Annotated in this window: 53 protein-coding genes (2 of these 53 cut by a window edge); 36 read left to right on the top strand and 17 right to left on the bottom strand. The window is 67.2% G+C overall.

Features of this window, described 5'->3' with window-relative positions; translation table 11 throughout:
• The 5 genes from NU688_RS15050 to NU688_RS15030 all read right to left on the bottom strand — a co-directional run.
• Positions 1–69: the beginning of an L-threonylcarbamoyladenylate synthase gene (locus tag NU688_RS15050; protein WP_257861488.1), read on the bottom strand. The gene continues 567 nt to the left of window position 1, outside the view; only the first 69 of its 636 coding nucleotides appear in the window; it begins with the start codon at positions 67–69; its stop codon lies off the left edge, out of view.
• A 15-nt stretch (positions 70–84) separates the two neighbouring features.
• Positions 85–1,062, bottom strand: coding sequence for a DMT family transporter (locus NU688_RS15045; RefSeq protein ID WP_257861486.1), 978 nt, complete (start codon positions 1,060–1,062; stop codon positions 85–87).
• Positions 1,059–1,916, bottom strand: a complete 858-nt coding sequence (locus NU688_RS15040; protein WP_257861485.1) for a 3',5'-nucleoside bisphosphate phosphatase — start codon at positions 1,914–1,916, stop codon at positions 1,059–1,061. Before NU688_RS15040 ends, NU688_RS15045 begins: the two co-directional genes overlap by 4 nt.
• 97 nt (positions 1,917–2,013) lie before the next feature.
• Positions 2,014–3,051 (bottom strand): transporter, encoded by a 1,038-nt coding sequence (locus NU688_RS15035; RefSeq protein WP_257861484.1) that lies wholly within the window; start codon positions 3,049–3,051, stop codon positions 2,014–2,016.
• A 9-nt stretch (positions 3,052–3,060) separates the two neighbouring features.
• A complete protein-coding gene (locus NU688_RS15030) occupies positions 3,061–4,695 on the bottom strand; it encodes an inorganic phosphate transporter (protein ID WP_374684652.1) in 1,635 nt (544 codons plus the stop codon).
• Positions 4,696–4,842: 147 nt separating this feature from the next.
• On the opposite strand from NU688_RS15030, the gene ppk2 reads away from it, so the two are divergent.
• The 17 genes from ppk2 (at position 4,843) to NU688_RS14945 (ending at position 26,329) form a co-directional block, all read left to right on the top strand.
• The gene (gene ppk2, locus NU688_RS15025) at positions 4,843–5,769 is read left to right on the top strand and encodes a polyphosphate kinase 2 (RefSeq protein WP_257861483.1); all 927 of its coding nucleotides are present in this window, start codon (positions 4,843–4,845) and stop codon (positions 5,767–5,769) included.
• Between the two features lie 52 nt (positions 5,770–5,821).
• Positions 5,822–6,874: a PHB depolymerase family esterase gene (locus NU688_RS15020; protein ID WP_257861482.1), complete on the top strand. Its 1,053-nt coding sequence runs from the start codon at positions 5,822–5,824 to the stop codon at positions 6,872–6,874.
• Positions 6,875–6,990: 116 nt separating this feature from the next.
• Entirely contained in the window at positions 6,991–7,320 is a 330-nt protein-coding gene (locus tag NU688_RS15015) for a nucleotide pyrophosphohydrolase (protein ID WP_257861481.1), read from the top strand.
• 117 nt (positions 7,321–7,437) lie between these two features.
• Positions 7,438–8,706, top strand: coding sequence for an urea ABC transporter substrate-binding protein (gene urtA, locus NU688_RS15010; RefSeq protein WP_093132959.1), 1,269 nt, complete (start codon positions 7,438–7,440; stop codon positions 8,704–8,706).
• Between the two features lie 183 nt (positions 8,707–8,889).
• Positions 8,890–10,437 carry an urea ABC transporter permease subunit UrtB gene (urtB, locus tag NU688_RS15005; RefSeq protein ID WP_257861861.1) on the top strand — a complete coding sequence of 516 codons (1,548 nt, stop codon included), beginning with the start codon at positions 8,890–8,892 and terminating at the stop codon, positions 10,435–10,437.
• Positions 10,434–11,648: an urea ABC transporter permease subunit UrtC gene (urtC, locus tag NU688_RS15000; RefSeq protein ID WP_257861479.1), complete on the top strand. Its 1,215-nt coding sequence runs from the start codon at positions 10,434–10,436 to the stop codon at positions 11,646–11,648. Before urtB ends, urtC begins: the two co-directional genes overlap by 4 nt.
• Positions 11,645–12,523: an urea ABC transporter ATP-binding protein UrtD gene (gene urtD / locus NU688_RS14995; RefSeq protein WP_257861478.1), complete on the top strand. Its 879-nt coding sequence runs from the start codon at positions 11,645–11,647 to the stop codon at positions 12,521–12,523. The genes urtC and urtD overlap by 4 nt, the downstream gene beginning before the upstream one ends.
• A 16-nt stretch (positions 12,524–12,539) precedes the next feature.
• The gene (gene urtE / locus NU688_RS14990) at positions 12,540–13,232 is read left to right on the top strand and encodes an urea ABC transporter ATP-binding subunit UrtE (protein WP_206175013.1); all 693 of its coding nucleotides are present in this window, start codon (positions 12,540–12,542) and stop codon (positions 13,230–13,232) included.
• Positions 13,233–13,364: 132 nt separating this feature from the next.
• Positions 13,365–14,624 (top strand): MFS transporter, encoded by a 1,260-nt coding sequence (locus NU688_RS14985; RefSeq protein ID WP_257861477.1) that lies wholly within the window; start codon positions 13,365–13,367, stop codon positions 14,622–14,624.
• A gap of 119 nt (positions 14,625–14,743) precedes the next feature.
• Positions 14,744–15,754 carry an aldo/keto reductase gene (locus NU688_RS14980; RefSeq protein ID WP_257861476.1) on the top strand — a complete coding sequence of 337 codons (1,011 nt, stop codon included), beginning with the start codon at positions 14,744–14,746 and terminating at the stop codon, positions 15,752–15,754.
• 187 nt (positions 15,755–15,941) lie between these two features.
• Positions 15,942–17,414 (top strand): efflux transporter outer membrane subunit, encoded by a 1,473-nt coding sequence (locus tag NU688_RS14975; protein WP_257861475.1) that lies wholly within the window; start codon positions 15,942–15,944, stop codon positions 17,412–17,414.
• Between the two features lie 4 nt (positions 17,415–17,418).
• On the top strand, positions 17,419–18,627 hold the full coding sequence (locus tag NU688_RS14970) for an efflux RND transporter periplasmic adaptor subunit (protein ID WP_257861474.1): 1,209 nt from the start codon (positions 17,419–17,421) through the stop codon (positions 18,625–18,627).
• A complete protein-coding gene (locus tag NU688_RS14965; RefSeq protein ID WP_257861473.1) occupies positions 18,624–21,797 on the top strand; it encodes an efflux RND transporter permease subunit in 3,174 nt (1,057 codons plus the stop codon). The genes NU688_RS14970 and NU688_RS14965 overlap by 4 nt, the downstream gene beginning before the upstream one ends.
• A gap of 32 nt (positions 21,798–21,829) precedes the next feature.
• Entirely contained in the window at positions 21,830–22,561 is a 732-nt protein-coding gene (locus tag NU688_RS14960) for a heavy metal response regulator transcription factor (protein ID WP_257861472.1), read from the top strand.
• The gene (locus NU688_RS14955) at positions 22,558–23,952 is read left to right on the top strand and encodes a heavy metal sensor histidine kinase (RefSeq protein ID WP_257861471.1); all 1,395 of its coding nucleotides are present in this window, start codon (positions 22,558–22,560) and stop codon (positions 23,950–23,952) included. The genes NU688_RS14960 and NU688_RS14955 overlap by 4 nt, the downstream gene beginning before the upstream one ends.
• A 118-nt stretch (positions 23,953–24,070) precedes the next feature.
• Positions 24,071–25,009: a DedA family protein/thiosulfate sulfurtransferase GlpE gene (locus tag NU688_RS14950; protein ID WP_257861470.1), complete on the top strand. Its 939-nt coding sequence runs from the start codon at positions 24,071–24,073 to the stop codon at positions 25,007–25,009.
• A 93-nt stretch (positions 25,010–25,102) separates the two neighbouring features.
• Complete coding sequence (locus NU688_RS14945) at positions 25,103–26,329, top strand: MFS transporter (RefSeq protein WP_257861469.1); 1,227 nt, start codon at positions 25,103–25,105, stop codon at positions 26,327–26,329.
• Here the strand turns inward: NU688_RS14945 and NU688_RS14940 are convergent.
• Both NU688_RS14940 and NU688_RS14935 read right to left on the bottom strand, forming a co-directional pair.
• A complete protein-coding gene (locus NU688_RS14940; protein WP_257861468.1) occupies positions 26,283–26,711 on the bottom strand; it encodes a hypothetical protein in 429 nt (142 codons plus the stop codon). The genes NU688_RS14945 and NU688_RS14940 overlap by 47 nt on opposite strands.
• Positions 26,708–27,628 (bottom strand): LysR family transcriptional regulator, encoded by a 921-nt coding sequence (locus NU688_RS14935; RefSeq protein ID WP_257861467.1) that lies wholly within the window; start codon positions 27,626–27,628, stop codon positions 26,708–26,710. Before NU688_RS14935 ends, NU688_RS14940 begins: the two co-directional genes overlap by 4 nt.
• A 171-nt stretch (positions 27,629–27,799) precedes the next feature.
• Between NU688_RS14935 and NU688_RS14930 the strand changes: the two genes are divergently transcribed.
• The 8 genes from NU688_RS14930 (at position 27,800) to NU688_RS14895 (ending at position 35,347) form a co-directional block, all read left to right on the top strand.
• A complete protein-coding gene (locus tag NU688_RS14930; protein WP_257861466.1) occupies positions 27,800–29,155 on the top strand; it encodes an aspartate aminotransferase family protein in 1,356 nt (451 codons plus the stop codon).
• A gap of 8 nt (positions 29,156–29,163) precedes the next feature.
• Complete coding sequence (locus NU688_RS14925; protein WP_257861465.1) at positions 29,164–30,060, top strand: transporter substrate-binding domain-containing protein; 897 nt, start codon at positions 29,164–29,166, stop codon at positions 30,058–30,060.
• Between the two features lie 33 nt (positions 30,061–30,093).
• A complete protein-coding gene (locus tag NU688_RS14920; RefSeq protein WP_257861464.1) occupies positions 30,094–31,458 on the top strand; it encodes a cache domain-containing protein in 1,365 nt (454 codons plus the stop codon).
• A complete protein-coding gene (locus tag NU688_RS14915; RefSeq protein WP_257861463.1) occupies positions 31,455–32,129 on the top strand; it encodes a response regulator transcription factor in 675 nt (224 codons plus the stop codon). The genes NU688_RS14920 and NU688_RS14915 overlap by 4 nt, the downstream gene beginning before the upstream one ends.
• Positions 32,130–32,307: 178 nt before the next feature.
• Positions 32,308–32,868 (top strand): hypothetical protein, encoded by a 561-nt coding sequence (locus NU688_RS14910; RefSeq protein WP_257861462.1) that lies wholly within the window; start codon positions 32,308–32,310, stop codon positions 32,866–32,868.
• 63 nt (positions 32,869–32,931) lie between these two features.
• Positions 32,932–33,567 carry a class I SAM-dependent methyltransferase gene (locus tag NU688_RS14905; RefSeq protein WP_257861461.1) on the top strand — a complete coding sequence of 212 codons (636 nt, stop codon included), beginning with the start codon at positions 32,932–32,934 and terminating at the stop codon, positions 33,565–33,567.
• A 95-nt stretch (positions 33,568–33,662) separates the two neighbouring features.
• A complete protein-coding gene (locus NU688_RS14900) occupies positions 33,663–34,244 on the top strand; it encodes a nucleotidyltransferase family protein (protein ID WP_257861460.1) in 582 nt (193 codons plus the stop codon).
• On the top strand, positions 34,238–35,347 hold the full coding sequence (locus NU688_RS14895; protein WP_257861459.1) for an SMP-30/gluconolactonase/LRE family protein: 1,110 nt from the start codon (positions 34,238–34,240) through the stop codon (positions 35,345–35,347). The genes NU688_RS14900 and NU688_RS14895 overlap by 7 nt, the downstream gene beginning before the upstream one ends.
• A gap of 80 nt (positions 35,348–35,427) precedes the next feature.
• Here the strand turns inward: NU688_RS14895 and NU688_RS14890 are convergent, their stop codons facing one another.
• Positions 35,428–36,375 (bottom strand): SMI1/KNR4 family protein, encoded by a 948-nt coding sequence (locus NU688_RS14890; protein ID WP_257861458.1) that lies wholly within the window; start codon positions 36,373–36,375, stop codon positions 35,428–35,430.
• Between the two features lie 142 nt (positions 36,376–36,517).
• Positions 36,518–36,913, bottom strand: coding sequence for a RidA family protein (locus NU688_RS14885; RefSeq protein ID WP_257861457.1), 396 nt, complete (start codon positions 36,911–36,913; stop codon positions 36,518–36,520).
• Between the two features lie 131 nt (positions 36,914–37,044).
• Between NU688_RS14885 and NU688_RS14880 the strand changes: the two genes are divergently transcribed.
• Together NU688_RS14880 and NU688_RS14875 are read left to right on the top strand one after the other, a co-directional pair.
• Positions 37,045–37,947, top strand: a complete 903-nt coding sequence (locus tag NU688_RS14880) for a LysR family transcriptional regulator (RefSeq protein ID WP_257861456.1) — start codon at positions 37,045–37,047, stop codon at positions 37,945–37,947.
• 222 nt (positions 37,948–38,169) lie between these two features.
• Positions 38,170–38,301 (top strand): hypothetical protein, encoded by a 132-nt coding sequence (locus NU688_RS14875; RefSeq protein ID WP_257861455.1) that lies wholly within the window; start codon positions 38,170–38,172, stop codon positions 38,299–38,301.
• Between the two features lie 57 nt (positions 38,302–38,358).
• On the opposite strand, the gene NU688_RS14870 is transcribed toward NU688_RS14875, so the two are convergent.
• From NU688_RS14870 to NU688_RS14850, 5 genes are all read right to left on the bottom strand, one after another.
• Positions 38,359–38,949, bottom strand: coding sequence for a GNAT family N-acetyltransferase (locus tag NU688_RS14870; RefSeq protein WP_257861454.1), 591 nt, complete (start codon positions 38,947–38,949; stop codon positions 38,359–38,361).
• Between the two features lie 30 nt (positions 38,950–38,979).
• Positions 38,980–40,008 (bottom strand): MerR family transcriptional regulator, encoded by a 1,029-nt coding sequence (locus NU688_RS14865; RefSeq protein WP_257861453.1) that lies wholly within the window; start codon positions 40,006–40,008, stop codon positions 38,980–38,982.
• Positions 40,009–40,104: 96 nt separating this feature from the next.
• Positions 40,105–41,310: a PrsW family intramembrane metalloprotease gene (locus NU688_RS14860; protein ID WP_257861451.1), complete on the bottom strand. Its 1,206-nt coding sequence runs from the start codon at positions 41,308–41,310 to the stop codon at positions 40,105–40,107.
• Positions 41,307–41,867 carry a hypothetical protein gene (locus NU688_RS14855; protein ID WP_257861450.1) on the bottom strand — a complete coding sequence of 187 codons (561 nt, stop codon included), beginning with the start codon at positions 41,865–41,867 and terminating at the stop codon, positions 41,307–41,309. The genes NU688_RS14860 and NU688_RS14855 overlap by 4 nt, the downstream gene beginning before the upstream one ends.
• A gap of 25 nt (positions 41,868–41,892) precedes the next feature.
• Positions 41,893–42,912, bottom strand: a complete 1,020-nt coding sequence (locus tag NU688_RS14850) for an AraC family transcriptional regulator (RefSeq protein WP_257861449.1) — start codon at positions 42,910–42,912, stop codon at positions 41,893–41,895.
• 66 nt (positions 42,913–42,978) lie between these two features.
• Between NU688_RS14850 and NU688_RS14845 the strand changes: the two genes are divergently transcribed.
• Positions 42,979–43,347 (top strand): DsrE family protein, encoded by a 369-nt coding sequence (locus NU688_RS14845; protein ID WP_257861448.1) that lies wholly within the window; start codon positions 42,979–42,981, stop codon positions 43,345–43,347.
• A 15-nt stretch (positions 43,348–43,362) separates the two neighbouring features.
• On the opposite strand, the gene NU688_RS14840 is transcribed toward NU688_RS14845, so the two are convergent.
• On the bottom strand, positions 43,363–44,751 hold the full coding sequence (locus tag NU688_RS14840; RefSeq protein WP_257861447.1) for an MFS transporter: 1,389 nt from the start codon (positions 44,749–44,751) through the stop codon (positions 43,363–43,365).
• Positions 44,752–44,867: 116 nt separating this feature from the next.
• Between NU688_RS14840 and gcvA the strand changes: the two genes are divergently transcribed.
• From gcvA to NU688_RS14805, 7 genes are all read left to right on the top strand, one after another.
• On the top strand, positions 44,868–45,800 hold the full coding sequence (gene gcvA / locus NU688_RS14835; protein WP_374684651.1) for a transcriptional regulator GcvA: 933 nt from the start codon (positions 44,868–44,870) through the stop codon (positions 45,798–45,800).
• 35 nt (positions 45,801–45,835) lie between these two features.
• Positions 45,836–46,351, top strand: a complete 516-nt coding sequence (locus NU688_RS14830) for a C40 family peptidase (RefSeq protein ID WP_257861445.1) — start codon at positions 45,836–45,838, stop codon at positions 46,349–46,351.
• A gap of 142 nt (positions 46,352–46,493) precedes the next feature.
• On the top strand, positions 46,494–48,566 hold the full coding sequence (locus NU688_RS14825; RefSeq protein WP_257861444.1) for a carbon starvation CstA family protein: 2,073 nt from the start codon (positions 46,494–46,496) through the stop codon (positions 48,564–48,566).
• 8 nt (positions 48,567–48,574) lie between these two features.
• Complete coding sequence (locus tag NU688_RS14820) at positions 48,575–48,781, top strand: YbdD/YjiX family protein (protein ID WP_257861443.1); 207 nt, start codon at positions 48,575–48,577, stop codon at positions 48,779–48,781.
• 131 nt (positions 48,782–48,912) lie between these two features.
• Complete coding sequence (locus tag NU688_RS14815; RefSeq protein ID WP_257861442.1) at positions 48,913–50,178, top strand: glutamate carboxypeptidase; 1,266 nt, start codon at positions 48,913–48,915, stop codon at positions 50,176–50,178.
• 225 nt (positions 50,179–50,403) lie between these two features.
• Positions 50,404–52,563 (top strand): TonB-dependent siderophore receptor, encoded by a 2,160-nt coding sequence (locus NU688_RS14810; RefSeq protein WP_257861441.1) that lies wholly within the window; start codon positions 50,404–50,406, stop codon positions 52,561–52,563.
• A 238-nt stretch (positions 52,564–52,801) separates the two neighbouring features.
• The gene (locus tag NU688_RS14805) at positions 52,802–53,221 is read left to right on the top strand and encodes a sel1 repeat family protein (RefSeq protein ID WP_257861440.1); all 420 of its coding nucleotides are present in this window, start codon (positions 52,802–52,804) and stop codon (positions 53,219–53,221) included.
• 43 nt (positions 53,222–53,264) lie between these two features.
• Here the strand turns inward: NU688_RS14805 and NU688_RS14800 are convergent, their stop codons facing one another.
• On the bottom strand, positions 53,265–54,920 hold the full coding sequence (locus NU688_RS14800; RefSeq protein WP_257861439.1) for a hypothetical protein: 1,656 nt from the start codon (positions 54,918–54,920) through the stop codon (positions 53,265–53,267).
• A gap of 304 nt (positions 54,921–55,224) precedes the next feature.
• On the opposite strand from NU688_RS14800, the gene NU688_RS14795 reads away from it, so the two are divergent.
• Complete coding sequence (locus NU688_RS14795) at positions 55,225–56,505, top strand: hypothetical protein (RefSeq protein ID WP_257861438.1); 1,281 nt, start codon at positions 55,225–55,227, stop codon at positions 56,503–56,505.
• Here NU688_RS14795 and metC read toward each other — a convergent pair whose 3' ends face one another.
• Positions 56,506–57,164 carry the 3' portion of a cystathionine beta-lyase gene (gene metC, locus NU688_RS14790; protein ID WP_257861436.1) on the bottom strand. 544 nt of this gene lie beyond the right edge of the window, so the window shows 659 of its 1,203 coding nt (coding positions 545–1,203); its start codon lies off the right edge, out of view; its stop codon occupies positions 56,506–56,508.

Genomic DNA, 57,164 nt, shown 5'->3' with positions numbered 1-57,164 from the left:
CAGCGTCACTGCTTGCTTGAGCAGCCGCTGCTGCGGGTTCTCGGGATGGACTTCGAAGTACTGGGCCATAAAACTATCTCCTGATCAGGATTCCGTCGGTTCGATGGGCACGCGGCGCTCCCGCACCGTGAGCCACGCACCGGCTGCGCCGCAGACCGCGATCATCGAAATGCCGATGAGCGAAAAACGGTCGGGCACTTGGGAAAAAACAAGCCAGCCACCCAGCATGGCAAAGGCGATCTGCGCATAGAGGTACGGCGTGAGCGTGGAGGCCGGCGCGCGCTGGTAGGCCAGGATCAGTATGAAGTGACCCACCGTGCCCATGAACCCCATGAGGCACAGCAGCGCCCACCATTCCCACGAGGGCAGGGCAGTCCACGCGAAGGGCAGCGCGAGCGAGGCGATGAGTGCGCCGACCCAGCCGGTATAGAAATGCATCGTGAGCGGGTTCTCGGTCTGCGCGAGCTTGCTGGTGAGCACCTGGAAACAGGCGTTGGTCAGCACCAGCCCGATCGGCAGCAGGATCGCCCAACTGAATGCATCGCCGCCCGGCCGCAGGATCACCAGCGTGCCGATGAAGCCGCCCGCCACCAGCGACCAGCGCAGCGGCGAGACGTACTCCTTGAGCGTGGTCGCCGCGAGCAGCGTGATCACCAGCGGCGCGATCAGCACGATCGAGGTGAACTCGGCCAGCGGCATGTAGCGCAGGCTCAGGAAGGACAGCGTGCTCGACACCAGCAGCAGCGCGCCGCGCAGCAACTGATAGCGCGGGTGCTGGGTGCGCAGCAATGCCGTGCCGTGCAGCGGCAGCAGCACCGCCGTGGTGGCAACGGCCTGGAAGGCATAGCGGAACCACACGCCCATCAAGATCGGCACACCGGCGGTCGATGCCTTGGTGGCCGTGTCGAGCGTGGAGAAGCAGGCCACGGCCACGATCACCATGCCGATGCCCGCGAGGATGCGTTCGGACTCCTTGTTGCGGCTGCGTTGCTGCGCGGCGCGTGCATTCGCCAGTGCAGCGCTGGCCGCGCTGTCGATGCCGGGCCCGGGGCTCTGGCTCACTGCTGGATGCGATGGCCGAGCAGTTCCCACACCGGCGTCAGCGCGCCAGGCAACGGTGGCAGCTTGCCGAGATCGCAGTGGCTCTCGTCGGGGCTGTGGAAATCGCTGCCGCGGGATGCGGCGAAATCGAACTCGAGCGCCTTGTCGGCGTACTCGACATATTCGGCCGGGGTGTGGCTGCCGGTGACGACCTCGATCGCCTGGCCGCCATGCGCCTTGAACTCGAGGAACAGCGCGTACTCCTCGTTGGCCGAGAACTTGTAGCGGCCGGGGTGCGCGATCACGGCCATGCCCTTGGCGGCAGTGATCCAGCGCACCGCATCCTTCAGCGAGGCCCAGCGATGCGGCACGTAGCCGGGCTTGCCTTCGGTGAGGAACTTGCGGAACACCTCGGAGGTGTCGCGGCAGTGGCCCTGCTCCACGAGAAAGCGCGCGAAGTGCGTGCGCGAGATGAGTTCGGGATTGCCGACGAATTTCAGCGCGCCTTCATAAGCACCGTGGATGCCGACCTTGGCCAGCCCCTCGGACATCTCCTGCGCGCGCTTGCCGCGGCCGCCGCGCGTGTCGTAGAGGCCCTGGGTCATCGCCGCGTCGTCGGGGTCGAAGCCCAGGCCGACGATGTGCACGGTTTCGTTTGCGAAGGTCACCGAGATCTCGGTGCCGGTGAGGTAGCGCATGCCGTTTTCGCGCGCTGCAGCCGCTGCGCGGTGCTGGCCGCCGACTTCGTCGTGATCGGTGAGGGCCCACAGTTCGACCCCGTTGGCGGCTGCGCGTACAGCCAGTTCTTCGGGCGTCAATGTGCCGTCGGAGACCACGGAGTGGCAGTGAAGATCGGCATTGAGAATGGAGGACACACCGCCATTCTAGGGGGTCTCGAACACCGATGCGGGCGCATGGATGCTGTGCGAAGTGCTACTAAATAAATAGCATTACTGCACCGCTGCATGCGGCTCAGCGCTTCTTGCGAAAAGCCGCCCATGCCGCCACTGCAGTGAAGGTGGCAACGATCGCCACCACGATCCAGAACCCGTGCTTGTGCTCCGCGAGCGGAATGCCGCCCACGTTCATGCCGAACAGGCCCGCCAGGATGTTGATCGGCAGTGCCAGAACCGTCACCACCGTCAGCACGAACAGGCTGCGGTTGTTGTCCTCGTTGACGTTGGCGGCGATCTCTTCCTGCAGCAGCTTGATGCGTTCCTGCAGCGCCTGCATGTCGCGCAGCACCACCGAGAACTCCTCGGTCGAGCCGCGCAGCTCCTGCGCATCGGGCTCCGCCATCCATGACGGCGGCCCTTGCAGCAGGCGGAACAGCGCGGCCGGTTCGGGCGCCAGCAGCCGCTGCAGCCGCACCAGCAAGCGCCGCAGCACGCCGAGCCGCGCGCGCTTGTGGTCGAGCCGGCCGGCGAGCAGTTCGTCTTCGATGTGATCGATGCGCGAGGTGACGCCGCGCACGATCTTCACCAGCACGTCGGCCTGCGCGCGCAACAGGTGCTCGAGCAGTTCGGTGCTGGAGCGCGGCGCGTCGCCCGCCTTCACCGCCGTGCGCAGTGCGTCGACCGAGCGCAGCGGCTTCGTGCGCGCCGTGACCACGAGGCGCGGGCCCACGCTGATCCACAGCGTGGAGATGTCCGAGGGCTCGAAGCTGAACTCGAAGTGCACGTCGTTGATGACCGCGATCAGCGAGTCGTCTGCACGTTCGATGCGCGTGGAGGGCAGGCCGTCGTGCAGCGTCTCGTAGAACGTGTCGGAGAGCTTCGCGTGCCGCAGGAGCCAGCGCTCCGCCTGCGCGTGGCTCAGGTTGAAGTGCAGCCACACGTAGGCGCCACTGCCATCACCGTCTTCGGGCTGCGCACCGAGCCACGTCGCGGCTTGCGCGGAGTCGATGGCGCGCGCGGGCTCCGGCGCCGCGGCGTCGAACAGGTAGCCGCAGATCAGCCCGGCTTCGTCGCCGCCATAGGACTGGGCGGCGAGATCATGGAATGCCGACAAGGTGCGTGATCAGAAAAGACGGGTGAAGAGCCAGTAGAGCGAGCCCGACAGCAGCATGGCCACCGGCAGCGTCAGCACCCAGGCCAGCGCGAGGTTGCGCAGCGTGGACATCTGCAGGCCCGAGCCGCTGGCCGTCATGGTGCCGGCCACGCCGGAAGAGAGCACGTGCGTGGTCGAGACCGGCAGGCCGTACATGTCGGCCGCGCCGATGGTGATCATCGCGACCACCTCGGCCGATGCGCCCTGTGCGTAGCTCAGGTGCGTCTTGCCGATCTTCTCGCCCACGGTGACGACGATGCGCTTCCAGCCGATCATCGTGCCCAGGCCCAGTGCGATGGCCACGGCGATCTTGACCCACAGCGGAATGAAGCGCGTCGCGGTGTCCAGCTCCTGGCGGAAGGCGCCGACGCGCAGCTTGGTCTCGTCGTCGAACTTCGCGGCGCCGCTCTTGTCGAGGTGGCGAATGGCTTCGGAGGCCAGGTACATGTCGTTGCGCACGTTGGCGACGGAGTCGGCCGGCACGGCGGCGAGCGAACCGTGTTGGCGCACCTGCTGGCCGATGCTGCCGGCGGTGGCCGCCAGCGCGGGCACGACCTTGTCGTTGAACTCGCGGGTGCGCACGTAGGTCGAGAGCGCGTCGCGCGCCGCGGCCGTCTCCAGCGCGGGCAGCGAGGTCGGCACGCTGCGGTTGAGCGCGTTCTGCGTCATCTCGGCCACGGCGACGAACTTCACCGTTTCGTTGGCGGGCATCGTGCGGTTCAGCGCGTAGGCCATCGGCACCGTGCCGACCAGGATCAGCATGATCAGCCCCATGCCCTTCTGTCCATCGTTGGAGCCGTGCGCGAACGAAACGCCGGTGCAGGTCAGGATCAGCAGGCTGCGGATCCACCACGGCGGCGGCGTGCTGCCCTTGGGTTCTTCATACAGTGCGCGGTTCTTCACGAAGGCGCGCAGCGCGAGCAGCAGCAGGGCCGCGCAGCCGAAGCCCACCATCGGCGAGAGCAAGAGCGAATAGCCCACCTTGGTGGCCTGCCCCCAGTCGACGCCGCTGGTGCCGTCGCGTCCGTGCATGAGCGCGTTGGCGATGCCCACGCCGATGATCGAGCCGATCAGCGTGTGCGACGAGGACGCCGGCAGCCCGAGCCACCAAGTGCCCAGGTTCCAGATGATCGCGGCGATCAAGAGCGCGAACACCATCGCGAAGCCCGCGCCCGAGCCCACCTGCAGGATCAGCTCCACCGGCAGCAGCGCGATGATGCCGAAGGCCACCGCGCCGCTGGACACCAGCACGCCCAGGAAATTGAAGAAGCCCGACCACACCACCGCGAAGTTGGGCGGCAGCGAGTGCGTATAGATCACCGTGGCCACCGCATTGGCCGTGTCGTGGAAACCGTTGACAAACTCAAAGCCCAGCGCAATCAGCAGCGCCACGCCCAGCAAGATATAGGGCACCCAGGTCGTCATGGGCGCGCCCGAGGCCGTGACATCGCCCACCAGGCTCCATGCCGTGAAGAGCAGGCCCGCGGCCAGCAGGCCCACGAAAGTGATCAGCGTGAGCGGACCGGACTTGGCGTCGAGCTTGGGCCGGTGTGCCGCAGTGGGCGCGGCCGGCATCTCCGTGTTCGGGGCGGCGAGCGTGTTCATGGGCGGTTTTAGGGTGTTGGAATGGCTTCAGATGGTGTTCGCGCCATGTGACAACTTTGTGTCGATCGGCTGAAAACCGTCACGCAGCAGTCATACAGGGCGTGCAGCATGCTTTTTTCTGCCCCTCACCCCACCTTCTTTCCCATCATGCTGACGAGCGCACTTCCAGACCACGAAGACCTGATGCAACGCATCGCCCGCGACCTGATCGACAGCTACGACGAAGAGCTCGAGCTGGAGATCGAGGACCGCAACATCGACGGCCTCGACCCGGCCTCGGCAACGCCGACTTCCGCCGACAAGGCCGCTCGGCAAGCCTATTTCAAGGAACTCTTTCGCCTGCAGGGCGAGCTGGTCAAGCTGCAGGACTGGGTGCAGCACAGCAAGCAGAAGGTCGTCATCCTGTTCGAAGGCCGCGATGCGGCGGGCAAGGGCGGCGTCATCAAGCGCATCACCCAGCGCCTGAACCCGCGCGTGGCCCGCGTGGCCGCGCTGCCCGCACCGAACGACCGCGAACGCACGCAGTGGTACTTCCAGCGCTACACGGCGCATCTGCCGGCGGCCGGCGAGATGGTGCTCTTCGACCGCAGCTGGTACAACCGCGCCGGCGTCGAGCGCGTGATGGGCTTCTGCAGCGACGACGAGTACGAGGAGTTCTTCCGCACCGTGCCCGAGTTCGAGAAGATGCTCGTGCGCTCGGGCATCAAGCTCATCAAGTACTGGTTCTCCATCACCGACGACGAGCAGCACATGCGCTTTCTCGGCCGCATCCACGATCCGCTGAAGCAATGGAAGCTCAGCCCGATGGACCTGGAGAGCCGCCGCCGCTGGGAGGAATACACCAAGGCGAAGGAAACCATGCTGGAACGCACCCACATCCCCGAGGCGCCGTGGTGGGTGGTGCAGGCGGTCGACAAGAAGAAGGCGCGCCTGAACTGCATCAGCCATCTGCTGGGCCAGCTGCCGTACCAGGAAGTGGCGCATCCGCCGATCGCGTTACCCGAGCGCGTGCGCCATGACGATTACCTGCGTCAGCCGGTGCCCGCCAACATGATCGTTCCAGAGATCTATTGAGGAGGGCTTCGCGGCCGTTTGGCCGCCCGGCGCTTTGCCTGCACACTGCGCCATGGCCCGTCGCTCCACCGCTTCCGTCTTCGCCCGCGCTTACGAGCGCAACCTCAAGGCGCTCACCAGGATCGCCCTGAGCAACAGCAAGCGCGTGGCGGGCCAGGTGCAGCGCGCGACCGCCAAGCGGCTCAAGCCGCCGCCCGGCAAGGGCGACTGGCTCAGCGGCATGGCGATCGGCCCCGGCGGCGCGCGGGGCTATCACCTGTTCCGCCCCGCAGATCTGCGCCTGCAGCCCGGCGAGAAGTTGCCGCTCATGGTCATGCTGCACGGCTGTGGGCAGACCGGGCGCGACCTTGCCGCCAGCACGCGCATGAACGCGCTGGCGGTGCGTCAGCGCTTCCTGGTGCTCTACCCCGAGCAGGACCGGCTCGCGCATCCGCAAGGCTGCTGGAACTGGTACGAGCGCCGATCCGGCAAGGCCGACGCCGAGGCCGCGACGCTGATGGCCGCGGTCGACCAGGCCTGCATGCTCTATCCGGTGGACCGCGAGCGCGTCGCGCTGGCCGGCCTCTCCGCCGGCGCCAGCATGGCGGCGCTGCTGGCCACACGCTACCCGCAGCGCTTTCGTGCCGTCGTCATGCATTCGGGCGTGGCGCCCGGCGCCGCGAAGTCGTCGGCCACCGCGCTCGGTGCGATGCGCGGCCAGAACGTGCCGCCGATGCCCGTCACCGCGGTCGGCAAGGCGATGGGCGCCGCGGCCATCTTCGCGACGCTGCCGCCGATGCTCGTGCTGCACGGCGATGCCGACGCCGTGGTCGCGCCCAGCAATGCCGTCAACAGCGCCGCGGTGTGGGCGACGGCCATGGGCGCGCGGCCCGGATTGCCGCGCGACGTGCAGCGCGGCAAGCGCCGCCCGATGCGCGTGACCGACTTCAAGCGCAAGGGCCGCACGGTGGTCTCGCTGTGTGAGATCGCGGGGCTGGGGCATGCGTGGAGCGGTGGCGCGTCGAAGCTGCTGTTCAGCGATGCGACCGGGCCCGATGCCACGCGCATGACGTGGGCCTTTGCGGTGGCGCAGTTCAAGCGTGTGGCAGCCGGGCGCGAACACTGACGCGCATCCAAGGCCATCGCGCAGAGGCAAGCGGACAGTCCTGCGCAGGCAGTGCTTGCCCAATCTGGGCTTCTCAGCCCGTGCCACACTCGTTCTCGCACTACAGGAACGAATGCATGGCAACCGATCTGCAACGGCTGATTCAGGACCTTCGCGATTTCGCCGAAGCGAGAGACTGGGAGCAGTTTCATTCGCCGAAGAACCTCGCCTCGGCACTCTCGGTCGAAGCGGCCGAACTGCTCGAACATTTCCAGTGGCTCACCGAAGCGCAGAGCCGGTCGCTCGACCCCGAGAAGCGCGCCGAGGTCGGTGCCGAAATGGCGGATGTGTTTCTCTATCTGCTTCAGCTTGCCGACAAGCTCGGCATCGACCTGATCGACGCGGCGCAGCGAAAGATGGTCGTCAACGCGCAGAAGTACCCCGCTGGCGCCAAGCCACCCGCCTGAGTACCTCCGTGTACGCCACCCGGCGTATTTCCCCTTGTTGGTGCATTCCGCAGACTCCTCCCCATCGACAGCCGCGCGTTGTCGACAAGGTTCAACCCAACCGGAGCAGGAGTCCATATGCAACGTCGTTTCACACTCAAGGCGCTCACCGCCGCCGTCGCGCTGGCCAGCATTTCTGCTGCGCCCGCTTTCGCTGCCGACACCATCAAGGTCGGCGTGCTGCACTCGCTGTCGGGCACGATGGCCATCTCGGAAACCGTGTTGAAAGACACGGTGCTGATGGCCATCGAAGACATCAACAAGAAGGGCGGCGTGCTGGGCAAGCAGCTCGAGCCCGTGATCGTCGACCCGGCTTCCAACTGGCCTCTGTTCGCTGAAAAAACCAAGCAGCTGCTCGGCCAGGACAAGGTCTCGGTGATCTTCGGCTGCTGGACCTCGGTGTCGCGCAAGTCGGTGCTGCCCGTCGTTGAAGAAATGAACGGCCTCCTGTTCTACCCCGTGCAGTACGAAGGTGAAGAGCTCTCGAAGAACGTGTTCTACACGGGCGCCGCGCCCAACCAGCAAGCCATCCCGGCCGTCGATTACCTGATGAGCAAGGAAGGCGGCGGCGCCAAGCGCTGGGTGCTGCTGGGCACCGACTACGTCTACCCCCGCACCACCAACAAGATCCTGCGCGCCTACTTGAAGAGCAAGGGCGTGAAGGACACCGACATCGACGAGAAGTACACCCCCTTCGGCCACAGCGACTACCAGACCATCGTCGCCGACATCAAGAAGTTCTCGGCCGGCGGCAAGACGGCGGTGGTCTCGACCATCAACGGCGACTCCAACGTGCCCTTCTACAAGGAACTTGGCAACGCGGGCCTGAAGGCCAAGGACGTGCCGGTCGTCGCCTTCTCGGTGGGCGAAGAAGAACTGCGCGGCGTGGACACCAAGCCGCTCGTGGGTCACCTGGCCGCATGGAACTACTTCATGTCGATCAAGAACCCGACCAACACCGCGTTCATCAAGCAGTGGAGCGACTACGCCAAGGCCAAGAACATCGCCGGCCACAAGGACAAGCCGCTCACCAACGACCCGATGGAAGCCACCTGGATCGGCATCCACATGTGGAAGCAGGCGGTCGAGAAGGCCAAGTCGACCGACACCGACAAGGTGATCGCTGCCATGGCCGGCCAGACCTTCACTGCACCTTCGGGCATCGTCTCGAAGATGGACGAGAAGAACCATCACCTGCACAAGAGCGTGTTCATCGGCGAGATCAAGGCCGATGGTCAGTTCAATGTGGTGTGGAAGACGCCGGGTCCGGTGAAGGCCAAGCCTTGGAGCCCGTACATCGAAGGCAACGACAAGAAGCCGGATCAGCCTGCTGGCAAGTCGATGTAAGTGTGTTTCTCCCTCCCCTTCCGGGGGAGGGCAGGGGTGGGGGCAAGCGGCGGTCGATTCGGTCACTGCGTCCTTGTTGGCGCCGCGTGCCCCCACCCCAACCCTCCCCCGGAAGGGGAGGGAGCCAACCCAACTTCCAAGTTCATGATGCTTCGACGATCCCTTCACTGCGCACTCGCCGCCATGCTCTTCATGGCATCGGCCGCCCACGCGCTGACCGCCGACGAAGCCCGGGCCATCGCCTCCGGCGAATCCGAAGCCCGCATCGCCGCGCTCAACAAGGCCGTCCTCACCGCCGACGACAAGACCGCCGCCTTCATCCAGGCCATGTCCGACGACGCCGTGAAGTACACCGAAGACAAGGTCTTCGTGATGAAGGCCGACAAGGGCTACGACCCCGTCACCGGCGCCGAACTGAAAGTGCCCGACACCGCCGAAGACGTCGTCAACAACAACCTCATGCGCGGCGCGCTCGATGCCGCGCAGGCCGCGCTCAAACTCACGAGCAAGGACGACGCGGTGCGCGCCGAAGCCGCGCAGGCGCTCTTCAAGGAGCCGGACGAATCCCGCATCCCCATGGTCGAGAAGGCGCTGGCCGCCGAGACCAACCCGAAGATCAAGGCGCAGCTCGAACTCGTGCGCGCCGCCGGCATGCTCACCAGTGCCGACAAGGCCAAGCGCCTCGTGGCCGCCAAGGAACTGGGCAGCAACCGCAACCCCGACACCAAGCTGCTGCTCAACCAGCGCCTGGCCGACGAGACCGAGGCCGATGTGAAGACGGCCATTGCCGCGTCCATCGCCAACATCGACGGCGCGCTGGTCTGGGGCGACCGCATCAACGCCGTGTTCAGCGGCATCAGCCTGGGCTCGGTGCTGCTGCTCGCCGCGCTCGGCCTTGCCATCACCTACGGCCTGATGGGCGTCATCAACATGGCGCACGGCGAGCTGATGATGATCGGCGCCTACGCCACCTACGTGATGCAGGGCATCTTCCAGAAGTACATGCCCGAGGCGGCGTTCGGCTGGTACCTGGTCGCCGCGATTCCCGTGTCGTTCCTTGCATCGGCGCTCGTGGGTGCAGTGCTGGAGCGTGGTGTGATCCGCTTCCTCTACGGTCGGCCGCTGGAGACGCTGCTGGCCACCTGGGGCATCAGCCTGATGCTGCAGCAGCTCGTGCGCACGCTCTTCGGCGCGCAGAACGTCGGCGTGGAAAACCCCGGCTGGATGAGTGGCGGCTTCACGATGCTGAGCAACGTCACGCTGCCGTGGAACCGCATCTGCATCATCGTCTTCGCGGTGCTCGTGCTGCTCGCGATGGGCTGGCTCATCGGCAAGACGCGCCTGGGCCTCTTCGTGCGCGGTGTGACGCAGAACCGTCCGATCGCCTCGTGCATGGGCGTGAACACCGCGCGCATCGACACCTACGCCTTCGCGCTCGGCTCCGGCATCGCGGGCCTCGCGGGCTGCGCGCTGAGCCAGATCGGCAACGTCGGCCCCGACCTCGGCCAGAGCTACATCGTCGACAGCTTCATGGTGGTCGTGATGGGCGGCGTCGGCCAGCTCGCGGGCACCGTGTATGCGGCGCTGGGGCTGGGCATTCTCAACAAGTTCATCGAAGGCTGGGCGGGCGCGGTGCTCGCCAAGATCGCGGTGCTTGTCTTCATCATCATCTTCATTCAAAAGAGACCTCAAGGCATCTTTGCCATGAAGGGTCGGAGCGCAGAGGCATGAGCAAGGTCGTGTTGCCAACCAAGGGGCCGCTGCTGAGTGGCAAGGGCTGGACGGCCTTCTTCGTCGCGCTGATCGTGGTGTGCGCGGTGGCGCCGGTGCTCAACATCGTGGTGCCGGTCGACAGCCCGCTGCACATGAGCGACTACGCCGTGGCACTCGTCGGCAAGGTCATGTGCTACGCCATCTGCGCGCTGGCGATGGACCTGATCTGGGGCTACACCGGCATCCTCTCGCTGGGCCACGGTCTCTTCTTCGCGCTGGGCGGCTACATGATGGGCATGTACCTCATGCGCCAGATCGGCCGCGACGGCAACTACAAGAGCGACCTGCCGGACTTCATGGTGTTCCTCGACTGGAAGACGCTGCCCTGGCACTGGACCTTCAGCGACAGCTTCATCGCCACGCTGATCCTCATCGTCGCGGTGCCGGGCCTCATCGCCTTCGTGTTCGGCTTCTTCGCCTTTCGCTCGCGCATCAAGGGCGTGTATTTCTCGATCATCACGCAGGCCATGACCTTTGCGGCGATGCTGCTGTTCTTCCGCAACGAGACGGGCTTCGGCGGCAACAACGGCTTCACCGACTTCAAGCGCATCCTGAACATCCCGATCGCCACGCAAGAGATGCGCATGACGCTTTTCGCGCTCACCGGCCTCACGTTGCTGGGCTTCTTCCTGTTCGCGAAGTGGCTCATCGGCAGCAAGTTCGGCCGCGTGCTGCAGGCCATTCGCGATGCGGAAACGCGCGTGATGTTCTCGGGCTACAACCCGTTGCCCTACAAGCTCACGATCTGGGTGATTTCGGCCGTGATGTGCGGCGTGGCCGGCGCGTTGTATGTGCCGCAGGTCGGCATCATCAACCCGGGTGAGATGAGCGCGGCCAACTCCATCGAGATCGCGATCTGGGCGGCGGTGGGTGGTCGGGCCACGCTGATCGGGCCGATCATCGGCGCATTCATCGTGAACGGCGCGAAGAGCTGGCTCACGGTGGCGTATCCCGAGTACTGGCTGTACTTTTTGGGCGCCTTGTTCATCGCCGTCACGCTGTTCCTGCCGAACGGCATCGTGGGTCTGGTGAAGAAGTGGTTGTCGCGCGAGAAGGCGCCGCCGGCCGAACCCGTGCAGGAGGCGCGACGCGCCGTGGCGGCGGAGGAGGGCGTCGAGCCCGATGCGCTGAAGTCGCTGCCCGTGGATGCGAAGGGAGCCCGCGCATGACGCCCGACCTGATGGAAGCCGGTGCCCAGCGCGCGGCCCGCGCCCACGGCGTTCCCTCCGCGAGCGGCAGCACCGAGTCGGGTGGCCGCGAGGCCGGCTTCGGCCGCATCGCCACGCCAGGCGAAGTCGACATCACGCACGGCCGCATCCTGTACCTGGAAGACGTGAGCGTGAGCTTCGACGGCTTCAAGGCCATCAACAAGCTCTCGCTGGACATCGCACCGGGCGAGCTGCGCTGCATCATCGGCCCCAATGGCGCGGGCAAGACCACGATGATGGACATCATCACCGGCAAGACGCGGCCCGATTCGGGCACCGTGTTCTTCGGCAGCACCATCGATCTGTTGCGCCACCGCGAGGCCGACATCGCTCAACTGGGCATCGGGCGGAAGTTCCAGAAGCCAACGGTGTTCGAGCACCTCACCGTGTTCGAGAACCTCGAGCTCGCGCTGAAGACCAACAAGGGCGTGCGCGCGTCGATGCTCTTCAAGCTCGACTCCGCGCAGAGCGACCGGCTCGCAGAGGTGCTGGAGACCATCCACCTGGCCGACAGCGTGTCGCGTCTCGCAGGCAACCTGAGCCATGGCCAGAAGCAGTGGCTGGAGATCGGCATGCTGCTGATGCAGGACCCGAAACTGCTCTTGCTCGACGAGCCCGTGGCCGGCATGACCGATGAAGAAACGGCGCGCACCGCCGAACTCTTCCTCACGCTCAAGGGCAAGCATTCGCTGATGGTGGTGGAGCACGACATGAGCTTCATCCGCACGATCTCCGAAATCGTCACCGTGCTGTGCGACGGCTCCGTGCTGGCGCAAGGCACGCTCGACGAGGTGCAGGCCGACGAGCGCGTGATCGAGGTCTATCTGGGCCGCTGACGGAGGAACCGAAGCCATGCTGACAGTCAAGAACATCCACCAGTACTACGGCGGCTCGCACATCCTCAGGGACGTGAGCTTCGAAGCCACGCTCGGCAAGGTCACCGTGCTGCTGGGCCGCAACGGCGTGGGCAAGACGACGCTGCTCAAGTCGCTGATGGGCCTCGTGCCCATCAAAAGCGGGAGCATCGAGCTCGAAGGCAAGCCGATCCAGAAGGCCACGCCTTACGACAGGGCGAGGGCGGGCATCGGCTTCGTGCCGCAGGGCCGCGAGATCTTCGCGAGGCTCACGGTCGAAGAGAACTTGCGCATGGGCCTGGCCTACAAGAGCGGCAGCACGCCCATTCCGTCGGAACTGTTCGAGCTGTTCCCGGTGCTCAAGCAGATGATCAACCGGCGGGGCGGCGACCTCTCCGGCGGGCAGCAGCAGCAACTGGCCATTGCGCGCGCGCTCGCGCCCAAACCCAAGCTGCTGATCCTCGACGAGCCCACCGAGGGCATCCAGCCGAGCATCATCAAGGACATCGGCCGCGTCATCCGCATGCTGGCCGACCGCGGCGACATGGCCATCGTGCTGTGCGAGCAGTACTACGATTTCGCGCAGGAACTGGCCGACGACTACCTCGTGATGGAGCGCGGCGAGGTCATCGCCCGCGGCCTGGGCAAGGACATGGAAGCGCAGGGCGTGCGCCAGCTCGTGGCGATCTGATCGATCCTCGGTGGGGCCTGCGAGACCCCGCCGATGCAGGGTCTTGGAATCTGCGTATCGGCCTCGATTCAGGGTTTACCCTAAAATTCGAGGCTGCCCGTCGCCGCCGGGCGCCCTCCCAGGAGCCTGGCCTTGAACGCCTCCCCACCCGCGCTGGACAGCGCGGATACCGCCATTCCCGTTTCTTCCCCTTCGTCGAAGCCCGTCAATTTCCTGCGGGCCGTGCTCGCGCTCGGCGTCGGCGGCTTCGCCATCGGCACGGGCGAATTCGTCATCATGGGCCTCTTGCCCGAGGTCGCGCGCGACATCGACGTCACCATTCCGCAGGCCGGCCACGTCATCAGCGCCTATGCGCTCGGCGTGGTCGTCGGCGCCCCGGTGCTCGCCGTGCTCGCGGCAGGGTGGGGCCGACGCGCATTGCTGATCGCGCTGATGGCCGTGTTTGCCGCCGGCAATTTCGCGAGCGCGATGGCGCCGGGCTATCTCTCGCTCAACCTGCTGCGTTTTGCCACGGGCCTGCCGCACGGCACCTACTTCGGCGTGGCTGCACTCGTGGCCGCGACGCTCGCGCCGCCCGGCCGCCGCGCACGCGCCGTGGGCCTCGTGATGCTCGGGCTTACCGGCGCGACGCTGGTTGGCGTGCCCATCGCCGCGTGGCTCGGCCAGTTCTTCGGCTGGCGCGCGGCCTTCGTGTTCGTCGGCGTGATCGCGCTCGTGGCCGTGGTGCTCGTGCGCCGTGACGTGCCCGACATCGCCGCGGCCGCGGGTGCCAGCCCATGGCGCGAACTCGGCGCGTTCAAGCGCAAGCAGGTGTGGTTCACGCTCGGCATCAGCGCCATCGGCTTTGGCGGCATGTTCGCGGTGTTCAGCTACATCAAGCCCACGCTCACCGAGGTGGCGCACCTGTCGGTGCACAACGTGCCCTTCGTGCTCGCGCTGTTCGGCCTGGGCATGGTCACCGGCAATATCGTGGGCTCGCGGCTGGCGGACAAGTCGCTCATGCGCACCATCGCCGGCGTGCTTGTGTACGCGGTGGTGGTGCTCGCGCTCTTCACCTTCGCGGCGCAGCATGTGGTCACGGCCGCCATCGGCGTGTTCCTGATCGGCACCACCGTGGCCATCGGCCCGGCGCTGCAGATCCGCCTGATGGATGTGGCCGGCGATGCGCAGACGCTCGCCGCCGCGCTCAACCACTCGGCCTTCAACATGGCCAATGCGCTCGGCGCGTGGCTCGGCGGGGTCGCCATCTCGGCCGGCCTCGGCTGGACCTCGACCGGCTGGGTCGGCGCCTTGCTCGCGCTCGCGGGCATCGGCATCTTCGGCTGGGGTGTGATGAGTGCGCGCGCCGATGCGCGCCCCGGCGCCGGCCAGCACGCGCCGAGCGCTTCCTAGTTAGTACGGCGCGCACCTCGCGCGCCTGAAATCTCCGGCGCCTGCAGGATTGCGCGGCCGTGCCTATGATGGCCGCCGCCCTTCCTCTCCTCCTCCTCATCCCCCGGAGCGCGCCCCCAATGAGCATTCCCACCACCCGTCTCGGCCGCACGGGCCTCACCGTTTCCCGCCTTGCCCTCGGCACCATGACCTTCGGCCTGCAGACCGACGAGGCCGTGTCGCACCAGATCCTCGACAAGGCGGCCGAAGGCGGCATCAACTTCCTCGACACCGCCGACGTGTACCCCCTCGGCGGCACCGTCGAGACCACCGGCCGCACCGAAGAGATCATCGGCAACTGGCTCGAGAAGCAGGGCCCCGCGGGCCGCCGCCGCTTCGTGGTCGCCACCAAGGCTGTCAACAAGGTCGGCCCCAACCCCTGGGACCAGGGCGCGTCGCGCAAGCACCTGCTGGACGCGATCGACCTTTCGCTCAAGCGGCTGAAGACCGACCACGTCGACCTGTACCAGCTGCACATGGACGACCGCGAGACGCCGCTTGAAGAAAGCCTCGAGGCGCTCGACGTGATCGTGAAGTCGGGCCGCGCGCGCTACATCGGCGTGTCGAATTTCCTGGCCTATCGCCTGGCCCGCGCGCTCGGCAAGTCCGACCTGCACCGGTTCACGCGCTTCGTGTCGGTGCAGCCGCGCTACAGCCTGCTGTTCCGCGAGATCGAGCGCGAGCTGCTGCCGCTCGCGAGCGAAGAGGGCCTGGGCGTGATTCCCTACAACCCGCTGGCCGGCGGCCTGCTCACCGGCAAGTACAAGCCCGGCGCCAAGCCCGAGGAGAACACCCGCTTCACGCTCGGCACGGCCGGCGGCATGTACCAGGACCGCTACTGGAACGAGCGCAGTTTCAACACCGTGACGCAGCTGCACAAGCTGGCCGACGAAGCGGGCGTGCCGCTCGCGACGCTGGCGGTGGCGTGGGTGATGGCGAACCCGCTGATCACCGCGCCGCTGCTCGGTGCGAGCCGGCCGGAGCAACTGGACGCGACGATTGCGGCGGCCGAGTACAAGCTCGATCCGGCGCTCAAGCAGAAGCTGGACGAGCTGACCGCCGAGTACCGCAAGGGCGACGCGCCGCGCTGATTCTGTCTTGCTCCTTCCCCCTCTGGGGGAAGGCGGGGATGGGGGCAGGCAGAGCGCCCGAGGCGAGCGCCGCTGTGCCCCCACCCCAACCCTCCCCCAGCGGGGGAGGGAGTAAAACCAAAACTGTCAGAACTGTCAGTTAGTCGACAGCGAAGGGTTTGAACCGGGTTCTTAGAGTGAACCCACCATGGTTCTCTTCGCCACTTCCCCTTCACCCAAAGCGACGGCCATCGCGCTGGCCGCACTGCTCCTCGCCGGCTGCGCCGTCGGCCCCGACTACGTCCGCCCGCAGATGGACGTCCCGGTCGCCTACAAGGAAACCGGCCCCTGGAAGACCGCGACGCCCCAGGTCATCGACGCCAGCCATCCCTGGTGGGAGGCCTACGGCGACAGCGCGCTGAGTGCGCTGGTCGTGCAGGCCAACGCGGCCAACCAGAACATCCGCGTGGCCGAGGCCCAGTACCGCGAGGCGCAGGCCATTGCCGCCGCCGCGCATGCCGGCTTCTTCCCGACCGTGGGCGTCAACGCAGGCGGGACCCGCGCGCAGACCAACAGCACCGGCGCCCTCAAGCTGGGCACCACCGACACCCTCGGCCTCGCCGCCAGCTGGGAGCCCGACCTGTGGGGCGCCGTGCGCCGCTCCGTCGAGGCCGGCAATGCCGACGCACAGGCCAGCGCCGACGACCTGGCCGGCGCCCGCCTCAGCATCCAGACCACGCTCGCGCAGGACTACCTGCAGATCCGCGTCATCGACCTGCAGCGCGACCTGTACGCGAGCACCACCGCGGCCTACGCCAAGGCGCTCGAACTCACGCAGCACCAGTACGCGGCCGGCACGGTGCTGCGCTCCGACGTGGCGCTCGCGGAAAGCCAGCTCAAGACCGCCGAAGCGCAGGCCGTCGACCTCGAAGCGCAGCGCAGCCAGCTCGAACACGCCGTCGCCGTGCTGACGGGGCAGGCGCCCGCATCCTTCTCGCTGGCGCCGCTCGCCTCGTCCGCACAGACGACGGCCGCATCGCTCTCGTCCACCGACGCGCTGCGCGTGCAGCTCCCGGTCACGCCCGCGGGCCTGCCTTCGGAACTGCTCGAACGCCGCCCCGACATCGCCGGCGCCGAGCGCCGCGTGCAGGCCGCCAATGCCAACATCGGCGTCGCCAAGGCGGCGTACTACCCGCAGATCGTGCTGAGCGCGAGCGGTGGCTTCAGCGCCGGCAACCTCGCCTCGCTCTTCAACACGCCCAGCCGCGTGTGGTCGCTCGGCGCGGCGCTCGCGCAGACGGTGTTCGACGGGGGCCTGCGCAAAGCCCATACCGACCAGGCCGTGGCCGTCTACGACGCCTCGGTCGCGCAGTACAAGCAGACCGTGCTTGGCGGCTTCCAGCAGGTCGAGGACAACCTCGCGACCCTGCGCGTGCTCGATCGCGAATCCGCACTGCAGGCGCAGGCCGTGCAGGCCTCGCAACTTGCAGAGCGCCTGGCCTTGAGCCAATACCGCGCCGGCACCGCCACGTACCTGAGCGTGGTCACGGCGCAGCAGCTCTCCCTCACCAACCAGCGCACCGCCGCGCAGGTGCTCGGCCGCCAGCTCGCGGCCAGCGTGTCACTGATCGCCGCCACCGGCGGCGGCTGGACTGCAACCGACGCGACTTCCGGAAATTGATGCCATGACGACGACAACCCAAGCTCCTCTTCAGCGCCGCTCGACCTGGGTCGCGGCCGCCACGCTCGTGATCGTTCTGGGCGGCGGCGCCTGGGCGCTCAACCACAACAAGGCTTTCGGCGCCAAGCCCGAAGCACCCAAGACACCGCCCGTGCAGGTGACCACCGCGCGCGTCACGCCGCAGAACGTGCAGGTCTACCGCTCGGGCATCGGCACCGTCGCCTCGATGGCCACGGTCACCATCAAGGCGCGCATCGACGGGCAGCTCGACAAGGTCGGCTTCACCGAAGGGCAGGACGTGAAGGCCGGCCAGCTGCTCGCGCAGCTCGACCCGCGCACGCTGCAGGCGCAGCTCGCGCAGGCGCAGGCCACCAAGGCAAAGGACGAGGCCCAGCTCGTCAACGCCCGCGCAGACCTCAAGCGCTACACCACGCTGATCGCGCAGGATGCCGCCACGCAGCAGCAGGTCGACACGCAGAAGGCGCTGGTCAACCAGCTCGCCGCCACCGTGCAGACCGACGCCGCGCAGGTGCAGTACGCCGAGGTGCAGCTGAGCTTCACGCGCATCGTCTCGCCGATGAACGGCCGCGTCGGCGCGCGGCTCGTGGACCCCGGCAACATCGTGCATGCAGCCGACACCAACGGGCTGGTCGTCATCAACCAGATCGACCCCATCGCGGTGCAGTTCACGTTGCCCGAAGAGGCTGTGCAGGACATCAACCGCGTGCAGCAGCAGAGCAACCAGCCGCTCGCAGTGGTCGCCTACGACCGCGCGGGCAATCAGATGCTCGGCGCCGGCAAGCTCATCCTGCTGAACAACCAGATCGACACCACCAACGGCACGGTGCAGCTCAAGGGCAGCTTTGCCAACCCGCAGCACACGCTGTGGCCCGGCCAGTACGTCAACGTGCGGCTCGACCTCGACCGTCGGCCCGATTCGCTGACCGTGCCCGCCGCCGCCGTGCAGCGCGGCCAGGACAGCACCTACATCTGGGTGGTCGATGCGGAGAACAAGGTCAGCAACGTGCCCGTGCACGTGCTGCAGATCGCCGATGGCGTGGCGGTGATCGACAAGGGCCTGGCGGCCGACCAGCGCGTGGTGGTCGACGGCCAGTACAAGCTGCGCGCGGGCGCCACCATCGTCGAGCCGCCCCCCGTGGCGAAGACCGGTAGCGCTGCCCAGGTCGCGACCCGCACCGGGAGCGGCAATTGAGCATTTCCGCCGGATTCATCAAGCGCCCCATCGGCACCACGCTGCTCGCGCTGGCCATCCTGCTGGTCGGTGCCGCGGTGTTCCCGCTTCTGCCGGTGGCGCCGCTGCCGCAGGTCGACTTTCCGACGATCCAGGTGTCGGCCAACCTGCCGGGCGCAAGCCCGGAGACCATGGCCTCCAACGTGGCGCAGCCGCTGGAGCGACAGTTCTCGCTCATCGCGGGCCTCTCGCAGATGACCTCGACCAGCGGCCTCGGCTCCACGCAGATCACGCTGCAGTTCGACCTGGACCGCAACATCGACGCCGCCGCGCTCGATGTGCAGGCGGCCATCACCGCTTCCACCGGCCAGCTGCCGGCCAACCTGCCGAGCCCGCCGAGCTTTCGCAAAGTGAACCCCGCCGATTCGCCGATCCTGATTCTCTCGGTGCAATCGAAGACGCTGCCGCTCACCGAGGTGAACGACTACGCCGACAACATCCTCGCGCAGCAGATCTCGCAGATCGCGGGCGTGGGCCTGGTCAACATCGGCGGCGCGCAGAAGCCCGCGGTGCGCGTGCAGCTCGACCCGGCCAAGCTGGCCGCGCTCGGCCTCAGCCTGGAAGACGTGCGCACGGTGCTCTCTTCGGCCACGGTGAACGCGCCCAAGGGCACCATCGACGGGCCGAACCAGAGCTTCACCGTCTACACGAACGACCAGTTGCTGAAGGCCCAGCCGTGGAACGACGTGATCCTGGCCTACCGCAACGGCGCGCCGATCCGCGTGCGCGACCTGGGCGTGGCCATCGACGGCCCCGAGAACGCCAAGATTGCCGGCTGGGCCTATGCGGGCGCGGCGGCACCCGAAGGCAACACCATCCAGAACGGCCGCTCCATCGTGCTGGCCATCACCAAGCAGCCCGGCGCGAACGTGATCGAGACGGTGGACCGCATCAACGCCGCCATGCCGCGCCTGAAGGCCTCGATTCCGCCGACGGTGGAAGTCAACGCGCTGGTCGACCGCACGCAGACCATCCGCGCCTCGGTGCTCGACGTGGAGTTCACGCTGCTGCTGACCATCGCGCTCGTGGTGGCCGTGATCTTCGTGTTCCTTCGCAACGTGCCGGCCACGCTCATCCCGAGTGTGACGGTGCCACTCGCGCTGCTGGGCACGGTCGCGGTGATGTACCTGCTGGGCTACAGCCTGGACAACCTCTCGCTCATGGCGCTCACCATCGCGGTCGGCTTCGTGGTGGACGACGCCATCGTGATGCTGGAGAACATCTACCGCTACGTGGAAGAGGGCATGTCGCCGCTCGAGGCCGCGTACAAGGGCGCGGGCGAGATCGGCTTCACGATCATCTCGATCTCCGTGTCGCTGATCGCGGTGTTCATTCCGCTGCTGCTCATGGGCGGCATCGTGGGGCGGCTGTTCCGCGAGTTCGCGGTGACGGTCACGCTCACCATCGTGGTGTCGGTGGTCATCTCGCTGACGCTCACGCCGATGCTGTGCTCGCGCTTCCTGAAGAACGAGCATGCGCGCAAGCACGGCCGGCTCTACCTTTTGTTCGAGCGCGGCTTCGACGCGATGCTCAATGGCTACAAGCGCGGCCTGCATGTGGTGCTCGATCACCAGTTCATCACGCTCATGGTCTTCATCGCCACGGTGGCGGCCACGGGCTTCCTGTTCATGGTCATCCCCAAGGGCTTCTTCCCGCAGCAGGACACCGGCTTCATCTCGGGCTTTGCCGAGTCGGCGCAAGACGCGTCCTTCGCCTCGATGAACGCGCGCATGCTGGAGCTGGCCGATGTGGTGCGCAAGGACCCGGACGTCTCGGCCTTCGGCATGAACGGCAGCTCGTCGACCTTCAACACCGGCAACTTCTACATCAACCTCAAGCCCAAGGACGAAGGCCGCACCGCGAGCGCCGACGAAATCATCACGCGCCTGCGTCCGCAACTGGCCAAGGTGCAGGGCGTGAACCTGTTCCTGCAGGCGGGGCAGGACATCCGCGTGGGCGGGCGCTCGTCGCGCACGCAGTACCAGTACACGGTGACCGACTCCAACCTGGACGAGCTCAACACCTGGGCGCCCAAGCTGCTCGCGCGCTTCCGTCAGATTCCCGAGATCACGGACCTCGCCTCCGACCAGCAGAACGCCGCCGCCTCCGCCGTGCTCACCATCGACCGCGACCGCGCATCGAGCTTTGGCATCTCGCCCGCGACCATCGACGCGACGCTGTACGACGCCATCGGCCAGCGCCAGGTGGCGCAGTACTTCACGCAGCTCAACAGCTACCACGTGGTGCTCGAGGTCACGCCCGAACTGCAGCAGGACCCGGCGCTCTTCAGCAAGCTGTACCTCACCTCGCCGCTCACGGGCCAACAGGTGCCGCTCTCCACCTTCGTGAAGGTGGACACGAGCAAGACCGCCTACCTCTCGATCAGCCACCAGGGCCAGTTCCCGGCGGTGACGATCTCGTTCAACCTCGCACCGGGCCATGCGCTGGGCGATGCGGTCAACGCCATCAACAAGGCGCAGGCCGAGATGGGCATTCCGCAGTCGCTGAGCGGCGCGTTCCAGGGCACGGCGCAGGCCTTCCAGGATTCACTGTCCTCGCAGCCCTACCTCATCGCCGCGGCGCTGGTGGCGGTGTACATCGTGCTGGGCCTGCTGTACGAGAGCTACATCCACCCGCTCACGATTCTCTCGACGCTGCCATCGGCCGGCGTGGGTGCGCTGCTGATCCTCATGGCGGGGGGCTACGACCTCAGCGTGATCGCGCTGATCGGCATCATCCTGCTCATCGGCATCGTGAAGAAGAACGGGATCATGATGATCGACTTCGCGCTCAAGGCCGAGCGCGAGCAGGGCATGGCGCCGCAGGAGGCGATCTACCAGGCGTGCCTCTTGCGCTTCCGCCCGATCATGATGACGACGATGTGCGCGCTGCTCTCGGGCCTGCCGCTGATGCTGGGCCACGGCTCCGGCTCCGAACTGCGCCGCCCGCTGGGCTACGCGATGGTCGGCGGGCTGATACTCTCGCAGGCGCTCACCTTGTTCACCACGCCGGTGGTCTACCTGTACCTGGATCGCGCCCACTACTGGTACCTGCGCCGCAAGGAAGCGCGCAAGGCCCGCAAGGCCGCCCAGACCGGCGAGGCCCCACCGGTGGCCGAGGCGCACGGATAGGTCGCCGGTCGAACGGAGCGAGACAAAAAGAAATGAAGATCCTGATTGTCGAAGACGAGCTGAGAACCGCGGACTACCTCTCCAAGGGGTTGACCGAGCAGGGCTGCACGGTCGACGCGGCGCACAACGGCATCGACGGCCAGCACCTCGCACTCACGCACGGCTACGACGTGATCGTGCTCGACGTCATGCTGCCCGGGCAGGACGGCTTCGCGGTGCTGCGCGCATTGCGCGCCGTCAAGCAGACGCCGGTCATCATGCTCACCGCGCGCGACCGCGTCGAAGACCGCATCAAGGGCCTGCATGAAGGCGCGGACGACTACCTCGTCAAGCCTTTTTCGTTCCTCGAACTGCTGGCCCGCCTGCAGGCGCTCAACCGCCGCGGGCGCAAGCAAGAGCCCATGCAGCTGCGCATTGCCAACCTGCAGATCGACCTGCTCGCGCGCAAGGCCTTCCGCGGCACGACGCGCATCGACCTTACGGCCAAGGAGTTCGCGCTGCTCGCCGTGCTTGCGCGGCGGCAGGGTGAAATTCTCTCGAAGACCGCCATCGCCGAGCTGGTGTGGGACATGAACTTCGACAGCAACACCAACGTGGTCGAGGTGGCCATCAAGCGGCTGCGCGACAAGATCGATGCGCCCTTCAGCCCGAAGCTCCTGCACACCATCCGCGGCATGGGCTACGTGATGGAGCTGCGCGACACCGATGCAGGTGGTGGCAGCGGCAGCGCGAGCGAAGCCCAGGGGGAGGGCGGCGCCTTGTGAAACTCGCGAAGGGCTCCATCACCGTGCGACTGGTGGCGATGTTCGCGGCGGCGGCGCTCGCCACCTTCGCGCTCATCGGCGCCGCGCTGCACGGCGTGCTGGTGCGCGAGCTGGAACGCCACCAGTACGAAGAGCTCGACACCACCTTGAAGAGCCTGCAGTACTGGATCGGCGCCATCGGCACCGCCGACCGCTGGTCGCGCGTGCAGACCCGCATGGACGCGCTGACCCCCGAGGACGGCAGCGTGCGCTTCTGGGTGCTGAGCGATGACCCGCGCTTCCAGTACGGCAAGGGCCTGGCCGAGCTCGATGGCCTCACCCGCGAAGCCAACGGCCGCAGCAGCAACATCCTGCTGCCGGGGCAGGAGCGGCCGTTTCGCACGCTCTCGGTCCACATCCCGCCCTTCGAGGGCCGGCCGGCGGTGCGGCTCATCGTGGGGCGCAACTCGGAGCCCTACGAGCGCACCCGCAAGACTTTCCTGAGCGCGCTGCTGGTGCTCGGGCTCGGCGGCGTGCTGGTGGTGGTGCTGGCGGGCTACTGGATCGCGCGGGTCGGGCTCCGGCCGCTGGAACGCCTGTCGGGCGAGGCGCAGGCGCTGCGGCCCAAGACGCTGTCGCAGCGTTTGAAGACGACGGCGCTGCCGGTCGAACTCTCCGCGCTCGCCGAGGCCTTCAACGGCGCGCTCAGCCGGCTCGAAGAGGCCTACCGGCAGCTCGAATCCTTCAATGCCGACGTGGCGCACGAGCTGCGCACGCCGCTGGCCAACCTCATCGGCAGCACGCAGGTCGCGCTTTCGCGCCAGCGCAGCGCGGGCGATTTCGAGGAGGTGCTGCAGGCCAACCTCGAAGACCTGGAGCGGCTGCGCTCCATCGTCAACGACATGCTCTTTCTCGCGCGCGCCGACCGCGGCGAGGTGGCCACCGGGCTGGTGCTCACGCCCGTGGCGCTGGAGGTGCGCAAGACCATCGACTTCTTCGAGTTCGTGCTCGACGAGAGCCGCACGCAGGTCGGCATCGCCGGCGACGTGCAGGCCGAGGCGCGGCTGGAGAGCGCGCTGTTCCGCCGGGCGATGTCGAACCTGCTGCAGAACGCCATCGAGCACTCGCCGCCGGGGGCGCAGATCACCGTGACGCTGCGGGAAGAGGCGGCGATGACGTGGATCGCCGTATCGAACCCCGGTACGGCCATCGACGAGGCGCACCTGCAGCACCTGTTCGACCGCTTCTACCGCGTCGACGCCGCCCGCAACGACGGCGGCGGCGAGCACCACGGCCATGGCCTGGGGCTGGCCATCGTGAAGGCGGTGGCTAGCATGCACGGCGGGCATGTCAGCGCATCGAGCGAAGACGGGGTGAACACCTTCGCTTTCAGCGTCTCGCGGGCCGGCTGAAACAGCGGTTTCGAATGGCCTGCGCCCGGTACGTTCTTGGGGCATGCCGGACAATCGGGGCTCGCATGAACCCCGCTCCCACCCCGCGTCTCGTCCTCGCATCGACCGAAAGGCTGGCATGGCACAGCTGATGTCGCTGCTGGTGCAGAACGCGATCCTGGTGGTGTTTGTCGCCAGCTTTGCCGCTCGGCTCGGCCTGCCGGTGCCGGCGGCCGCGGTGCTGGTGGTCACGGGGGCGCTGCTTGCGGCGGGCGATGTGTCGGTCATCGGCGTGGTGCTCGCCGCGGTCATCGCCAACCTGCTGGGCGACGGCGCCTGGTTCTATGCGGGCCGCCGCTTCGGCTACCGTTTCATGCGCCTCCTGTGCCGCATCTCGCTGTCGCCCGACTCCTGCGTGCGGCGCGGCGAATCGCTGATCACCGACTGGGGCGGCCTGTCGCTCGTGGCCGCCAAGTTCGTGCCGGGCGTCTCGGTGGTCGCGCCGCCGATGGCGGGCGCGCTGGGCATGTCGGTGCGGCGCTTCATCGGCTTCGACGTGGGCGCCGCGCTGGTCTGGACGGGCCTGTTCCTCGGCCTCGGCTGGGCCTTCCGCAACCAGATCCAGGAAGTGCTCGCCGTGCTGGCGCAGGCCGGCGGCATCGCAACGGCCGCGATCGCGGTGCTGTTGCTGGTGATCCTCGCCGTGCGCTACTGGCGCCGCCGTGCCTTCATGCGGCTCACCGGCATGCCGCGCATCTCGGTCGAGGAACTGCACGACCTCTTGAGCGGCGAGGAGCCGCCGTTGATCATCGACGTGCGCGGCAAGGCCGGCGTGCAGGTCGACCCGCGCCGCATTCCGGGTGCGCTGCCTTACACGCTCAAGGCGCTGCAGCACCGCCACCTCGACCTCACCATCGATCCGAACCGCGACGTGGTGCTGTACTGCAATTGCCCCAACGAGGTGTCGGCCGCGCAGGCCGCGCGCGTGCTGCTGGCGCGCGGTGCGCGGCGCGCCTTGCCGCTCACCGGCGGGCTCGACGCGTGGGTCGCATCGGGCCGTCCGACCAGCCTGCATTGATTGGGCTTTCGCCTGCAGAAACCGGACCTGCGTGCTATGGTCGATCGGCTTCGGGTTAACCCCTAAGCCAGCTCTCTCGAACCGGGATTCCTCGTGTCCTCCTCTCCTTCTTCCAATGCCTCCCACCCGCCCGCAGCCGGCCTCACGCCCGCGCTGACCCTCGTCTTCGCGGTGGCCTGCGGCCTGTGCGTGGCCAACATCTACTACGCGCAGCCGCTGATCGGCCCGATCTCCGACGCGCTCCAGCTCCATGCGGGCCTGGCCGGCTTGATCATGACGCTGACCCAGCTCGGCTACGGCGCCGGCCTGTTGCTGCTGGTGCCGCTGGCCGATGTGATCGAGAACCGGCGGTTGATCGTCGGCGCGCTGTTCGGCGCGGTCATCGGGCTGGTGGGCATCGCGCTGTCGAACTCGGCCGTGACCTTTCTCGCGGCGTCGTTCGTGGTTGGTGCCTGCGCGGTCGCGGCGCAGGTGCTGCTGCCTTTTGCCTCGCATCTCGCGCCCGAGGCCACGCGCGGCAAGGTGGTCGGCAACATCATGGCGGGCCTCTTGGGCGGGATCATGCTGGCGCGGCCCTTTGCGAGCGTGGTGGCCGCCAGCCTGGGTTGGCGCGCCGTGTTCTGGATCTCCGCGGTGCTCATGGCCACGCTCATCGTCGTGCTGTGGCGCGTGCTGCCCGAGCGCAGGTCGCATGCCTCGATCGGCTATGCGCGCACCATGGCTTCGTTGCCGGGCATCGTGTGGAACACGCCGCTGCTGCGTCGGCGCGGGTGGTACCAGGGAATGATGTTCGCGGCTTTCCAGGCCTTCTGGACGGCCGTGCCGCTGGCGCTGGTGCACGAGTTCGGGATGGGGCAGCGCGGCATCGGGCTGTTCGCGTTGGCGGGTGCGGCGGGGGCCTTGCTGGCACCGGTGGCGGGGCGTTTGGCCGACCGTGGGTTGACGCGACCTGCCACGGGCGCGGCCATCGTCGTTGCGCTGTTGTCCTTCGTGCTGGGCGCCGTGTCGATGCACTTCCATTCGCTGGCCGGACTGGTCGCGGCGGGCATCCTGCTCGATGGCGCGGTGCAGCTGTGCCAGGTGCTGAACTTCCGCAGCCTCTTCATGCTGGCGCCTGAACTGCGTGGCCGGCTCAACGGCCTGTTCATGACCTTCATCTTCATCTGCGCAGCCGTGGCTTCGGGCATTGCGGCGGCGGTGTATGCCTTCCACGGCTGGACCGGGTTGTGCCTGCTCGGCGGCAGCTTCGTGTCGCTGGCCTTGCTGCTGTACCTCACCGAGTTTCGTCGCCGGCCCGCGGCTGTTGCAGTCGGCGGATGAGCGACACCAGCAGCAGCAACACCAGCCCGCAGATCATCAACGCCAGCCACTGCAGATGCACGATGTAGTACGCAGGCTGGTGGATGATCCCCATGCCCAGGTAGAACCACCACGCCATCACCACGGCCATCGCAACGAGCGCGCGGCCCCATGAGTGGCGGTACGACGCGGGCCGGAGCACCGCTGCGACGAATGCGGTTTCGATGAGTACCACCGCGCAGGCGATCAGCACGACAGTCAACGGATAGGGCTGCGGCGCGGTGCTGCGCCGGGTCATGTACGGGTCCGCACCGGGCCAGAAGCCCGACACCACGATCCAGACCAGTCCTACCAGCGCGAACGCCGGCAGCACGAGCGATTTCATCGAGCCCAGACGCTTCATGTCGTGTGCTCCGCCGCGTGGCCCGGGTCCGGCGCCCCGCAGATCCGCTCCCACAGTTGCCCGACCACCGCACGTGCCTGCACCCTGGAGCGGTACGCCACGATGCTCACCTCCACGTCCCAGGCGCCATCGCCCACGGGCACCAGCCCCGCGAGCCGGCCCGAGACGAACGAGCTGTCGGGCAGCCATGCGATGCCCATCCCCTGCGATGCCAGGTCGCCCAGCACGTCCGTCATCTCGGCCTCGAAGGCGCGATAGCCGAAGAGCGGCTGGGATGATTGTTCGATCGCCGAATCGACCACGCGGGCGAAGTACCCGCTCGGCGAATACATGAGCAACGGCACCGGCTTGGCGGCCGTGCCCGGCAGAACAAGCTTGCCCGACTCAGCCAGCGCACGCGACAAGTAGGGCCGCACCTTCTCCACCCCGAGCTCATGCCGCTCGAAGCGCGCCATGTCGAGCTGGATCGGATGCGCCGCCTGGTGAAAACCGATGAGGATGTCCGCCGACCCCGCGTTGAACGCCGACACCGTGTCGTGCACATTGCCCACCTCCAGGCTGCAGGTGATGGCGCCTTCCCCCGACCACTGCCGCCACCACTGCGGAAGCCGCGTGCTGACCAGCGCATAGGTCGAGGCGATCCGCACGTGGTTGCGCGATGGCGCATCGCCGATCTCGGCCCTGGCGTCGGCGATCTGGTTCAGCAGCCCGGTCGCGACCTTGCGGAAACGCTCGCCCGCCGTCGTGAGCCGCGTCGGAAACGCGGCCCGGTCGATCAGCTTTGCGCCCAGCCATTGCTCCAGCGCCTGGATGCGGCGGCTGAACGCGGCCTGCGACACATTGCGCATCTCCGCCGCGCGGGTGAAGTTCTGCACTTCGGCCAGCGTCACGAAGTCCTGAAACCAGCGGATGTCCATGGCTCGATTTGCTCCTTTGCAGAAGGGGATTGCAAGCCGCATGCCCATTCGTTTTGCGCATCGGCCATGCGTGCCGCGCATTGCGGCCGGATGCAAAGTCAACATTGGACCGCAGGCCCGCTGCTGGCGACCATTCACGAATCCTCTCTTCACAACCTCAAGGATTCGATCATGAGCGAGCAACTTCGCGCGGCGGCCAAGGCATACATGCTCCGCTACGGCGGCGACACCTTTCCCAACCTGTTTCGCAGCGCCCGGGGCGCCATCGTCATCGACGACACTGGCCGCGAGATCCTCGACTTCACCTCCGGCCAGATGTGCGCCACCATCGGCCACAACCACCCGGCCATCGTGCGTGCGGTGCACGAGGCGGGCGAGAAGGCCTTCCACATGTTCAGCGGCATGATCCCCGAGGTCGTCGCCGAACTCGCGGAGAAGATGGCCACCGACTGGATGCCCGCGCCGCTCACCAAGTCGATCTTCGTGAACACCGGCTCCGAGAGCAACGAGGTGGCGCTTCGCATCGCGAAGATGTACACGGGCGGCTTCGAGATCCTGGCCGTGGGCGGCTCGTGGCACGGCGTGACCGGCGGCACCAGCGCCGTTTCCTTCGCCAGCGACCGCAAGGGCTACGGCGTGCACGTGCCGGGTGTGTTCGTGATGCCCGAGCCCAACGCCTACCGGCCGTACATCCAGGGCATGTCGGCCGAGGAATCGGCGCTCACCTGCCTCGAACTCGGCCTGAAGATGTACGACATGGCCTCGACCGGCCGCCGCGCGGCCATCATCATCGAGCCCATCATCAGCGCCGGCGGCGTGCTGGTGCCGCCCCGGTCGTACATGCAGGCACTGCGCAAGGCGGCCGACGAGCGCGGCATGCTGCTGATCTTCGACGAGGCGCAGACGGCGTTCGGCCGCATCGGCCACCGCACCGCGTCGGACTTCTACGGCGTGGTGCCGGACATCATGTCCGTCTCCAAGACCATGGGCGGCGGCTTGCCGCTGGCCGCGACCGTGACCAGCCCGAAGATCGAGCAGGACGTGTTCGAGAAGGGCTTCACCTTCTACACGAGCCACGTCTCCGACCCGCTGCCCGCCACCGTGGGCCTGGCCGTGCTGGAGACCATCCGCAAGGAAGGCCTGATCGAGCGCGCACGCACCACCGGCGCCTACCTGCGCGGCCAGCTGCTCGACATGCAGAAGCGCTACGAAGCCATCGGCGACGTGCGCGGCGAAGGCCTGCTGCTGGGCGTGGAACTGGTGCAGGACCGCGCATCGCGCCTGCCGTACCACGAGCTCGGCGCGCGCACGACCAAGAAGTGCTTCGAGCTGGGCCTGAGCATGAACATCCGCCGCCGGCCCGAGCGCGGCTCGGTGTGGCGCATTGCGCCACCGCTCACAGTGAGCAACGGGGAGATCGATCGCGCCATCGCCATCCTCGACCGGGCGCTGCGCGAGAGCCTCGACGAGATCGCGCAGCCCGCGCCGGTGGCGCCTGTCACCCGTGCGGCCGTTGCCGCGAATTGAGCGGCACCATGACGAACCGATCATTGGTCGTCGGCGCCATGCTGGCACTCGCCTTCGCGAGCGCCGGCGCGCAGGAAAACGCCAACGACACCCTGGCGAAAGCAAAGGCCGCGGGCACCATCACCATGGGCGTGCGCGAGGCTTCGCCGCCGTTGTCGTACTCGCTCGGCACGCGCTACGTGGGCTACCACGTCGAGCTGTGCGAGCAGATGCTGTCGAAGCTGCTGCCCGGCGTTGCCATCCGGCAGATGGCCGTGACCTCGCAGAACCGCCTGCCGCTGCTGCAGAACGGCACCGTCGACATCGAATGCGGCTCCACCACCAACAACGCCGCCCGCCAGCAGCAGGCCGCCTTTGCCAACACGACCTACATCACCGAGGCGCGCTTCGCGGTGCGCACCGCCAGCGGCATCGCATCGGTCGAGCAGCTCAAGGGCAAGACCGTGGTGACCACCACCGGCACCACGCTGGTCCAGCGCCTGCGCAAGCTCGAACAGGACAGGAACTTTGGCATCACCGTGATCCTCGCCAAGGACCACGCGGAGAGCTTCCTTCTCCTGGAGAGCGGCCGGGCCGACGCCTTTGCCATGGACGACAACACGCTGGCCGGCAACATCGCCAATGCACGCAACCCGGCGGACTTCAGGATCGTGGGCAAGCCGCTGGGCATCGAGCCCATTGCGATCATGCTGCGCAAGGACGACCGGGCGTTCAAGAGCGCGGTCGATGGCTACCTTGCGGGTGCCATGTCCTCCGGCGCGCTGGAGACGCTGTACGCCAGATGGTTCATGGCGCCGATTCCGCCGAAGAACGCGGTCATCAACATTCCGTTGAGCGAATCGCTGAAGGCAGCGTTCCTGTCGCCGAACGATCGGCCGGCGGAGGCGTACGAAGACAGCAGGTAGGCGGCCAATCGGGGGTGGTAGCCTTGCCTCCCCATGAACCTCCGCACCAAGATCGTCGCGCTGGCCGTCGCCCCGCTGCTGGTCGCGCTGGTGCTCGTGGCCCTGGCGGTGCGCCACCAGGAACACGACCTCGCGCAGCGCGAGCGCGCCCTCATCGAGCGCAGCTACATGGCCCAGCGCCGCAGCGAGCTGCGCAGCTACGTCGAGCTGGCCGTGAGCAACCTGCGGCCGCTGTACGACTCGGGCCTGGACGACGAGGACACCCGCAACGAGGCCCTGCGCCGCCTGGCCGCGCTCGACTACGGCGACGACGGCTACTTCTTCGTGTACGACCTGGAGGGCAACTCCCTCATGCACTCGCGGCAGCCCGAACTGGTCGGCCAGAACCTCTGGGGCATGCGCGACTCGCGCGGGCGCTACACCATCCAGGAGCTGATCAAGGGCGCGAAAGAAAACGGCGGCGGCTACGTCGAGTACGAATGGCGGAAGCCCTCGAGCGCGCAGATGGCGCCCAAGCTCGGCTACGTCACGGCGCTGCCGCGCTGGAACTGGATGGTCGGCACGGGCCTGTACCTGGACGACATCGAGTCCACCATGGACGCGCTCGACAAGCAGATGAATGCCAACGTCACCGCCACGCTGCTGTGGATTGCCGGCATCGCGGCGCTGTGCCTGGGTGTGGTCAGCGCGGCCGGCCTGTTTTTGAACCTCAGTGAGCACCGCGTGGCCGAAGCCAAGCTGCGGCTGCTCGCGCGGCGCGTGGTGCAGTCGCAGGAAGAAGAGCGCGGCCACCTCGCGCGCGAGCTGCACGATGGCACCAGCCAGACGCTGGTGTCGGCCAAGCTGTTGATCGAATCGGCCGTCGACGCGCTCGGCCGCGACCACCAGCCGGCGCCGCCCGCGCTCGGCAAGGCGCTGCAGCGCCTGAACGATTCGCTCACCGAAGTGCGCCGCATCTCGCACCGCCTGCGCCCCGCGCTGCTCGACACGCTGGGCCTGCCCGCCGCGCTGGAGCGGCTGGGCCACGAGTTCGGCGAAGAGGGCAGCGTGGACGCATCCATCATGGTCGAGGGCGAGCCCTTCGAGCTGTCGCAGGAGACCAAGACCGCGCTCTTTCGCGTGACGCAAGAGGCACTCACCAACGTGCGCAAACATGCAGAGGCGCACCGCGTACACATCTCGCTGGGCTTCAGCGAAGAGGCCGTGCGGCTGGAGGTGAGCGACGACGGCGTGGGCTTCGATGTCGAGGCGATGCAGCTCGACCCGCGCCACGGCATCGGCCTGCGCAACATGCGCGAGCGCATCGAGGCGATCGGCGGGAGCCTGGTCATGCGCTCGGGCCGCGGCCACACATCCATCGTGGCCGAGGTGCCGGCCCGCAGCGCGAGGCCGGAATGACAACAACAACGGCACAGCCGCCGCTCAAGCCCATCCGCCTCTTTATCGTGGACGACCATCCGCTGGTGCGCGACGGCCTGCGCGCGCGGCTGGGCGCCATGCCCAACCTGGAGATCGTCGGCGAGGCCGGCAGCGGCGCCGAGGCGCTCGCGTTGCTCGACGCGGTGCGGTGCGACCTCATGCTGGTTGATGTCGGCATGAAGGACATGAACGGCATCGACTTCGCCGCGCTGGTGCTGCAACGCAATGAGCAACATCAGCAACAACCCGCGCCGCACATCGTGATGCTCAGCATGTACGACAACCCCGAGTACGTGCAGAAGGCCATGCAGGTGGGCGCGCGCGGCTACGTGCTGAAAGACGCGCCCGCCGCCGAGATCGTGGCCGCCATCGAGGCGGTGTCGGCGGGCGGCACCTTCCTGAGCCCGGCCGTGTCGAAGAAACTCTTTCGCAACCAGGCACCGCGCCCGCTGCTCACCCCGCGCGAGAGCGAGATCCTCACCGCGCTCGGCCGCGGCGAATCGAGCAAGCAGATTGCGCGCGACCTGGGCCTGAGCGTGCGCACGGTGGAGGCGCATCGGCAGAGCATCAAGCGGCGCCTGGGCATCGAGGGGCAGGCGGAGCTGATCAAGTACGCGGTGGAGCATGCGCGGGAGTTTGGGCAGGGGTGAGGGGCGACTCGAGGAGGCAGGGCCGGTGCGGCGAGAGAACCTGATGTGACTCGCTACGGATCTGGCGAGTGAGGCGCGGGAGTTGTTTCAGGAGGGGTCTCCCGGCGGATGACCGGACTCGGGATGCCTCCGCTTTTATCGCGGTGTCCCAGATCTTGGATCGCCGCGTCCCTATGGCATGCTTGATCGAATCAACAGCCGTGCGCTGGAATCATCAAAACCTCAGGCATTCGAGACCATGGCAAATCAGATTTATCACAGCCTTGAAAGTGACATCCAACCGCTTGAGATGAGTAACAGCCTGACCGGTGTGATCATTGAAGTGATCGCACTCGCGACATCGACACTGGCCACCACGGACAGCGAGCGAAAGCTGGCAGTTTGGCTGGCAAGCTGCGATCAGAGCCAGTTCGGATCGGGAATGGTCGGCTTCGACGTCTGCAAGTTACCGTGGAGTAAGGAAGGCCTGGAAGATGAGCGTTCATTTCTCCTTCGCGCCATTGATGCAGCTCAGAAGAAGCTCGGCTGGGAAAAGCTGGACTTTGAACCGAATCCTGCTCATGTCTCCGAACGGCTTCTTCAGCTTCAAGAGTTGATTGCGGCTGTCGAGTCAGACCATATCCAAAAAGGTTACGGTGGTCCCGGCGATCATCCACCGGAGGGATTTCCTCGGTGCAGCGTTGATGGCGTTTACCTGCACGTCATGGGATGCGTCGTTTGCAATGCTCGGGGCGTCTGATTTGTCTTGCGATCAACAATCTCAGCGATGCCGCCGCCTTTAACTCAATCCATACCCAATCAAATGCCCGATGTGCCTTACAGCCCGGCTGCCGACCGCAACAAGCAGCCCATCCTCGACGCACTGGCCCGCATCCTCGGCGACCACGGCACCGCCCTCGAAATCGCCTCCGGCACAGGCCAACACGCCGCCTGGTTCGCCGCCTCCATGCCCCAATGGACCTGGCAACCCACCGACGCAGACCCCCGCACGCTCCCCGCCCTCGCGACCCGAGTCGCAGAAGCCGCGCTCCCCAACCTCCGCCCACCGCTCCTGCTCGACGTGATGTCACCTCAATGGCCATCACAAGGCGCCGCGTTCGCTGAAGGAGGAGGAGAAACAGAACAAAAGTTCGACGCCATCTACTGCGCCAACATGCTGCACATCGCGCCGTGGCCCACGTGCGCCGCCCTGATGCAAGGCGCCGCGCGTCATCTGCTTCCCGGCGGATTGCTGATCACCTACGGGCCTTACTTCGAAGACGACGTCTCCACGGCGCCGAGCAACACGGCGTTCGACGAAGACCTGCGCGCCCGCAATGCCGCATGGGGCATCCGTCGCCTGGAAGACGTGGCGGCAGAGGCGCGCCGGGCAGGCCTCGCGTTGCGCGAGCGGCATGCGATGCCGGCGAACAACCTGCTGCTGGTCTTCGGCTTCTGAAGTCGGCGGACACTTGGGCAGGTAGTCAAGGTTCGAGAACCATGCCCCAGCTCTCTGCCGCGCCGCGCATACCCGGCTCTGCTTCTCTTCACGCCATGCAAGAACGCTTCGTCACCGACATCCTCAAGAACCGCAACAACCGCGCAATCCTCGAGCGATGGCACGCCCTGGCGCTCCCCGATGGTTGGCTGGTCGCCGGATGCCTCTTTCAAACGGTGTGGAACCTGCAGTCGGGCGCTGCGCCGGAAGCGGGCATCAAGGATTACGACCTGTTCTATTTCGACGCCAACGACACGAGCGAGGCAGGGGAGCGTCGTGTGCAAGCGCGCGTCGATGGCGCACTGGGCGATCTCGGCATCACGGTCGAAGCATCGAACCAGGCGCGTGTTCACCTCTGGTACGAATCGTATTTCGGTCATCCCTACGAGGCGCTGCGCAGCACGCGCGATGGAATCGACCGCTTCCTTGTTCCTGCTACGTGCGTCGGCGTCCGGCCGGGCGAGTTCTATGCGCCGAACGCTCTCTCCATGCTGTACGACGGCGTGCTGACGCTGAACCCCCTGATGCCGCATCGCAAGCTGTTCGATAAGAAAGCCGCGTCTTATCTTTCGCGATGGCCATGGCTGCAGATTCAGCCGGGCGATCTTCCTCACTCCAGGACGGAGCCGACATGCTGAAGAAAACCCTTGCCGTACTCGGCCTGCTGCTCCTCGCAGCCATCGCCTATCTCTCCCTCTGGCCCGTCCCCGTCCAACCCGTCGTGTGGTCCGCCCCCGCCGACCCCGGCTACACCGGCGCCTTCGCGGTCAACGACCAGCTCGCCCACCTCAACATGATCGACCTCGGCCGCGAAGAGGGCCCCGAGCACATCGCCATCGGCCCCGACGGCAAGCTCTACACCACGGTGCTGAGCGGCAACATCCTTCGCATGAACCCGGATGGCACGGGGCAGGAAGCCTTCGTCAACACGGGCGGCCGCGTGCTCGGCTTCGACTTCGATGCAACCGGAAATCTCATCGCGGCCGACGCCATCAAGGGGCTGCTGTCCATCAGCCCGTCGAAGCAGATCACCGTGCTCACCAACCAGGTCGACGGCCAGCCGATCCGCTATGCCGACGGCGTGGTGGTCGCGCGCCGCAGCGGCACGATGTATTTCACCGACGCATCGACCCGCTTCGCGCCGGCCGACTGGGGCGGCACCTTCGAGGCCAGCGTGCTCGACATCCTCGAGCAGTCCGCCACGGGCCGCGTGCTGGCCTACGACCCGGCCACCAAGGCCACGCGCGTCGTCGCGCGCGGTCTCGCGTTCGCGAACGGCATCGCATTGAGCGCCGACGAGAAGAGCCTGTTCGTCGCCGAGACCGGCAAGTACCGCGTCTGGAAGATCGGCATCGACGCGAGCAACCTCGATGCGGGCGCGGGCACCGCCAACCCGCAGGCCGTCGTGCTGCTCGACAACCTCCCCGGCTACCCCGACAACCTCATGCGCGGGCTCGACGGCAAGATCTGGGTGGGCCTTGTGAAGCCGCGCAACCCGACCATCGACAAGCTCGCCGGCAAGCCGTTCCTGCGCAGCGTGACGATGCGCCTGCCGCGCGCGCTGTGGCCGGTGCCGAAGGCCTATGGCCATGTGGTCGCGTTCAGCGAAGACGGCAAGGTGCTCGCGAGCCTGCAGGACGCGACGGGCGCCTATCCCGAGACCACGGCCGTCACCGAGACGCGCGATCGGCTTTATGTGCAGAGCCTGCATGCGAAGGGGCTGGGGTGGTTGAAGCGCTGATTCACGCGCTGATTGCTCCCGTGGACTGCGAGGCGAACCTCTGGCCGCAGGAGCCATGCACGACCGAACTCAGTTGGCCTTCACGATGACCTCGTCGCACGCCACTGCCCATCCACCAGCAGCTCCAGAATGCGCTCGCCGCGCTGGCGCAGCACGCCGTCCAGTGTCTTGACGGCTTCGCGCCGCAGTCCCGCGAACAGCGTGGCGAAGTCACTGCATTCGAAGACGCATTTCAGGGTGTCATCCCATTTCGTGTCGTCGAGCCGTACGATGCGCGGCTCGATGGCGCCGCCCCGGTAGTCAAGGCACAGGAAGATGTCGCTGCCGTGCCCGTTGATGGCGATGAGCCGGTCGACCTCCGGCACGTTCTCGCGCCACGGGTTCTCGTTGTCGGCGCCGAAGCTGATGCCGTCCGAGAGTTCGCCGATGGTGCAGAGCCTGTCCAGCGGGTTCACGGCCTGGCCTGGAAAGGGGTGGTCCCATTGCGCGAACAGGGCCTCGTGATCGGGCAACGCGTAGGCCGCATCGGGCGTGGTCGGAAAGTACTTGAAGTCCGTGTGGCCACCGTCCTGCCGCAGGTACAGCTGGCGCAGCGGCTCGGGCAGGCGGATGTCGAGGCGCTTCTCGGTGCGGGCGACTGCCGCGGCCAGTTCCTCCGCGCTCGCAACGGGTTGCTGCTTGTGGCTGTAGTGCCGCGCGTAGAAGAAATTCTCCAGCGTGGGTGGCTGCGCCTCGAGCACGATGCGCTCGTCTTGCGCTGCCTGCGTTTCGGGGTGCGCCTGCCGGTAGGCGATGAACCGCACGCGGGCCGTTTCCTTCAAGGCGTTCAACCGCACGCGCAACGGCTCCGTGTCCGCGCGCTCCCATTCGCTTGCGGAAAAGCCTTGGTGCAATTCGCTCCAGGCCTCGTCGGCCAGCCGCTGCAGTCGCCAGCAGGCGCCGAGGGTGGTGATGGTTTCGGCTTCGGCCGCGAAGGCGGCGAGGCGCTGTTCGAAGGCTTGAAAAAGAACCGAGGTATCGGTCGTCATGCGCACTCCCTTGTCGTCTCGGTGCGGCGATGGCCTTGTGCCTGCCGCACCATGGGTGATGCGGGGCATTGTGCCGCGAGCGAATCTTGCGGCGCTGTGGTGGCGCACTGGCACAAGCGGGGCGGCCTGCTCCGTGCCCGCATCAGTCCGTGTGCGCCACCGCCTTGATCTCGATCAACTGATGCGGAAATGCGAGCCCCGACACGCCAACGAGCGTCACCGCCGGCCGATGCGTTCCCATGTACGCATTGAACACAGGCACCAGCGCCTCCGTGTGCGCCTGCGGGTCGGTCACGTAGATCACCAGCTCCGCAAGATTCGTCTTCGTCACGTTGAACCCCGCGAGCACGCGGTCGAGGTTTTCCAGCGTCTGCGTGGTCTGCGCCGTGATGTCGCCTTCGCCGACGAACGCGCCCTGCATGTCGTGCGAGAACTGCCCCGAGATGTAGATGGTGCCGTTCACGCTGTACCCTTGGCCGACGCCGAAGGCTTCTTCCCATGGCACGCCGTGGCTGTAGAGGGTGGGCTGCTGTTTCATGTGCGCTTTCTTTCCTTCCGTTCTGGAGAGTGATGAAGTGATGAAGTGATGAACGACTGTAGTCACGCCATTGGCGAAGCGGCTTCTACACAGATGCGAAGAACATTCCCCATCGACCACCATCCCCACCCATGCAGCGCGCGAACCTGAACGAGATCCTGGTCTTCATGGCTGTCGTCGACGAAGGCAGCTTCATCGCCGGCGGGCAGGCCATGGGCCTCACGCGCTCGGCAGCGGGCAAGGCCGTGGGCCGGCTCGAAGATCGGCTTGGCGTGCGGCTCTTGAACCGTACGACGCGCACGCTGAGCCTCACCGACGAGGGCCGGGTGTTCTACGAGCGCGGCCTGCTGATCCTCTCGGCGGTCGATGAGGCAGAGGCGAGCGTGGCGGGGCCCGGCGGTGCGCCGCGCGGCGTGCTTCGCCTCACCGTGCCCGATGCCTTCGGCCGGCTCGTGGTGCTGCCGCTGATGCAGAAATACCTTGCGGCCTGGCCCGACCTGCAAGCCGAGGTGAGCTTCACCGACCGCGTGGCCGACATCGTGGAAGACGGCTTCGATCTGGCGGTGCGCATCGGCGCGGGCGGGGAGAACACGGACACGGGGTTGGTCTCCCGCGTGGTCGCCAAGTACAAGGCCGTGCTGTGCGCCTCGCCCGCCTACATCGCCGATCGCGGCGAGCCGCCGGACATCGATGCGCTCGCGGCGCACGACTGCCTGTTCTTCAGCAGCCGCAATCAACGACAAAGCTGGCGCTTCCGTAGCGACGACGGCTCCTGGGTCAAGGCCCAGGGGCGCAGCCGCCTGCGGCTGGACAGCGGCGAGGCCTTGCGCGATGCCGCCGTCGCCGGACTCGGCATTGCGTTGCTTCCGGACTTCCTGGTGGCAGAAGACCTGGCTGCGGGGCGCCTGCGGCAGGTGTTGCCCGGGCTCGACGCAGGCGACGTGAAAATCTTCGCGTTGTATCCCACACGGCGGCTGCTGGAGCCGCGCGTGCGGCGGTTCATCGACCTGATGGCCGAAGAACTCCCACGCTGAGGCTCGCCGCATGGACACCTTGATCGAAATCCTGGCGTGGCTCCTGATCGGCATCGCCGTGGGCCCGCTGCTGCTGCTCGGCCTCTACACGATCGCCAGCTATTTCGAACTCGGAATCGCCGATCACATCCTGGCGCTGACCGCCCGGTTCCTGACGCTGCAGTGGTTCAGCGGCGGTGTGCTGAATGCCGTGGGCGGGATCGCGCTCGCTGCGCTGGGGGTGTGGCGGTGCTGCACTTCGATCCGCTCCTGCACCGGGTGCTGGCGGCCTTGCTGGTGCCGTTCGGGCTCTGGCGGACTTATCGGGGCATCACGGTGCTCAGGGCGATCGCGAAGACGGAAGGCCTGCCCTGAACGCCAGCTCACCTGCCTGTACCGATCCGGGGAGGCGACTGGCGAAGCTCGGTGGATTCAGGTCAGTGGCCCGAGCGCGATACGAAACCGCAGCTCCGGCGTGCCACCCAACTCCGGCGTCTTGATGAATTCCTCCACAAGCACGCCACCATTGGCACGAATGACGTGCTGCGAGGCCAGGTTGTCCGGGCTGGTCGTGATTTCGACATAGCCCAGCCCGACCGACGCGGCCTCCGGCAGCAGCGAACGCAGCGCCTCTTTGGCATACCCCCTGCCGCTCTTCCACGGCACGACGCCGTACCCGATGTGGCCGAGGCAATAGTCGGGCAGGGCGTTCGTGCCGGGCTGCCAACGCAGGCCGATGCTGCCGCAGAACTCGCCGTCCCACAGCCATCGCCGATAGCCGGGCAAGCGCGGGACTTGGCTGCCATCAGGAAGCGTGACTGGCGGCCCCTTGGCCTCCCGGTCTACAAGGCTCTTCAGAAAACCGTCGGCGTCCGCTCGTATCAGCAGGAGTTCTTCCTGCGCGACTTCGGGTCGGAGGTTGTTGGGCGACCATCCGCGTTCGAGCGCGGCGATGTAGCCCGCCAGATGCTCGTGTGACGGCCAGACGAGACGGACCGGTGAAGTGGCTTCGGGGATCTGCATGCGATCGATTTTCGGTGGGAAGGCAGGGCCTCATGCCACCTGCGGCCGCCAGGCAATGACGCCCTGCGTCCGCGCCCGCACCTCAGGGGAGGCCAGGCAGCTGGCGACCGCCTCGTAGCCGGGCGCCCCCGGCCAGGGCGCAACCCGGCTCGGCGGGCTGTGATTGGCGGGGCAGAAGATGATCGACTCGTCGGCGCCCACCGCGGCCAAGTCCAGGATCACGCAGGAGCGCGTCAACAGAAAGAGCGGCCGGGCATCAGGTCCACGGCGGCGCAAATGCGCGATCACGGCTTGCTGCGTGGCCGAATCGAGCCCTTGCTCCACCATGTCGACAACCAGCACGGCCGGGCCTTGGGTCTCCAGTCCGGCAAGCAGTGCCATCAACGCATCGGACACCGTGGCGCCATCGTCGGTGAGCCAGGCCAGCGCCTGTTCGACACGCGACCTGAGCACCGTGTCGGCATCGAGCCGCACCGCCGCACCGCCGCCTTCGAGCCGCTCCAGTCCAAGGAACGCAGCGGACGGCAGGGTTTCGGCGATGCGCAGGGCCAACCGGGTCTTGCCGCTGCCCAACGGCCCGACGATGTAGTTCAGCGGCCGCACATCGCGCAGCCTGAACAGTTCGCCGCCCCAGGGCCATGGAAGTTCGAACTCGACATCGATCCTTGCGGCAGGGCCCAGCAGTTGTGTCAACGCTTCGGCTGTCGGTGCCCGGCCCTCGGCGAGATCGGCCCGGAGGTGGCGGACTTTCTCGATGGTCTCCGTCAACTGGTGTGCGCGGTTCTCGAGCGCCGCCTGGTGCGCGGCCAGCGCGGACTCGAGCATCCTTGCATCGCCTGCCAGCACGCGCGCTACCTGCGCAATGCTCAGGCCCAGTGCGCGCAAGGCCACGATCTCCGCGCCGCGGGTCATCTCGTCGGGACCGTAGGAGCGCCATCCGGCGGCATTGCGAGCCGGTGCCACGAGGCCGCGCTGCTCGTAGAGACGCAGCGCCTTGGCGGAAACGCCGAGCCGCCGGGCAGCCTCGGCGGGGTTCAGGAATCGGGCGGAAGCGTTCAAGAGTCACCTCGTGGTTGGATCGGACACGGCCTTTATCGAGGTGGCCGCAGGGGCCGGGTCAAGTGGATTCCGCGCGATGCACCCAAAGGCCCACGCCTACGGTCGTGCCTGAACCAACGGCTCCAACTCGGCCCGGATGCGCCGGATCGTCACCTCGTGCCGCAGCGTCTGCGCGCCGCGCCCGTACGTCATCGCCTTGCGGACCAGCCGCAGTTGCTCGCGCTGCAGTTGCGTCTTCAGCCGCCTTGCCCGCAGGCCGAAGGTCCAGCCCATCTCGCAGCGCACCTTGTAGCGCAGCAGCGGCGCGCCCAGGCGCACCCATTCGTCGTCGCGGATCAGCTCGCGCTCGGGCACGAAGTAGGCCGCGAGCGCATGGAGGTACGCGCCGTTCTCGCGCGCGGCGACGCGCCAGAAGAGCCCCGCCGCGATCATCGCGGGGATGCCCTTCACCGCGAGCAGCACGGCCATCTCGCGGTAGCTGCCGTCGAAGAGGTCTTCGAGCCACGGCGAGTTCCAGATGAAGTGCATGGCCCAGGCGAGCGCGAAGCACAGCACGGCCACGGCGATCCTCATGGCCTTCGATCGCTCCGGATGCAGCAGGAACCATGCAACGCCGAAGGACGCGATCGTCGTGTAGGCCGCGTGGCTCCAGAGGCCGCTCAGCAGTCCGCGCGTGAACAGGTTCAGCAGCACCGGGTACACCTGGTTCTCGAGCGGAAAGTGCATCGAGGCGTTGACGGTGTAGCTCAGGTTCTCCACCACCTGGAAACCCAGCCCCGCCATGGCACCGACGATCAGCACCGAGAGGTACGTCTGGAACTGGTTGCGCGCGACCAGCACCAGCAGGATGACGCCCGCGAGCTTCAGGAACTCCTCGGTGATCGGGCCCGCGATGGCCGGCCCCCACACCGCCACGAAATCCGGCGACACCAGCTTGGCGCACAGGCTCTGGATCGCGATGTTGGCCGGCGCCGCGAAGTACACCGCGCCGAGGCCGCCCCACGCGAAGGCGAGCACAAAGGCCTCGGGCGGATGCTGCTCGAGCAGGTCCAGCGTGCGAAAGACAAGCACGAAAACCAGCGTGTAGAGGCCCCACACCAAAAGGCCCAGCAACGCGGTGACGGGCACCACGCGAAAGCCCATCGAGAACATGTTGATCGTGTAGAACAACCCGTTGACGATCATCGCCGCGAGCAGCCAGAAGGCCGCGCGATGCGGCTGGAAGAACGAGTCGGTGCCCACCGGCCACTCGCCGCGATCCTGCTCGGGGCCAGTGAGGGTCTCTGCGCTGTCGGAACTCATGGTGAGGCCTCCAGGTCCATCGACTCCAGCATGCTGCGTGCCTCGGCCATCGCTTCGTTCAGGCCATCGCTGGCGCCGTAGAAATCGATCTGCACGAGCGACTTTCGCTGCAGGTCGACCACCTGCCAGAACCGGCCCGCGAGCTTCGATCCGTAGTACGCGAAGGTCTTGCCCTGCAAGCCCCACGAGGTGACGAAATCGGAGATGTCACCGTCGATCTCCAGGCGCTGGCCGCGCTCCATGAGCCGTTGCTGGCGCACCAGCGGACCGTCCGGCCCGCCCACCCACGGGCCCGTCGTCACGAGGAACTTGTGGCCGCCCTTGAAGAGCATCAGCGACCTGCCGGCCTTGGAGCGAGAGACGTCCATCTCCCATCCGTTGGCGGGCATGAACCGGGCATGGCCGACGGACACCGTCTCTCCCGGGTCGAGCGGCCGGGCGCCGGGCGTGCGGCTGTCCCAGAACGTGAGGCCGCCCACATAGGCGGCGATGGCCAGGAGCACCGCGAGTGCGCCTGGCCAGGTGCGGTAGGGGATGCGGCGTGACGGCTCGGGCATGGGTTGATCGTGCCATACGGCACGATCAACCTTGCGCCTGCTTTCGTCGCCAGTCGCCGGGCGGCAGTCCGAATCGCCGCTTGAACGCACGACTGAAAGCCGCCTCCGATTCGTACCTTGCATGGTCGGCAATGATCTTGATCGGGAGCTCGCAGCTCTTCAGATGCTTGGCCGCCAGCTGCAGCCGCCAGTGCCCCAGGTACTGCATCGGCGGCTGGTCGAGGAAGTGCCTGAAGCGTTCGCTCAGCACGGTGCGCGATACGCCCGCGCCGCGCGCCAGGCTCTCCAGGCTCCAGTCTTCGAGCGGCGCCGCGTGCAGCAGCTTCAGCGCCGGCCCGACCACCGCATCGTTGTAGGCCGCGAACCAGCCCACCTCGTCCGCCGAGAGGCCCTGCATGTGCTTGCGCAGGATCTCGACGAACATCAGCTCGGTCAGGCGCGGCAGCATGCTTCGCCAACCGGGTTGCGGCTTGCTGGCTTCGGTCGCGGTGTGCCGGATCGTGGCTGCGAGCCAATGGTCGGCAGGCGTGGCGTCGGGGTGGATGTGCAGCACCTGCGGCAGATGCCGCAGCACGGGGTGGAACAGCAGCTCGTCGCAGCGGATGAAGCCGCAGACGACGCTGGTGGAGGCGCCGCCTCCGCCGTGCTCGACCACGGGCATGCCGACCCACGGAAGCTGCGGCAGCAACTGGCCGATGTGCACGGGCGCGGTGTCGTCACGTCCTCCCAGACGGTGGGCGCCGCCGTACGGCAGCAGCACGGCATCGCCGCTGTCGAGCCACACCGGTTCGTGTTCCGGCAGTTCGAGCATGCAGCCGCCCGAGCCGATGATGTGAAAGGGAATCACGCGGCTCGAGCCGAGCGCGAGCATTGCCGCCAACTGGCCCGAGTCGGCGCTCGTCACCGACCACGGTTCGCGAAACTCGGCGCGGAACAGCACCATGCCGGTCACATGCATGCTCTCGAGCAGGTCCGACAGCATGTCGCCCGCCCCCGGCGATGCATCCGGCGATGTTTGGGTCAAGACTTCCGGCATTTCGGTCATGGTCTGTCTCCGGCACGAAGCGTACGCTGGCCTTCATTCATTCAATCGGAAGAAAGAAAGGCTGCAATGGACACCGACACACGCGATCTGGTTGTTGTGATGACGCATGGCATCGACCACGAATTGTCCTCCGTCGGGCTGGTCATCGCCCTCGGCGGCATGACATCGGGCCTGAAGGTCTCCATCTTTCTCACTAGCGCGGGCGTCGACCTGGCGCGGCGCGGCGCCGCCGACACGACGCACGTCAAGCCGCTGGAGCCACTGGCGGACATGCTGCGCGACTTCATCGCGCGAGGCGGCACCCTGTGGGCCTGCACCCCTTGCGTGAAGAGCCGCGGCTACACGCAGGAGAACCTGATGGAAGGCGTCGTCATCGCAGGGTCGAGCGTGATGCACGAGTTGATCAAGCGGGGCGCTGCGACGTTGAGTTTTTGAGGAGGTGCGGCGCCTCTACTTGCGTATCAGCTGCGCCAGCAACGTCAGCACCGCAAGCACCAGGATGGCCACCACGCCCGGATAGAGCATCGTCAGTTGCGTCGCAGGCGCGATCGCCGCGGTGACCACCGCGAGCCCGCAGGCCCCACCCACCTGCAGCGAACTGTTGAGCAGCCCGGCCGCAAGCCCTTGCTCCTCATCGACCACGCCATTGGTGCCCGCGACCATCAGCGCCGAGATGCTCAGCGCAAAGCCCACGCCCCACAGCACCGAAGCGGGCAGCAGCACGCCCCACAGGTCCGGCTCCGGCCCGATGCGCAGCATCAGCAGGTAGCACGGCACGAACGCCGCGAGACCGACCAGCAGCACCTTGCCCACGCCGAACCGGCCGATCAGCGCGCCGATCTTCGGCCCGATGAGGACCACCATGAGCCCCGCCGGCAGCAGCACCAGCGCCATCTGCCACGGCTTCCAGCCCTGGATGTTCTGCAGGTACAGCGCAATCAAAAACTGGAAGCCCATCGCGCCGCCGTACAGCAACGCGGCGCTGACGTTGGCTGCGACCAGTCTGCGGTTGCGGAAGATGCCGAGGCGGATCAGCGGCTGCGTCGCATTGCGCTCGATGACCACGAAGCCGACGAGCAGCAGCACGGACAAGGCGAACCCGCCAAGGGTCCGCAGCGACGCCCAGCCCGCCTCCTCCGCGGAGACCACGGTGAAGACCAGCAGCAGCATCCCCGCCACCAGCGTCACGGCGCCGCCGATGTCGAGCCGCAGCCGCTCGGTGCGCGGCGGGTCCGGCGGCAGGAAGCGCAGCGCGGCAATCAACAGCAGCACGGCGACCGGAATCGGCAGCACGAAGATGTAGCGCCAGTTCAACCCCGCGAGCAGCCCGCCGATCAGCAGCCCCGACGAGTACCCCGATGCCTCGAAGAGATTGAAGATGCCGAAGGCCTTGTTGCGCTGCGGCCCCTCGGCAAAGGTGGTGGTCAGCAGCGACATGGCGGCCGGCCCGGTGAAGCCCGCGGCCATGCCCTTCACGAAGCGCGAGACGATCAAGAGGAACGCATCGTTCGCGAACACGCCGAGCACCGACACCAGCGCGAACACGGCCAGCCCGGTCACAAGCACGCGCCGCCGGCCGAACAGGTCGGCGCAGCGCCCGCCCAGCAGCAGGAAGCCGCCGAAGGCCAGGATGTAGGCGCCGACCAGCCACTGCGCGGTGGCGGCGCCGATGCCGAACGCCTGCTGGATCTCGGGGATTGCCACGGCGATCATCGAGATGTCGAGGCCGTCGAGCAGAATCACCCCGCTGAAGATGAAAAGCGCGATCCACATCCGCGCCGTCCAGGGCAGGTCGCGGGTCTCCGGTGGTTTCTCGCACGAGGTCAAGCTGGCAGACATGCATTCGCTCCGATCGTCATTCGTTGGTTGTTGTCCAGCGCTTGATCATTTCCGCGCGAGCGAACTTTGGGAAACGAGCAGTTCTCGATGAACCATCAAACAGGGCTTGAAGATCGATGACGACGATGACGAAGCGCATGCTGCCGGGAACGCGCGCCCTGCGGACCTTCGAGGCGGCCGCGCGGCACCTGAACTTCACCCGCGCTGCCGACGAGGTGGGGCTGACGCCGGCGGCGGTCAGCTACCAGGTCAAGGAAATCGAGGACCAGCTGGGCGTGGTGCTGTTCACGCGCACCAGCCGCAGCATGCAGCTCACGCCGGCCGGCGCCGTGCTGTTCGAGGCCGCCGCCGATGCGCTCGATTCGCTGCAGCGCGCCGCGGGCCGTGCGCGGCGAATGACGCGGGGCTCGGCGCATCTGCGCATCTCGCTGAGCGCACGGTTCGCCGCGAACTGGCTGCTGCCCCGGCTCCCGCGCTTCAAGGCCGCGCACCCGGACGTGGAACTGTCCTTCGACATCACCGACCAGGTGCGCGATTTCGATGCCGACGATGTCGACGTGGCGATCCGCTTCGGCAACGGCCGTCATGAACATGCGCTGTCGCACCGCCTGTTCGACATGGTCATCGCGCCGGTCTGCAGCCCGAATCTGCTCGAGACCGGGCCTCGCCTGAAAGAACCGCAAGACCTGTTCCATCACACGCTCTGCCACCTCGACTGGAAGACCGACGAGATGGTCTGGCCCAACTGGCGCATGTGGATGGCCGAGGCCGGCATCGATGATTTCGATGACAGCCGCTGCCTTGCGTTTCCCGACTCGAGCCATGTGGTGCAGGCGGCTGTCGAGGGCGGCGCGGTCGGCCTTGCGGACCTGGCCATGATCGCCAACGACCTCGCCGAGGGCCGGCTGGTGAGGTTGTTCGACATCGGCATCGGCGTGGCGCCCGGCCATGCCTATCACCTGGTCTACCCCGAAGGCAGCGCCGAAGACCCGCGTGTTCTCGCCTTTCGCGAATGGATGCTCGGCGAGGCGGGGCAGCCGGGCCGCTAAAGTCTGCCCACGTCCACAAGACCCGCTGCTCCCACATGCCCGACACCACCGCGCCAACGCAACGTTCCCGCATGCCGCTGTTCCGACTGCTTTCGATGAGCCTCTTCCTGCTGATGGTGGGTTGTGCGAGTCCACCCACGCCGCAGAGACAGCCACCCGTCTCCAGCATCCCGCCGCTCACGACCGAGCAGTCGAACAGCATCACGATCCACGCGCTGGGCCTTGTCGGCACGCCGTACCGCTACGGCGGCAACACGCCCGAGGGCGGCTTCGATTGCAGCGGGCTCATCGGCTATGTGTACCGCAGCAGCCTGGGGAAGGTGCCGCCGCGCACGGTGGCGCGCATGGCTTCGTTCGGCCAGGCTGTGGCGATGTCGGAGATTCGTTCCGGCGACCTCGTGCTCTTCGGCAACTCGTCGCCGTCGCATGCGGGCATCTACGTCGGCGACGGGCGCTTCGTGCATGCGCCATCGACTGGTGGCGAGGTGCGGCTCGACCGGCTCGATGGCGTCTACTGGTCGCGCCAGCCGACGCAGGCGCGGCGGCCCTGAGTCCGGGTTTTCCGACGCCGGATTTTCAGAATCCGGGTTTTCCATTACGCAAAGCCACGCAGCCGCCCCACGCGGTCTGACGGATGGCAGCGGGCCGCCATAAGGCAAAACTCCTCGGTTCCAATATCGAGGAGACATCCGCATGCACAGCATCCGCCGCCACCTGGTGTGGCTGGTCGTGGCCGTGGTCGGCGCATTCGCGCTCGGCACCGTGGCCCTGACCCGTGGTGAAAGCGTCAACGCCCTCTGGGTGGTGGCGGCCGCGATCTGCACCTACCTGATCGCCTACCGCTACTACAGCCTCTTCATCGCCGACAAGGTGCTGGGCCTGGATGGCAACCGCAAGACGCCCGCGCACCGCCACAACGACGGCCTGGACTATGTGCCGACCGACAAGAACGTGCTGTTCGGCCACCACTTCGCGGCCATTGCGGGTGCGGGCCCGCTGGTGGGCCCGGTGCTTGCGGCGCAGATGGGCTATCTGCCCGGCCTGCTGTGGATTCTTGCGGGCGTGGTGTTCGCGGGGGCCGTGCAGGACTTCATCATTCTCTTCATCTCCACGCGGCGCGACGGCCGTTCGCTGGGCGACCTCGTCAAGCAGGAGATGGGCGTGGTGCCCGGGATGATCGCGCTCTTCGGCACCTTCATGATCATGATCATCATCCTGGCGGTGCTGGCGCTGATCGTGGTGAAGGCGCTGGCCGAATCGCCGTGGGGCACCTTCACGGTGGCGGCCACGGTGCCGGTGGCGCTGTTCATGGGCGTGTACCTGCGGTTCATTCGCCCGGGGCGCATCGGCGAGGTCTCGCTGATCGGCTTCGTGCTGCTGATGCTCGCCATCTTCGGCGGCCAGGCCGTGAGCCAGAGCGCCGAATGGGCGCCGCTCTTCACCTTCGACGGCAAGGCGCTCACCTGGATGCTGGTGGGCTACGGTTTCGTCGCCGCGAGCCTGCCGGTGTGGCTGCTGCTTGCACCGCGCGACTACCTCTCGACCTTCCTGAAGATCGGCACGATCATCGCGCTGGCCATCGGCATCATGTTCGTGATGCCGACGATGCAGATGCCGGCCATCACGCAGTTCGCACAGGGCGGCGGGCCGGTGTGGTCGGGCAGTTTGTTCCCGTTCCTCTTCATCACCATCGCCTGCGGCGCGGTGTCGGGCTTTCATGCGCTCATCTCCTCGGGCACCACGCCCAAGATGCTGGACAACGAGCGCCATGCACGCTTCATCGGCTACGGCGGCATGCTGGCCGAGTCGTTCGTCGCGGTGATGGCGCTGGTGGCGGCTTCGTGCATCGAGCCGGGCATCTACTTCGCGATGAACAGCCCGGCCGCGCTGGTCGGCAGCACCGCGCAGCAGGCCGCGCAGACCATCTCGAGCTGGGGCTTCGTGATCACGCCCGAGATGCTGCTGCAGACCGCCAAGGACGTGGGCGAGACCACCATCCTCGGCCGTGCAGGCGGCGCGCCAACGCTGGCCGTGGGCATGGCCCACATCCTCCACCAGGTGATCGGCGGGCAGGCCATGATGGCCTTCTGGTACCACTTCGCGATCCTCTTCGAGGCGCTCTTCATCCTCACGGCAGTGGACGCCGGCACCCGCGCGGGCCGCTTCATGCTGCAGGACTTGCTGGGCAGCTTCGTGCCTGCGCTCAAGCGCACCGATTCGCTGCCAGCCAACCTCGTGGCGACGGCGCTGTGCGTGGCGGCCTGGGGCTACTTTCTCTACCAGGGCGTGGTCGATCCGCTGGGCGGCATCAACACGCTGTGGCCGCTCTTCGGCATTTCGAACCAGATGCTCGCGGCCGTCGCATTGCTGCTCGGCGTGGTGGTGCTGTTCCGCATGAAGCGCGAACGCTATGCGTGGGTGGCCATCGCGCCGGCCGTGTGGCTCCTGGCCTGCACGCTCACGGCGGGCTGGCAGAAGATCTTCTCGGCGGACCCGAAGATCGGCTTCCTCTCGCACGCGGCCAAGTACACCGAAGGCCTGGCCAACGGCGTGCTGGTGGCGCCGGCGAAGACGCCCGAGGCGATGTCGCGCATCGTCTTCAACGACCGCCTCGACGCGGCGCTGTGCGCGCTCTTCATGTTCGTGGTGCTGAGCGTGCTGGTCTACAGCATCAAGGCCTGTCTCGCGGCGCGCGCGGCCAACCGGCCGACCACGCAGGAGACGCCGTTCGAGCCGGCCGGCGCATCGGCTGCGGCGGCGCACTGAGCACGCACATGGCCCTCGCATTGCCCGAAGCCGGCCGCTACTTCGCCCGCTCGCTCAAGCAGTCGCTGCGACTGATGGTCGGCCTGCCCGACTACGACGCCTACCTGACCCACATGGCGGCCACGCACCCGGACCGGTCGCCGATGAGCTACGAGGCTTTCTTCCGCGAGCGGCTGGAGGCGCGGTACGGGGCGGGTAAAGGGCGTTGCTGCTAGGGCTGATCCGTATGTCGTTCGCTTGACCCGCGCGGAATGCGGGTGATAGCCTGCTCCGCCCGCGAGGAGCAGGCTTTCTTTTTCGTGCCGGGCTGATGCCGCACATCGAACGAACAACAGAAACGGACCCTATGACTTTTCCCAAGCGCCCATCCCTCACCAAGAACCGCGCGCCGCTGCGCACCGCCTGCCACGGCGTGGTGCTCGCCTGTGCGCTGTGGGCCGGCAATGCCATGGCCCAGAAGCCGCACCAGGGTGCGCTGGATGCGTCCACGCAGCAGAAGGACGAGGCGCTGAAACTGCTGGAGCGCATGGTCAACATTGACTCCGGCACGACCGTCACCGACGGGCTCGCCAAGGTGCGCGAGATCGCCGTCGAGGAACTGCGCCAGCTCGGCGCGCGCATCGAGACCTTTCCGGCCGATCCGCACCCCGGCACCAACGTGGTCGCCACGCTGACGGGGCAGGGCAAGAAGAAGATCCTGATCCTTGCCCACATCGACACCGTGTTCAAGGACGGCACCGCCGCAGCCAAGCCGTTCTACATCAAGGACGGCCGCGCCTACGGCCCGGGCGTGATGGACAACAAGGGCGGCGTCGTCGCCGGGCTGCAGGCGCTGAAGGTGCTGCAGAAGATCGGCTTCAAGGACTACGGGCAGATCACCTTCCTCATCGACACGAACGAGGAGATGGGCTCGGTCGGCACCACCGCGCTCATCGAGCGCGTGGCCAAGCAGCACGACGTGGCGCTGAACCTGGAGCCGGGCCGCCCGGCCGACGGCCTCGTGGTGGAGCGCAAGGGCTCGGCCACCGCGCTCGTCGAGGTGACGGGGCGGGCCGCGCACGCGGGCGTCGCGCCCGAAACCGGCCGCAACGCCGCGATGGAAGTGGCGCACCAGGTGCTGCAGCTGTCCAAGACGGCGGATGCCGCGAAGAAGACCACGGTCAACTTCACCGTGCTCACGGCCAACGGCGCGACCAACGTGATTCCCGCCACCGCGAGCGCCAAGGGCGACGTGCGCGTGGCCACCCCCGAGGAGTTCGACCGCGTCGAGAAGGACCTCGTCCGCATCTCGCAGAACAAGCTGATCCCCGAGACCGAAGTGCGCGTGCGCCTCGTGCGCGGCCTGCCGCCGATGCCGCGCTCGCCCGCATCGGACAAGCTGGTGAAGATGGCCGAGGGCATCTACGCCGAGATCGGCAAGAAGCTCACCATCGAGAGCAGCGGCGGCGCGGCCGACGCGAGCCTGGTGGCCGGCGTGGGCGTGCCGGTGCTCGACGGCTTCGGCATCGTGGGCGGTGGCATCCACACGCCGGAGGAATACGCCGAGGTCGAGAGCGTGGTGCCGCGGGTCTACCTGCTGTCGCGCATGCTGATGGACCTGAGCGCCAATTGATGGATTGCGGGCTGACCGGCAGCTGACCGTGTAATACGGATATATACAATCCGCGGGTCGCGCGATGCGACCCCCTTCACCGATCCCCCGGCCGCTGCGCCGGTCCGGATCGGCAAGGGAACCCAACCCAGATTTCTCCAGGCAGGGCCCATGCGTTTCGTCATCCGATGGATGGCGAGACGGCATGTCGCTTCGCGATTTTTTATATCGCCCTGAAAGAAACCGATGCCCGTCCGTTTGCGCGCGCCCCGCCTGCGCCCCCAGCCCCTGCCTGTCGCGGTCCTCGCCGCCCTCGCTGTTCTGCACTGCGCCGCGCAGGCGCAAAGTGGCACGGCGCTCAAGGAGGTGACCGTCAACGCCGAGCAGGACGCAGGCTACGCGCCCTCCGTCAGCAGCACCGCCACCAAGGGCTCTGCGCCGTTGCGCGACATTCCGCAGGCGGTGAACGTGCTGCCCGCGCAGCTCTTGCGCGACCAGGGCGCGACCTCGATGCAGGACGCGCTGCGCAATGCGCCCGGCGTTTCCTTCAATGCCGGCGACGGCCAGCGCGACCAGGTGGTGATCCGCGGCTTCAGCGCCATCGCCGACTGGTTCGTGGATGGCGTGCGCGACGATGCGCTGTACTTTCGCGACCTGTCGGACACCGAGCGCATCGAAGTGCTCAAGGGGCCGGCTGCCGTGCTGTACGGCCGGGGCTCGTCGGGCGGGCTGATCAACCGCGTGACGAAGAAGCCGATCTTCGAGCGCCCCTTCGGCGAGGTCTCGCTCGGCCTGGGCAACAACGACTTCAAGCGGCTCACGGCCGACCTCAACCGGCCCATCGGAGAGAACATGGCGTTCCGCCTGAACGTCGCGCGCGAGAAATCGGGCAGCTACCGCGACCAGCAGTTCATCGACCGCTACAACATCGCGCCCTCGCTCGCGATGAAGTTCAGCCCGCAGACCGACCTGCTGCTGCAGTACACCCACGCCTACGACCAGCGCCTGACCGACTTCGGCATTCCGGCCCTCAACGGCCGGCCAGTGAACGTGCCCATCGGCACCTACTACGGCTCGGCGCTCGCCAGGCGCGACGACACCACCACGACGCGGGTGCAGTCCTTCACCGCCACGCTGAACCATCGCTTCAGCGACGCGCTGAGCCTGCGCAACACCACCCGCTATTCCAGCTACAAGCTCGACCGCTTCAACACCCTGCCCAGCGGCACCACTGACCCGGTGCGCATGACCGTGGGCCGCACGCGCGGCTTTGTCGACCGCGACGAGAGCGGCTGGTTCAACCAGACCGACCTGACCTGGCGCAACGACCTCGGCGGCTTGAAGCAGGAGTGGCTGGTCGGCGCCGAATTCGGCAAGCAGGACAAGCGCCTGTACTCGGTGTCGACGGCCACCGGCTACGAGCGCGTGAGTATCCTGAATCCGGTGGCCGTGCCCGCGCCCATTCCGTTCGCGAGCTACCAGGCCACGAGCGCGATTCCGAGCAATTCCACCTTCAAGACGGCCGCGCTGTACGCGCAGAACCAGATCACGCTGGCGCCGCAATGGAAGGCGCTGGTCGGCGGGCGTTATGACGTGTTCGATCAGGAGACCTCGTTCGAACGCTCGCTCGCGCCGATGTCGCGCACCGACCGCAAGTTCAGCCCGCGCGCGGGCCTGGTCTGGCAGCCGACTGACGCGCAGTCGTACTACGTGTCGTACAGCCGCTCCTTCCAGCCATCGGCCGAGACCTTCGCGCTGTCGGCCAACAACGCGGCCAACGAACCCGAGATCACGGTGAACAAGGAGATCGGCGCCAAGTTCGACTTCCTGGACGGCGCGCTCAACCTCACCACGGCGCTCTTCAACCTGGAGCGTTCGGGCATGAAGAACACCGACCCGGCCAACCCGCAGCGGCAGATCAACGTGGGCACGCAGCGCACCAACGGCATGGAGCTCGCGCTGGCCGGCAAGCTGCCGGGGCGCTGGGACGTCAGCGCGGGCTATGCATACCTCGACGGCCGCATGACCAAGTCGCTGGCCACGGTGAACGCGCTGCAATTGCCCGTGGGCGCCGCGATACCGGTGCAGGGCAAGGTGGCGGCGCTCACGCCACGGCACTCGGCCTTCGTGTGGCTCATGAAGGACCTGGGCAACGGCCTGAGCGCGGGCGGCGGCGTGAACTATGTGGCTGCGCGCTATGCCTCGCTCACCAACCTGGTGACGCTGCCTTCCTACGTCACCGGCGACCTGGCGGCCAGCTACAGGACCGAGCGCTACGAGCTCTCGGTGAACCTGAAGAACATCACAGGCAGGAAGTACTACGTGTCCGCGCACGGCAGCGTGGACAACCTGATCATGCCGGGGCCGGGACGCGAGCTGCAGGTGGCGCTGACCGCGAAGTTCTGATCCCAAGTTGCGTTCGAAAAGATAAATCCGTTCACGCTGAGCCTGTCGAAGCGCCGCGCGAGGCTTCGACAAGCTCAGCCCGAATGGCTTTTTAGGGCTGATCGCCAATTCACATGAGCCCGCGTCGGGGATGGCAAGCCTCAGGCGCCGGCTGAGGCGCCCTGCGCGAATTCCAGTTTTTCTTTTGGCGCGCGCGAGGCCACGATGGCTCCTCATCAATGACATGAGGAGAACGTCGATGGCATCCGAACTCAGCCAGCTCGCGAGCTGGTCGCTGCGCTGGCGCATCTTTCTCTCGGGCGTGCTCTGCCTCATGGCGGCGTTCGCCGCGGCGGGCCCGTCGGACCGCAGCCTCGAGCTGCATGCGGCGCAGCGCTTCCAACTCGCGCTCGAAGCCCAGACCGCCCGCGACTACCGCACGATGCTCGTGCAACTGCGCGAGGCCGCCACGCAGGGCGATGCCGAAGCGCAGGAAATGCTCGGCATGGTGCTGCTCACCGGGCCGGTGCTCTACGGCATGTCGGTGCGCGCGGACCGCTGCGAGGCGCGCCAGTGGATGCGGCAGGCCGCGATGCAGGGCAGTGAAACCGCGAAGGTGCAGCTCACGTTTCTCAATCGCTTGCGCAATTCGCCGGTGGGCGCGAGCGCTTGCGATTGATTGACGTGAAGCGAGCGGGCACGAGCGGCCCGCTCGTTGCGCTTCAGGGCGCCCTGGACGCGCTGAGCAGGTAGTCGGTCACCTCGTCGGAGAACCATGTGAGTTGCCCATCGACGATCACGCCGTCCGAGCCGCCCGGGTCGGGCTGCACGGTGGGCATGCCGTGTGCGACCAGCGCCTCGGCGCAGCCGACCCAGTCGCCATCGTCGGTGGGCCGGTTGAGCGAGGCCCACGACAGCGAGCCGCGGACGTTGTCGCCGAAGCCGTGCCGCTCGGTCCAGGTGGCGCCGTGCGCGAGCAGGAAACGCGCGAGCGCCGCGTCGCCGCGGAACACCGCCTGGTTCAGCGCCGAGCCGTCCCAATCGCCGCCGGTCGTGGTGATCGGCCAGCCGAGTTCGACCATGAGCTGTACGGCCTCGCCGCAGCCCGGCTGCGCGGCCAGTTCGGGCAGCAGGCGAAGTTGCGCGGGAGACAGCGTGGAAAGCACCGTTGGATGTTCTTGCTTGAGGCGCTGTGCGGTGGGCCCATCGCCGCGCGCGCACGCGGCGACGAATTGCTCGTCGAGTGGCAACAGCGCATCGCCGCCGGTCCGTTGCGCGAGCAGTTGCGCCACCTCCGTCAGCCCGAAGCGCAACGCCAGCGTGTGTGCATCGATGCCTTCGGGCGTGCGCGCCGACGCATCGGCGCCTGCGTCCAGCAGCGCCTCGATGTGCGCGGCCGAGCGCCGCCGCCGAATGGCCCACAGCAGCGGCCGTCCCCAACTGCTCGAGGGTTCCCCGGGCGCGGCCTCGTTCGGATCGCCGCCGTGGGCGAGCAGCAGCTGCAGCGATTCGAGCTGGTCGAGATCGAGCACGCGGTAGAGCGCATTCGTGCCGCCGACGTGCGCGCCCGCCTTCAGCAGCAGGCGCGTGCAGGCGGGTTCCTCGAGCGAGTGATAGAGCGATTCGCCGTCGTTCGGGTCGGCGCCGGCGTCCAGCAGCAGCCGCGTGATTTCCACGTCGCGGTTCTGTCCCGCTGCGCCGTACAGCGCGGACAGGCGGTCTGTCTCGGACGGCGCAGCGAGCGACGCGGGCGGCCAGCGGCTGCCGATGGCCTGGTTCGGATCGGCGCCGGCATCGAGCAGCAGCTTTGCGCAGATGCGCAAGCGCTCGCGAAAGGCCGGCAACTGCACCAGGCTGGAGTACGCGACGGCATTGAGCGGCGGCAGCAGCAGCGGACCGCCCGCGCGCCGGACCCAGTCCGGATCGCGCGCGATCGCCTGGCGCAGCACCTCGGCATCGCCGATGGCGCAGGCGAGGTACGGGTCATCGCCCAGGAGGCCCGGGCTTTCTTCGAGCAGGCGCGCGGCCACCGCGGGCCTGGCAAGATTGTTGCCGCCCGAGATCTCGCCCGCATAAGCGGCGCGCAGCCAGAGCAGCACGGCGCGGGCCGGATCGTTCGCCTGCGCGATGCGGGCGAGCACGAAGTCCTGAAGATCGAGCCACGACACGAAGCCGTACTCGCGCGCGAGGCACGACTGCGCATCGTGCAGGCGCAGGCCGAACGCGGCAACGGCCGCATCGTCCTTGCCGGCGGCAAGGGGGAGGGATTCGCGGAATCGGGAGAAGGCGGCGGGGTCGCCGCGGCGGTAGTTGGCAAGCAGTTCTTTGGCTTGCTTCTTGAGATGCCCGAGATCGGGCCGAGCGGGAATGCGTTTCACATGAACCTCCGTGCATGAAGCGCCGACGACCCGCAAATCCGGCTGCACAAAGGAGCTGGTGAATGGCGCCGCGCGAGCGCGCGGCAGCATGCGAAAGCAAGTGGGTTCAACCCTTCCCGCGGGCCCGGGCGCGGCTTGCACCGCGGGCAGAATGGTAGGGCAAGACCTCGGCGCGGGTCAACGCCACTGTTCGAATTACCTAGTTGTCGGTGCGCAGGGGCGCAGGTATCTTCCCGCGCGGCGCGCGACAGTAGCTCTCTGTCCGTTGCCGTCTCGTCTGTCACACAAAAAATCAGGGAAAAATATGAGAGGCAGTTTGCTGCGCTTCATCGGCGGAATCGCCGTGGTCATTGGGTTGACTGCTTGCGGCGGTGGTGGAGGAGGGGGCGGCGGCGGTCTTCCGCTGGGCGGCCTGCCGCTCGGCGGCGCGCCGACGCAGCCCACAGGACCGGTGCTCCCGATCAGCCCGACGTTCACCACCGTCGATCTGTCCATCGCCACCGTCACGCCCGCCAGCATCAAGGCGGAGTTCTACGAGGGCGGCGCGGGTCTCGGCGTCACCATGCTGAGGGGAACGGCGACGGGCGACCTCGGCGTGCTGACGGGCAAGACGCTCTACGTGATCCTGGAAGATCCTGACGGCCTCTTCAAGCCGAATCCCCAGGTCATGCCCTTCAGCGGCAACGGCCAAGCCGGCGTGAGTGTGCTGGTGCAGCCCAATCCGAAGAAGGCGGGTGTCTACCGCGGCAACATAAACGTCTACGCGTGCCTGGACAGCATCTGCTCGGTGCGGCTGGGCAACGTGCCGTTCAAGATTCCGTACGACGTGGTCGTCAAGCGCAACACGACCTTCGATGCCAACGGCAGCGATTCGATCGCGGTGAGCACGCCGTTCAGCGCCGATGTCCAGAAGATCGCGCTGAAGATCAACCCGGCCGAGGGGACGCCCATGTCGTCGGCGGAACTGCGCGCCGGGTACTCGCCGTTGACGGTGAAGTCCTCGCTGGTGAACGACGGCGACGGAAAAGGCACCCTCAATCTCGAGATACCGGCTGCCACGCTGACGGGGCAGTACACGCTCGAATACACATTCGAGACGCGGTCCGGTTCCGGCTACGTGCCGCCGAAGTTACTCACCGTGAAGCTGGACGTGACGAAGAACGCCGGCGTGCCCTACGTCTTCGCGCCATCGCCGCTGACGATGACTTCGAGCCTCGCGAACGAAGTCGCCTACAAGACCGACGGCATCACGGTCACGCAGTCGCAGGGGACGCTGGCGCTTGGCCAAAGCCCGGCCGAGGAAATTCTCTACACGCCCGAACAGCAAGCGGCGATTCCTGTGGAAAAGCGCGGACGCTTCATCGAGGCGAGCCTGCGCGACTATCGCCCCGATCCGAACCTCTTCTTCATCCTCCTGGATCACTCGGCCTGCGTGCGGACCGCGCAGAGCGACCCGAGCACAGGCCTGTCGATCATCAATTGCCTGCCTGCCGGGAGCTATGCGTTCCGCGTGAAGTTCAACTACACGGTCAACGGGACGACCACGCCGGTCTATCACACCGGGACACTGGTCGTTACGCCCTAGTCACTCATTGGCGACGGTGAACGCTTGCGCCAGGTCGGCCATCAGGTCGGCTGGCGCTTCCAGGCCGATGTGCAGCCGCACGACCGCGCCGCGCGCGCTCCAGTCGGTCACACTGCGCGCGGCGCGCATGTTGGTCCACGCCACGAGGCTTTCGTAGCCGCCCCACGATGAGCCGCGGCCGAAGAGCGTGAGCGCATCGACAAAACGCTCGACGGCGGCGTTCCCGGTGCCCAGCTTGAATTCGAACGAGAGCAGCCCGTTGGTGCCGCTGCAATCGCGCTTCCAGATGTCGTGGCCCGGGTGCTGCGGCAGCGCGGGGCAGAACACCGTCGCGACCTCGGGCCGCGTTTCGAGCCAATGCGCCACTTCCAGCGCATGTCGCTCGTGCATCTGCAGCCTTGCGGAGAGCGTGCGCATGCCGCGCAGCACCAGCCAGGCATCGTCGGGGCTCACGGTCATGCCGAAGGCGTCGCAGCGCTCGTTGAGCGGCTGCCAGGCCTCGCGCGTGGTGGCGACGGTGCCCATCATCACGTCGGAGTGGCCCGAGAGGTACTTGGTGGCGGCCATCGTGGAGATGTCTGCGCCCAGCGCCAGCGGCCGGTACTGCACGCCCGATCCCCAGGTGTTGTCGGCCGCGAGCAGTGCGCCGCGTGCATGCG

The organism is Variovorax sp. ZS18.2.2 (assembly GCF_024701975.1).
Taxonomy (GTDB): Bacteria; Pseudomonadota; Gammaproteobacteria; order Burkholderiales; family Burkholderiaceae_C; genus Variovorax.
Note: the sequence above shows the minus strand (reverse complement) of the source record. Positions and strands in the feature narration are given on the sequence as shown.

Coding starts and splice junctions, on each gene's coding strand:
- NU688_RS15030 (WP_374684652.1), bottom strand. CDS start 4,695: ATGAACACGCTCGCCGCCCCGAACACGGAGATGCCGGCCGCGCCCACT.
- ppk2 (WP_257861483.1), top strand. CDS start 4,843: ATGCTGACGAGCGCACTTCCAGACCACGAAGACCTGATGCAACGCATC.
- NU688_RS15020 (WP_257861482.1), top strand. CDS start 5,822: ATGGCCCGTCGCTCCACCGCTTCCGTCTTCGCCCGCGCTTACGAGCGC.
- NU688_RS15015 (WP_257861481.1), top strand. CDS start 6,991: ATGGCAACCGATCTGCAACGGCTGATTCAGGACCTTCGCGATTTCGCC.
- urtA (WP_093132959.1), top strand. CDS start 7,438: ATGCAACGTCGTTTCACACTCAAGGCGCTCACCGCCGCCGTCGCGCTG.
- urtB (WP_257861861.1), top strand. CDS start 8,890: ATGCTCTTCATGGCATCGGCCGCCCACGCGCTGACCGCCGACGAAGCC.
- urtC (WP_257861479.1), top strand. CDS start 10,434: ATGAGCAAGGTCGTGTTGCCAACCAAGGGGCCGCTGCTGAGTGGCAAG.
- urtD (WP_257861478.1), top strand. CDS start 11,645: ATGACGCCCGACCTGATGGAAGCCGGTGCCCAGCGCGCGGCCCGCGCC.
- urtE (WP_206175013.1), top strand. CDS start 12,540: ATGCTGACAGTCAAGAACATCCACCAGTACTACGGCGGCTCGCACATC.
- NU688_RS14980 (WP_257861476.1), top strand. CDS start 14,744: ATGAGCATTCCCACCACCCGTCTCGGCCGCACGGGCCTCACCGTTTCC.
- NU688_RS14975 (WP_257861475.1), top strand. CDS start 15,942: ATGGTTCTCTTCGCCACTTCCCCTTCACCCAAAGCGACGGCCATCGCG.
- NU688_RS14970 (WP_257861474.1), top strand. CDS start 17,419: ATGACGACGACAACCCAAGCTCCTCTTCAGCGCCGCTCGACCTGGGTC.
- NU688_RS14960 (WP_257861472.1), top strand. CDS start 21,830: ATGAAGATCCTGATTGTCGAAGACGAGCTGAGAACCGCGGACTACCTC.
- NU688_RS14950 (WP_257861470.1), top strand. CDS start 24,071: ATGGCACAGCTGATGTCGCTGCTGGTGCAGAACGCGATCCTGGTGGTG.
- NU688_RS14940 (WP_257861468.1), bottom strand. CDS start 26,711: ATGAAGCGTCTGGGCTCGATGAAATCGCTCGTGCTGCCGGCGTTCGCG.
- NU688_RS14935 (WP_257861467.1), bottom strand. CDS start 27,628: ATGGACATCCGCTGGTTTCAGGACTTCGTGACGCTGGCCGAAGTGCAG.
- NU688_RS14930 (WP_257861466.1), top strand. CDS start 27,800: ATGAGCGAGCAACTTCGCGCGGCGGCCAAGGCATACATGCTCCGCTAC.
- NU688_RS14925 (WP_257861465.1), top strand. CDS start 29,164: ATGACGAACCGATCATTGGTCGTCGGCGCCATGCTGGCACTCGCCTTC.
- NU688_RS14920 (WP_257861464.1), top strand. CDS start 30,094: ATGAACCTCCGCACCAAGATCGTCGCGCTGGCCGTCGCCCCGCTGCTG.
- NU688_RS14915 (WP_257861463.1), top strand. CDS start 31,455: ATGACAACAACAACGGCACAGCCGCCGCTCAAGCCCATCCGCCTCTTT.
- NU688_RS14910 (WP_257861462.1), top strand. CDS start 32,308: ATGCTTGATCGAATCAACAGCCGTGCGCTGGAATCATCAAAACCTCAG.
- NU688_RS14905 (WP_257861461.1), top strand. CDS start 32,932: ATGCCCGATGTGCCTTACAGCCCGGCTGCCGACCGCAACAAGCAGCCC.
- NU688_RS14900 (WP_257861460.1), top strand. CDS start 33,663: ATGCAAGAACGCTTCGTCACCGACATCCTCAAGAACCGCAACAACCGC.
- NU688_RS14895 (WP_257861459.1), top strand. CDS start 34,238: ATGCTGAAGAAAACCCTTGCCGTACTCGGCCTGCTGCTCCTCGCAGCC.
- NU688_RS14890 (WP_257861458.1), bottom strand. CDS start 36,375: ATGACGACCGATACCTCGGTTCTTTTTCAAGCCTTCGAACAGCGCCTC.
- NU688_RS14885 (WP_257861457.1), bottom strand. CDS start 36,913: ATGAAACAGCAGCCCACCCTCTACAGCCACGGCGTGCCATGGGAAGAA.
- NU688_RS14880 (WP_257861456.1), top strand. CDS start 37,045: ATGCAGCGCGCGAACCTGAACGAGATCCTGGTCTTCATGGCTGTCGTC.
- NU688_RS14870 (WP_257861454.1), bottom strand. CDS start 38,949: ATGCAGATCCCCGAAGCCACTTCACCGGTCCGTCTCGTCTGGCCGTCA.
- NU688_RS14860 (WP_257861451.1), bottom strand. CDS start 41,310: ATGAGTTCCGACAGCGCAGAGACCCTCACTGGCCCCGAGCAGGATCGC.
- NU688_RS14855 (WP_257861450.1), bottom strand. CDS start 41,867: ATGCCCGAGCCGTCACGCCGCATCCCCTACCGCACCTGGCCAGGCGCA.
- NU688_RS14850 (WP_257861449.1), bottom strand. CDS start 42,912: ATGACCGAAATGCCGGAAGTCTTGACCCAAACATCGCCGGATGCATCG.
- NU688_RS14845 (WP_257861448.1), top strand. CDS start 42,979: ATGGACACCGACACACGCGATCTGGTTGTTGTGATGACGCATGGCATC.
- NU688_RS14840 (WP_257861447.1), bottom strand. CDS start 44,751: ATGTCTGCCAGCTTGACCTCGTGCGAGAAACCACCGGAGACCCGCGAC.
- gcvA (WP_374684651.1), top strand. CDS start 44,868: ATGACGACGATGACGAAGCGCATGCTGCCGGGAACGCGCGCCCTGCGG.
- NU688_RS14830 (WP_257861445.1), top strand. CDS start 45,836: ATGCCCGACACCACCGCGCCAACGCAACGTTCCCGCATGCCGCTGTTC.
- NU688_RS14825 (WP_257861444.1), top strand. CDS start 46,494: ATGCACAGCATCCGCCGCCACCTGGTGTGGCTGGTCGTGGCCGTGGTC.
- NU688_RS14820 (WP_257861443.1), top strand. CDS start 48,575: ATGGCCCTCGCATTGCCCGAAGCCGGCCGCTACTTCGCCCGCTCGCTC.
- NU688_RS14815 (WP_257861442.1), top strand. CDS start 48,913: ATGACTTTTCCCAAGCGCCCATCCCTCACCAAGAACCGCGCGCCGCTG.
- NU688_RS14810 (WP_257861441.1), top strand. CDS start 50,404: ATGCCCGTCCGTTTGCGCGCGCCCCGCCTGCGCCCCCAGCCCCTGCCT.
- NU688_RS14805 (WP_257861440.1), top strand. CDS start 52,802: ATGGCATCCGAACTCAGCCAGCTCGCGAGCTGGTCGCTGCGCTGGCGC.
- NU688_RS14795 (WP_257861438.1), top strand. CDS start 55,225: ATGAGAGGCAGTTTGCTGCGCTTCATCGGCGGAATCGCCGTGGTCATT.